The 54,630-nt window shown below is 62.3% G+C and carries 62 protein-coding genes (2 of these 62 running past the window's edge); 13 read left to right on the top strand and 49 right to left on the bottom strand.

Annotated features, from left to right (window positions below; genetic code table 11):
• The 24 genes from ccmI to HQ843_RS14385 all read right to left on the bottom strand — a co-directional run.
• On the bottom strand, positions 1 to 96 hold the 5' portion of the coding sequence (ccmI, locus tag HQ843_RS14500; RefSeq protein ID WP_180897655.1) for a c-type cytochrome biogenesis protein CcmI. 1,041 nt of this gene lie to the left of the window's left edge; the window shows 96 of its 1,137 coding nt (coding positions 1-96); its start codon is at positions 94 to 96; its stop codon lies off the left edge, out of view.
• A gap of 105 nt (positions 97 to 201) precedes the next feature.
• Positions 202 to 624, bottom strand: coding sequence for a hypothetical protein (locus HQ843_RS14495; protein WP_180897656.1), 423 nt, complete (start codon positions 622 to 624; stop codon positions 202 to 204).
• 127 nt (positions 625 to 751) lie between these two features.
• On the bottom strand, positions 752 to 2,131 hold the full coding sequence (locus tag HQ843_RS14490) for a sensor histidine kinase (protein WP_180897657.1): 1,380 nt from the start codon (positions 2,129 to 2,131) through the stop codon (positions 752 to 754).
• On the bottom strand, positions 2,128 to 2,790 hold the full coding sequence (locus HQ843_RS14485) for a response regulator transcription factor (protein ID WP_180897658.1): 663 nt from the start codon (positions 2,788 to 2,790) through the stop codon (positions 2,128 to 2,130). Before HQ843_RS14485 ends, HQ843_RS14490 begins: the two co-directional genes overlap by 4 nt.
• A 39-nt stretch (positions 2,791 to 2,829) precedes the next feature.
• Entirely contained in the window at positions 2,830 to 3,099 is a 270-nt protein-coding gene (locus tag HQ843_RS14480) for a hypothetical protein (protein ID WP_180897659.1), read from the bottom strand.
• Positions 3,100 to 3,254: 155 nt separating this feature from the next.
• Entirely contained in the window at positions 3,255 to 3,461 is a 207-nt protein-coding gene (locus HQ843_RS14475) for a hypothetical protein (protein WP_180897660.1), read from the bottom strand.
• A gap of 16 nt (positions 3,462 to 3,477) precedes the next feature.
• Positions 3,478 to 7,317 (bottom strand): baseplate multidomain protein megatron, encoded by a 3,840-nt coding sequence (locus HQ843_RS14470; protein WP_180897661.1) that lies wholly within the window; start codon positions 7,315 to 7,317, stop codon positions 3,478 to 3,480.
• 9 nt (positions 7,318 to 7,326) lie between these two features.
• A complete protein-coding gene (locus HQ843_RS14465; RefSeq protein WP_180897662.1) occupies positions 7,327 to 7,764 on the bottom strand; it encodes an NlpC/P60 family protein in 438 nt (145 codons plus the stop codon).
• The gene (locus tag HQ843_RS14460; RefSeq protein WP_180897663.1) at positions 7,761 to 8,651 is read right to left on the bottom strand and encodes a DUF2163 domain-containing protein; all 891 of its coding nucleotides are present in this window, start codon (positions 8,649 to 8,651) and stop codon (positions 7,761 to 7,763) included. The genes HQ843_RS14465 and HQ843_RS14460 overlap by 4 nt, the downstream gene beginning before the upstream one ends.
• Positions 8,648 to 9,277 (bottom strand): DUF2460 domain-containing protein, encoded by a 630-nt coding sequence (locus HQ843_RS14455; protein WP_180897664.1) that lies wholly within the window; start codon positions 9,275 to 9,277, stop codon positions 8,648 to 8,650. Before HQ843_RS14455 ends, HQ843_RS14460 begins: the two co-directional genes overlap by 4 nt.
• 10 nt (positions 9,278 to 9,287) lie before the next feature.
• Positions 9,288 to 9,866, bottom strand: coding sequence for a phage tail tape measure protein (locus HQ843_RS14450; protein WP_180897665.1), 579 nt, complete (start codon positions 9,864 to 9,866; stop codon positions 9,288 to 9,290).
• 9 nt (positions 9,867 to 9,875) lie between these two features.
• On the bottom strand, positions 9,876 to 10,064 hold the full coding sequence (locus tag HQ843_RS14445) for a rcc01693 family protein (RefSeq protein WP_180902189.1): 189 nt from the start codon (positions 10,062 to 10,064) through the stop codon (positions 9,876 to 9,878).
• 20 nt (positions 10,065 to 10,084) lie between these two features.
• Positions 10,085 to 10,438, bottom strand: a complete 354-nt coding sequence (locus HQ843_RS14440; RefSeq protein ID WP_180897666.1) for a gene transfer agent family protein — start codon at positions 10,436 to 10,438, stop codon at positions 10,085 to 10,087.
• Positions 10,435 to 10,845 carry a phage major tail protein, TP901-1 family gene (locus HQ843_RS14435; RefSeq protein WP_180897667.1) on the bottom strand — a complete coding sequence of 137 codons (411 nt, stop codon included), beginning with the start codon at positions 10,843 to 10,845 and terminating at the stop codon, positions 10,435 to 10,437. Before HQ843_RS14435 ends, HQ843_RS14440 begins: the two co-directional genes overlap by 4 nt.
• A 34-nt stretch (positions 10,846 to 10,879) precedes the next feature.
• Entirely contained in the window at positions 10,880 to 11,287 is a 408-nt protein-coding gene (locus HQ843_RS14430) for a DUF3168 domain-containing protein (protein ID WP_180897668.1), read from the bottom strand.
• On the bottom strand, positions 11,284 to 11,613 hold the full coding sequence (locus HQ843_RS14425; protein WP_180897669.1) for a phage head closure protein: 330 nt from the start codon (positions 11,611 to 11,613) through the stop codon (positions 11,284 to 11,286). The genes HQ843_RS14430 and HQ843_RS14425 overlap by 4 nt, the downstream gene beginning before the upstream one ends.
• A complete protein-coding gene (locus HQ843_RS14420) occupies positions 11,613 to 12,179 on the bottom strand; it encodes a head-tail connector protein (RefSeq protein ID WP_180897670.1) in 567 nt (188 codons plus the stop codon). Before HQ843_RS14420 ends, HQ843_RS14425 begins: the two co-directional genes overlap by 1 nt.
• Before the next feature lie 145 nt (positions 12,180 to 12,324).
• A complete protein-coding gene (locus HQ843_RS14415; RefSeq protein WP_180902190.1) occupies positions 12,325 to 13,548 on the bottom strand; it encodes a phage major capsid protein in 1,224 nt (407 codons plus the stop codon).
• Between the two features lie 88 nt (positions 13,549 to 13,636).
• Positions 13,637 to 14,323: an HK97 family phage prohead protease gene (locus HQ843_RS14410; protein WP_180897671.1), complete on the bottom strand. Its 687-nt coding sequence runs from the start codon at positions 14,321 to 14,323 to the stop codon at positions 13,637 to 13,639.
• A 32-nt stretch (positions 14,324 to 14,355) separates the two neighbouring features.
• Positions 14,356 to 15,516 (bottom strand): phage portal protein, encoded by a 1,161-nt coding sequence (locus HQ843_RS14405; RefSeq protein WP_180897672.1) that lies wholly within the window; start codon positions 15,514 to 15,516, stop codon positions 14,356 to 14,358.
• Positions 15,517 to 15,757: 241 nt separating this feature from the next.
• Complete coding sequence (locus HQ843_RS14400) at positions 15,758 to 16,075, bottom strand: Dabb family protein (protein WP_180897673.1); 318 nt, start codon at positions 16,073 to 16,075, stop codon at positions 15,758 to 15,760.
• Positions 16,076 to 16,134: 59 nt separating this feature from the next.
• Entirely contained in the window at positions 16,135 to 17,460 is a 1,326-nt protein-coding gene (locus HQ843_RS14395; protein WP_246710112.1) for a DNA-packaging protein, read from the bottom strand.
• Positions 17,372 to 17,854 carry a hypothetical protein gene (locus HQ843_RS14390; protein WP_180897674.1) on the bottom strand — a complete coding sequence of 161 codons (483 nt, stop codon included), beginning with the start codon at positions 17,852 to 17,854 and terminating at the stop codon, positions 17,372 to 17,374. Before HQ843_RS14390 ends, HQ843_RS14395 begins: the two co-directional genes overlap by 89 nt.
• Positions 17,855 to 18,184: 330 nt before the next feature.
• On the bottom strand, positions 18,185 to 18,658 hold the full coding sequence (locus tag HQ843_RS14385; RefSeq protein WP_180897675.1) for a YcgN family cysteine cluster protein: 474 nt from the start codon (positions 18,656 to 18,658) through the stop codon (positions 18,185 to 18,187).
• A gap of 229 nt (positions 18,659 to 18,887) precedes the next feature.
• On the opposite strand from HQ843_RS14385, the gene HQ843_RS14380 reads away from it, so the two are divergent.
• The 6 genes from HQ843_RS14380 to HQ843_RS14355 all read left to right on the top strand — a co-directional run bounded on the left by HQ843_RS14380 (position 18,888) and on the right by HQ843_RS14355 (position 25,335).
• Complete coding sequence (locus HQ843_RS14380; protein WP_180897676.1) at positions 18,888 to 20,237, top strand: substrate-binding protein; 1,350 nt, start codon at positions 18,888 to 18,890, stop codon at positions 20,235 to 20,237.
• A gap of 76 nt (positions 20,238 to 20,313) precedes the next feature.
• A complete protein-coding gene (locus HQ843_RS14375; protein ID WP_180897677.1) occupies positions 20,314 to 21,330 on the top strand; it encodes a branched-chain amino acid ABC transporter permease in 1,017 nt (338 codons plus the stop codon).
• 6 nt (positions 21,331 to 21,336) lie between these two features.
• A complete protein-coding gene (locus HQ843_RS14370; RefSeq protein ID WP_180897678.1) occupies positions 21,337 to 22,482 on the top strand; it encodes a branched-chain amino acid ABC transporter permease in 1,146 nt (381 codons plus the stop codon).
• A gap of 4 nt (positions 22,483 to 22,486) precedes the next feature.
• Positions 22,487 to 23,254 carry an ABC transporter ATP-binding protein gene (locus HQ843_RS14365; RefSeq protein ID WP_180897679.1) on the top strand — a complete coding sequence of 256 codons (768 nt, stop codon included), beginning with the start codon at positions 22,487 to 22,489 and terminating at the stop codon, positions 23,252 to 23,254.
• A gap of 2 nt (positions 23,255 to 23,256) precedes the next feature.
• The gene (locus tag HQ843_RS14360; RefSeq protein ID WP_246710427.1) at positions 23,257 to 24,015 is read left to right on the top strand and encodes an ABC transporter ATP-binding protein; all 759 of its coding nucleotides are present in this window, start codon (positions 23,257 to 23,259) and stop codon (positions 24,013 to 24,015) included.
• Between the two features lie 399 nt (positions 24,016 to 24,414).
• The gene (locus HQ843_RS14355) at positions 24,415 to 25,335 is read left to right on the top strand and encodes a DUF2336 domain-containing protein (protein WP_180897681.1); all 921 of its coding nucleotides are present in this window, start codon (positions 24,415 to 24,417) and stop codon (positions 25,333 to 25,335) included.
• Positions 25,336 to 25,684: 349 nt separating this feature from the next.
• Here HQ843_RS14355 and HQ843_RS14350 read toward each other — a convergent pair whose 3' ends face one another.
• Both HQ843_RS14350 and HQ843_RS14345 read right to left on the bottom strand, forming a co-directional pair.
• Positions 25,685 to 26,032 (bottom strand): DUF1491 family protein, encoded by a 348-nt coding sequence (locus HQ843_RS14350; protein WP_180897682.1) that lies wholly within the window; start codon positions 26,030 to 26,032, stop codon positions 25,685 to 25,687.
• Positions 26,033 to 26,143: 111 nt separating this feature from the next.
• Complete coding sequence (locus HQ843_RS14345; protein WP_180897683.1) at positions 26,144 to 27,040, bottom strand: peptidoglycan-binding domain-containing protein; 897 nt, start codon at positions 27,038 to 27,040, stop codon at positions 26,144 to 26,146.
• A 414-nt stretch (positions 27,041 to 27,454) separates the two neighbouring features.
• Here HQ843_RS14345 and HQ843_RS14340 point away from each other — a divergent pair, with 414 nt between their 5' ends.
• Positions 27,455 to 27,952: a DUF5330 domain-containing protein gene (locus HQ843_RS14340; RefSeq protein WP_180897684.1), complete on the top strand. Its 498-nt coding sequence runs from the start codon at positions 27,455 to 27,457 to the stop codon at positions 27,950 to 27,952.
• A 92-nt stretch (positions 27,953 to 28,044) separates the two neighbouring features.
• Positions 28,045 to 28,470 carry a SufE family protein gene (locus HQ843_RS14335; RefSeq protein WP_180897685.1) on the top strand — a complete coding sequence of 142 codons (426 nt, stop codon included), beginning with the start codon at positions 28,045 to 28,047 and terminating at the stop codon, positions 28,468 to 28,470.
• Between the two features lie 5 nt (positions 28,471 to 28,475).
• On the opposite strand, the gene HQ843_RS14330 is transcribed toward HQ843_RS14335, so the two are convergent.
• The 10 genes from HQ843_RS14330 to HQ843_RS14285 form a co-directional block, all read right to left on the bottom strand.
• Positions 28,476 to 28,973, bottom strand: a complete 498-nt coding sequence (locus HQ843_RS14330) for a DUF6456 domain-containing protein (RefSeq protein WP_180897686.1) — start codon at positions 28,971 to 28,973, stop codon at positions 28,476 to 28,478.
• Positions 28,963 to 29,292 (bottom strand): helix-turn-helix domain-containing protein, encoded by a 330-nt coding sequence (locus tag HQ843_RS14325; RefSeq protein WP_180897687.1) that lies wholly within the window; start codon positions 29,290 to 29,292, stop codon positions 28,963 to 28,965. Before HQ843_RS14325 ends, HQ843_RS14330 begins: the two co-directional genes overlap by 11 nt.
• Positions 29,293 to 29,708: 416 nt before the next feature.
• Positions 29,709 to 30,131 (bottom strand): MucR family transcriptional regulator, encoded by a 423-nt coding sequence (locus HQ843_RS14320; RefSeq protein WP_180897688.1) that lies wholly within the window; start codon positions 30,129 to 30,131, stop codon positions 29,709 to 29,711.
• 347 nt (positions 30,132 to 30,478) lie between these two features.
• Positions 30,479 to 30,820 (bottom strand): monovalent cation/H(+) antiporter subunit G, encoded by a 342-nt coding sequence (gene mnhG, locus HQ843_RS14315; RefSeq protein WP_180897689.1) that lies wholly within the window; start codon positions 30,818 to 30,820, stop codon positions 30,479 to 30,481.
• Positions 30,821 to 30,824: 4 nt separating this feature from the next.
• A complete protein-coding gene (locus HQ843_RS14310) occupies positions 30,825 to 31,217 on the bottom strand; it encodes a cation:proton antiporter (RefSeq protein WP_180897690.1) in 393 nt (130 codons plus the stop codon).
• Positions 31,217 to 31,690 (bottom strand): Na+/H+ antiporter subunit E, encoded by a 474-nt coding sequence (locus HQ843_RS14305; RefSeq protein ID WP_180897691.1) that lies wholly within the window; start codon positions 31,688 to 31,690, stop codon positions 31,217 to 31,219. Before HQ843_RS14305 ends, HQ843_RS14310 begins: the two co-directional genes overlap by 1 nt.
• On the bottom strand, positions 31,687 to 33,240 hold the full coding sequence (locus tag HQ843_RS14300; RefSeq protein ID WP_180897692.1) for a Na+/H+ antiporter subunit D: 1,554 nt from the start codon (positions 33,238 to 33,240) through the stop codon (positions 31,687 to 31,689). Before HQ843_RS14300 ends, HQ843_RS14305 begins: the two co-directional genes overlap by 4 nt.
• 23 nt (positions 33,241 to 33,263) lie before the next feature.
• Complete coding sequence (locus tag HQ843_RS14295) at positions 33,264 to 33,641, bottom strand: Na+/H+ antiporter subunit C (RefSeq protein WP_180897693.1); 378 nt, start codon at positions 33,639 to 33,641, stop codon at positions 33,264 to 33,266.
• Entirely contained in the window at positions 33,641 to 34,060 is a 420-nt protein-coding gene (locus HQ843_RS14290) for a Na(+)/H(+) antiporter subunit B (RefSeq protein WP_180897694.1), read from the bottom strand. Before HQ843_RS14290 ends, HQ843_RS14295 begins: the two co-directional genes overlap by 1 nt.
• Positions 34,057 to 36,420, bottom strand: coding sequence for a putative monovalent cation/H+ antiporter subunit A (locus tag HQ843_RS14285; RefSeq protein ID WP_180897695.1), 2,364 nt, complete (start codon positions 36,418 to 36,420; stop codon positions 34,057 to 34,059). Before HQ843_RS14285 ends, HQ843_RS14290 begins: the two co-directional genes overlap by 4 nt.
• Before the next feature lie 223 nt (positions 36,421 to 36,643).
• On the opposite strand from HQ843_RS14285, the gene msrB reads away from it, so the two are divergent.
• Positions 36,644 to 37,057, top strand: coding sequence for a peptide-methionine (R)-S-oxide reductase MsrB (msrB, locus tag HQ843_RS14280; RefSeq protein WP_180902192.1), 414 nt, complete (start codon positions 36,644 to 36,646; stop codon positions 37,055 to 37,057).
• 390 nt (positions 37,058 to 37,447) lie between these two features.
• Here the strand turns inward: msrB and HQ843_RS14275 are convergent, their stop codons facing one another.
• Positions 37,448 to 38,722 (bottom strand): PleD family two-component system response regulator, encoded by a 1,275-nt coding sequence (locus tag HQ843_RS14275; protein WP_180897696.1) that lies wholly within the window; start codon positions 38,720 to 38,722, stop codon positions 37,448 to 37,450.
• 10 nt (positions 38,723 to 38,732) lie between these two features.
• Complete coding sequence (locus HQ843_RS14270; RefSeq protein WP_180897697.1) at positions 38,733 to 39,104, bottom strand: response regulator; 372 nt, start codon at positions 39,102 to 39,104, stop codon at positions 38,733 to 38,735.
• 134 nt (positions 39,105 to 39,238) lie between these two features.
• Here HQ843_RS14270 and HQ843_RS14265 point away from each other — a divergent pair, with 134 nt between their 5' ends.
• The 3 genes from HQ843_RS14265 (at position 39,239) to HQ843_RS14255 (ending at position 41,565) form a co-directional block, all read left to right on the top strand.
• Positions 39,239 to 39,535, top strand: a complete 297-nt coding sequence (locus HQ843_RS14265) for a DUF3572 domain-containing protein (protein ID WP_180897698.1) — start codon at positions 39,239 to 39,241, stop codon at positions 39,533 to 39,535.
• Positions 39,532 to 40,185, top strand: coding sequence for a hypothetical protein (locus tag HQ843_RS14260; RefSeq protein ID WP_180897699.1), 654 nt, complete (start codon positions 39,532 to 39,534; stop codon positions 40,183 to 40,185). Before HQ843_RS14265 ends, HQ843_RS14260 begins: the two co-directional genes overlap by 4 nt.
• Positions 40,186 to 40,254: 69 nt before the next feature.
• Entirely contained in the window at positions 40,255 to 41,565 is a 1,311-nt protein-coding gene (locus HQ843_RS14255; protein ID WP_180897700.1) for a DNA polymerase IV, read from the top strand.
• A gap of 479 nt (positions 41,566 to 42,044) precedes the next feature.
• On the opposite strand, the gene xsc is transcribed toward HQ843_RS14255, so the two are convergent.
• From xsc to HQ843_RS14225, 6 genes are all read right to left on the bottom strand, one after another.
• Positions 42,045 to 43,826 carry a sulfoacetaldehyde acetyltransferase gene (xsc, locus tag HQ843_RS14250; RefSeq protein ID WP_180897701.1) on the bottom strand — a complete coding sequence of 594 codons (1,782 nt, stop codon included), beginning with the start codon at positions 43,824 to 43,826 and terminating at the stop codon, positions 42,045 to 42,047.
• A gap of 11 nt (positions 43,827 to 43,837) precedes the next feature.
• The gene (locus HQ843_RS14245) at positions 43,838 to 45,229 is read right to left on the bottom strand and encodes an NAD(P)/FAD-dependent oxidoreductase (RefSeq protein WP_180897702.1); all 1,392 of its coding nucleotides are present in this window, start codon (positions 45,227 to 45,229) and stop codon (positions 43,838 to 43,840) included.
• Positions 45,230 to 45,241: 12 nt separating this feature from the next.
• Positions 45,242 to 45,646 (bottom strand): nuclear transport factor 2 family protein, encoded by a 405-nt coding sequence (locus HQ843_RS14240; protein WP_180897703.1) that lies wholly within the window; start codon positions 45,644 to 45,646, stop codon positions 45,242 to 45,244.
• Between the two features lie 16 nt (positions 45,647 to 45,662).
• A complete protein-coding gene (locus HQ843_RS14235; protein WP_180897704.1) occupies positions 45,663 to 47,003 on the bottom strand; it encodes a TRAP transporter large permease in 1,341 nt (446 codons plus the stop codon).
• Positions 47,003 to 47,560, bottom strand: coding sequence for a TRAP transporter small permease (locus tag HQ843_RS14230; protein ID WP_180897705.1), 558 nt, complete (start codon positions 47,558 to 47,560; stop codon positions 47,003 to 47,005). The genes HQ843_RS14235 and HQ843_RS14230 overlap by 1 nt, the downstream gene beginning before the upstream one ends.
• Before the next feature lie 215 nt (positions 47,561 to 47,775).
• Complete coding sequence (locus HQ843_RS14225; RefSeq protein ID WP_180897706.1) at positions 47,776 to 48,777, bottom strand: TRAP transporter substrate-binding protein; 1,002 nt, start codon at positions 48,775 to 48,777, stop codon at positions 47,776 to 47,778.
• Between the two features lie 123 nt (positions 48,778 to 48,900).
• On the opposite strand from HQ843_RS14225, the gene pdxR reads away from it, so the two are divergent.
• Positions 48,901 to 50,382 carry a MocR-like pyridoxine biosynthesis transcription factor PdxR gene (pdxR, locus tag HQ843_RS14220; protein WP_180903230.1) on the top strand — a complete coding sequence of 494 codons (1,482 nt, stop codon included), beginning with the start codon at positions 48,901 to 48,903 and terminating at the stop codon, positions 50,380 to 50,382.
• A 206-nt stretch (positions 50,383 to 50,588) separates the two neighbouring features.
• Here the strand turns inward: pdxR and nusB are convergent, their stop codons facing one another.
• The 5 genes from nusB to HQ843_RS14195 all read right to left on the bottom strand — a co-directional run.
• Entirely contained in the window at positions 50,589 to 51,056 is a 468-nt protein-coding gene (gene nusB, locus HQ843_RS14215; RefSeq protein ID WP_180897707.1) for a transcription antitermination factor NusB, read from the bottom strand.
• 99 nt (positions 51,057 to 51,155) lie between these two features.
• Positions 51,156 to 51,638, bottom strand: coding sequence for a transcriptional regulator NrdR (gene nrdR / locus HQ843_RS14210; RefSeq protein WP_180897708.1), 483 nt, complete (start codon positions 51,636 to 51,638; stop codon positions 51,156 to 51,158).
• On the bottom strand, positions 51,638 to 52,942 hold the full coding sequence (gene glyA, locus HQ843_RS14205) for a serine hydroxymethyltransferase (RefSeq protein ID WP_180897709.1): 1,305 nt from the start codon (positions 52,940 to 52,942) through the stop codon (positions 51,638 to 51,640). The genes nrdR and glyA overlap by 1 nt, the downstream gene beginning before the upstream one ends.
• 148 nt (positions 52,943 to 53,090) lie before the next feature.
• Complete coding sequence (locus HQ843_RS14200; protein WP_180897710.1) at positions 53,091 to 54,377, bottom strand: L,D-transpeptidase family protein; 1,287 nt, start codon at positions 54,375 to 54,377, stop codon at positions 53,091 to 53,093.
• Positions 54,378 to 54,499: 122 nt separating this feature from the next.
• Positions 54,500 to 54,630: the final stretch of a DUF6163 family protein gene (locus HQ843_RS14195; protein ID WP_180903228.1), read on the bottom strand. Its footprint extends 256 nt past the window's final position; the window shows 131 of its 387 coding nt (coding positions 257-387); its start codon lies beyond the right edge, outside the window — the gene reads right to left on this strand; the stop codon is at positions 54,500 to 54,502.

Here is a 54,630-nt window from a genome sequence, read left to right as displayed (position 1 = left end):
GGCGGCAACGACGGTTGCATCCCGCCCAAACAGTGGAGCGGCAACCGCAAAAGCCACGGCAAGCGTCAGAAAAATGGCGACGAGTGCGAACATCATGCCATCTTCGTACGCCACCACTGTAAAAATTCCAACAGTTCAAAACTCCAACCAGTGAGCCTGCCTCAAAACGTCGCAGACCGATGCTGCTGCGTGGCGAGCAGTTCAGTCGAGCAGGCTCCAGGAGCCATCGGCTTCGCGACAGGCGGCGCCACGACCGACAAACTCGGCGCCATTGGCAAAAATGCGTTGGGTATATTGCCGGCAGTTCTGATCGCCGACCTGGTAGGGGCTTGCAGCCGAAACGTTGCCACGTGCCTGCTCTCCCTGCCAGTTCACTGCTTCACCAGCCGGTGCGGCGGTCAGTGCGTACTGCTCTGCCTGAAGTGCTTTGGTCTGATCGAAAGAAGACAGTGAAATTCCGGCCCGCTGAATCAGCCCGCCGTTCAGTGCAGGTGGCTGCGCCACCGGTTGGGACGAGGAGCGCTGAGGAATAATGGGCGAGCCGTCTCCGCCTGTTGCGGAACAGCCTGAGATCATTAGGACGACAGCAATCAGTTGCCAATTCCGTATCACGAGAGTTCCCATCGTATTGAATCACGTCATCAAAGAAAGCCTCAGGTCGCCAAAATGGTTCCCAAACCACATGACGATATGGCAAACTTGCAGCTAAGGGCAGAATGTGGCCAGATTTCGCACTTGGCCTCGCGATCGACTATTTCCTGTGCTTGGCCGGGAGAATAACGCGCGCGTGCAGCCCCGCCTGCTCAAGTCCGGTCAGTTCGAAACGCCCGCCATAGGCCTGCACAATATCGTCAACGATCGATAGACCCAGGCCCGAACCGGACCTGCTTTCATCCAGCCTATGGCCACGCTTCATCGCTCTTTGAATTTCATCAGGTGTCAGGCCGGGTCCGTCATCCTGCACGATGATCTCTGCCCATTCTCCGGGCGCTGCGGCATCTACCTGCCGTTGGGCGCTGACCCGCACCTCGCTATCGGCAAACCGTGCGGCGTTTTCCAGGAGATTGCCGACAACCTCCTCAAGATCATGCTGTTCGGTCGCCAGAAGAAGACCCGTCTCGCAAGAGAGAACGAACGACTTCTCCGGGTTCAGGCGGCGCATCACCCGCACAAGCCTCTCAAGCACCGGCTCTGCCTCACAGCGGGTCAGAACCGATTCCGTCTGAGCTGCAATGCGGGCCCTGTTCAGATAGGCCTGCACCTGGGCCTGCATCATCACCACCTGGGAAGCGACGAGTTTTCCTTCCTTCTCTTCCATACCCTGCGCCTCGTTCAGAAGTACCGCAATCGGCGTCTTCAACGAGTGCGCAAGATTTCCAACCTGCACCCGCGCCCGCTCCACAATGGCCCTGTTGTTGGAAAGCAACGCGTTGATCTCATCGGCGAGCGGTTGAATTTCCACCGGAAACCGCCCGCGCATCTCTCCCTCACCCTGGTCGGCAATCTGGCGCAATGCGACACGCGCGCGATCGAGGGGGCGAAGAGCCCACAAGATGACAAGACCATTCAGGAGGATGCTTGCGATGCCGAAAAGCGCGAGCGCGAGATAAAGCCGTCGTGAAAACCAGCGCACATCATTGTCAACGGCATCGCGATTGCCGGACACCCGAATCCGGGTTGCACGATCATTCTCGTCCATCACAACCACGGTTTCGATCACTGCCAGTTCATTGCGGTTGTCGTCCCGCACGATATAGGTCCGGCGATAATTGCCGTCATACGGCACCTCGCTTTCCGGGGTGACCGGCAGGTCTTGCTCTCCGAGGGAGGGCGATTGCAGCGACTGTTTCGATTTATCATAAAGAGGATCAACGACCCAGTACCATCCGGTCTGAGGCTGCTGATAATTCAGGTTGCCAAGTTGTGGAGATCCCTTGAGATCGCCTTTATCGTCAATCGATACCGAATTGATCACGTTGAACATTTCGGCTTGCAGAAGCTGACGGAAACCGCGCTCAGCGGCATTGCGATAAAGCGCTGAAATCACGATCGCGATCACCAGAAGCGCTATGGCAGACCATCCGGTCGTCAGCGCCAGCGAACGCAAGGTGAGGGAATTCGCAAACCTCATCCCGGCGCCTGCATGCGGTAACCGAGGCCGCGAACCGTCTCGATCCAGTCAGCCCCGATTTTTTTTCGCAGTCGACCGACAAAAACCTCGATCGTATTGGAATCCCGATCGAAATCCTGATCGTAAAGATGTTCGGTCAATTCTGTCCGCGAGACCACCTCACCCTGGTGATGCATCAGGTAGGACAGCAACCGGTATTCGTGCGAGGTCAGCCGCAATATCACTCCGTCAACCGTGGCCTTAGAGGCCTTGACGTCAAGTTCGATCGGACCGCAGGTGATGGTTGCCGTCGCATGGCCGGCGGCACGGCGGATCAGTGCCCTGATCCGAGCCATCACCTCTTCGATGTGAAACGGCTTGGTGACATAGTCATCGGCGCCGGCATCGATCCCGGCAACCTTGTCGCTCCATCGATCACGCGCGGTCAATATCAGAACCGGCATGGTGCGCCCGGCCTGCCGCCATTTGTCAAGCACGGTCACGCCATCCATCTGGGGCAGTCCGATATCGAGTATGACCGCATCATAAGGTTCGGTATCACCCAGAAAATGACCTTCCTCGCCATCATAGGCGCAGTCAACGACATAGTCCGCGTCCCGCAACATCTGGGCGAGCTGGCGATTCAGGTTCTCATCATCTTCTATCAGCAGAATTCGCATGTCAGTCATCCGCTCTTACAGGCAACAGCCCGACAAACATCAGCTAGCCGGTACGCGGCGGGTAATCTTGCGGGGAGGGTTGCCGTCGCTTGCCGGTACGATAACCGTTACCATACACATATTCGGATCGTCCGGCGCAGGCAGAGCGGAAAGCAGATCGCCGCCCGTGCTGGATTGGACCTGGCGCGCCGCAGCAGCGCAGCTGGCCGCGTCGGCCGCTTCACCGTTCGCACCCAGCAACAGGCCGGTCAATACCAGAATATATATGGGTTTCAACGACATCGAAACGCCTTCTTCGCAATCCTGCATTCCATCTGAAACTCCTCATAAAGATATGTGGCTGAACTGCAAATGAATAGCCCCGTCAGAACACTTGCAATCTGAATTTTAGCAAAGTTGCAGATGAACGCGTCAGCCGGAACCTCAGGCCCCGGCCAACCATGCGTGATCAGGAAAGATTCGTCCTAGCGGGTCAACGACGACTTCGCAGAAATCCGGCCGAACAGCGCGAGTAACCCGCCTGTAGCGCCCGCGATCGTGGTAATCGAAGCCGCAAGTTCACCCTGCGTGCCTTCATCGACATAGATTCCGCCGAGTTGTAGCAGCGGCGCGGCGACCGCCAGAAGCGCCCCCCACACGGTCTTGGAGAGATACCATTTCTTCACATCCATAATATTATCCTTTCTGTCAGGAGGGAACATGGATTTCTGCTGTGAGCGGGATACCGAGGGGCACCTTGCGACCAAGTTGGCAGAGCCTGATTGTCACCGAGCCCGCCAATGACCCGAAGTCGTCCTCCTGATCGCTGGCCGAATACACAAATTCCGGCACGCCCACCTCGGAGCGTCGCACCAATGTCGCGCCGTCATACAATTCAAACCGGTAGCGCTCGACATCCTCGTCCAGCGATATCTCGGCCGCCGCCCAGTCATCCTGGTCGATCCGCGAACGTCTGATCCAGTTGAAAAGGATGTCCCCGGAGGCCAGCCGGCGCGACCGCAGATGAACCGGCGCCAGCGGCGTCTCGGCGCGCAGACCGCCCGCGAAAGCGTAGGGCGCTTTCGGGTCCTGTTGCCCGTAGGCAGCCTCGATCATGTAATTTCGTGCAAGGCCGACATCGCGTGCGCTCAAACCAACCGGGATCACGGCATCGCTCAGGACAACCGCATCGCTACCAGCCGAAGCTCCCGCCATCATGGCATCTTCAGTCCCGTTAAGCCCCCGCAGCAGGCCGTTGAGCCGCCAGCGTCCTGCCGAAATCTCTGTGGCATTGAGAAATCCGATGATCTCGAAAACACCGTTTTCGGCGCGGACCACTATCCGGTTGCTCCCGCTCAAGACTGAATATCTGGAAGCCGAGGAAAGACCGCCGAAGTCGAGGTCGATGACCAGATCGGAAGAGAAATCAAAACGACCGCTGGCTCCAGGCGTCAGCGCCTCGGCAAGACGCGCAGTGCCCGCCGGCCGTTCCACCACGGCATTCGCGGCATATCCTTCATTCGTGGCAGACGAGGAAACGAAGATGCGACGCCATGGCCTGGCAAACACGGCGATACGGGCGAAGTTTTCCGCTGATCCGCCCCCGTCGCGGGCAAGGTCCAGAAAGACAACCCGCGGCGCAAATCCGCTGGACGCGTCCTCCTGAACCCGTCCCCGATCCACCGGCCGCAGCGCCGCACCCACAAGCGGCGCAAACGAACGCGCCTCAACCTGCAAGGTCTCGCCAAGCTCGAGGCGCGTGACCATGAACCGCCCCGCCGGCCCGTCATCGATGCGCACGACATCGCCCACTTCAAGGCCCCGCGCCTGCGGCGACAGATCAATCGAGAGCGTGCGCACCGAAACCCGGCTCTCCCGCAGCATGTCTCCCGCCAGTGCCAGCGCCGTCGTTTCCGGCAGAACCGTCGGCAACGCATAGCGCAACACCCGATCATTGGCCGCCACAACGCGGCTGGAACGAACGTTGGCCTGTTCGTAATCGGTGAAAGGGTCGAAATAGGAAACCACCGCCTCGCCGGCGAGATCGCTCTCATGGCTGCGTGTTTCCCTGAAACGCCCGGCCTCGTCACGTTCCGCCGTCACGTCGATTGTCGCGGGCGGCAGGCTCGCCCTCAATCGGGAGCGGAACTGCAGCACGCCGTCGCGTTCGATCGTATCGGCCGAATACAGCGAAAGCAGCGGCTCGAGCAAATTGCGGGCACTGTCGATATCGGCCTGCTGATAACCCGTGAGGTCGCCGTTCAGAAGCCGCACATCGCAATCGTAGAAGCCGTGATCCGCCAAAAGAGCGCGCACCGTATCGGCAAGCGTCGTTGCCCCCAGCCGACCGTTCAGCCAGTGACCGGTGGTCCAGTTGCCGCCGTCGCTCCACAGATCGGCATTCTGCGGGAAGGCGGGATAGGGCCTGATGTCCCAGCACCAAAGAAAAATGTGCCCGTAGTCGACGGGCGTCTCCGTCGTCTCGAACCGGGAAAGCTGCGTTTCCAGAAACCGGCGTTGCTCGGCATCTGACCGTTGCCCGCTTGAAAAATACGGAAACGCCGATTCGGCCGATTTCGGATCGGCAAACACATTCGGCTGACCGGCGCCCTTGTCGACGGCGGCGCAACCGAGTTCGGAAAACCACACCGGTTTCGACATCGGTATCCAGGCTGTCGACGTCGCCAATTCCACGCCGCCGACACGATTATAGTGCGGGTTCGTCCACCAGTTCTGGATATCCTTGTAGCGATAGACCCAGGGCTTGCCTGCCAAGCCGTCGGTGATCGGCGTGCGAATGCGCGCCGCCCGATCGGCATCGCTTGCATAATACCAGTCATATCCCTCGCCGGCGGCAATCTGCCCCCGGAAGCCGTCTGTATCATTCGCGACCTTGAAGCCATCCGGGTTTACCGCGGCCAGATCGCTGTCGCGCCAGTCCGAGATCGGCATGTAATTGTCGATACTGATCGCCGCGATATTATGGTTCGCCCAGAGCGGGTCGAGGTTGAAATAGACATCGCCGCTGCCATCGGCGGGATGGTAGCCGAAATACTCGCTCCAGTCGGCGGCATAGGTCACCCTCGCCCCAAGCCCCAGGACGGCTCGCACATCGGCCGCCAGCGTGATCAGGCCTTCGACGAACGGAAAGGCATCGCCTGTGTCCCGCACAGATGTCAGCCCCTTCATTTCAGAGCCGATAATGAACCCGTCCACCCCGCCCGCCGCATCCGCAAGGTGTGCGTAATGCAGAATGAACCGGCGATACCCTTTGTCATCGCCCGCAAAACTCACCCCGCCGCCGAAAATGCTGAACTGATGGTTTTCCGCCGTGCCCAGAAACGCCTCCACCTGGCTTCGAGCCGAGGCGCTGCGGTCGGTGGTGCCCGGTTGACCCGGGGCGGGATGACAGCTTATCCGTCCCCGCCAGGGGTAGCGCGGTTGCTCGACGCCGCCATGCGGGTCAGGCAGGCCGTTACCTGCCGGCACATCCATCATCAGGAACGGATAGAGGTAAACCTCGAGGCCCCGCGCCTTCAGATCGGCGATCGCAGCGATCAGCCCGGCGTCGTTGGGCGTGCCCCCATAAGCCGGACCGCCATCATGGCTGGAAACGATATGAGCCTCGCCCCGCGCAATGCCCGATACCCGCCACGGCGCACTCTCTTCCTTCCTGAACGGCGTTTCCACGCCCGGCTCGATCCGGCATTCTCCCGCGCGCAGATCCGATCCGAACCATGCCACCACCAGCGCCACCCGCTCCAGGTTGGGACACAATGCCGTCAACTCGTCGATCGAAGCTTCCCAGTCGGTCGCCCGCGTCAACGTGTTGCGGTTCATGATCCGCTGCTGGCCGCTGCCGAGCGCCTCGGTCACGGGAAACGGACAAAGCCCGTGCTCGGTCGCGCCCGGGATAATCGCGAGCGCCCGGATCTGGCTTTCCAGCGAACCTGTCGGCTTCAGCACCTCGAACTGGATCACCGGTATCCGGTTTCCGAACGCGTCCAGCGGCAGACGCTCGAACACGACATAGCAAAGGCCCCGATAGGCGGGCGCATTGCCCGCGCCCTGCTTGGCTTCGATCAGCGGATCGGGCAACTGGCTTTCGGACCCCGGGAAAAACCGCATCTCGATATTCTCGAGATCGAGTTCGCGCCCGTCCGCCCAGACGCGCCGGATTGCCGCCACCGGCCCTTCGCAAATCCCGTAGGCGAAATTTCCGAAATAGGCAAAGCTCTCCACCGTGGAGCCTGCGGCCTTGCCGCCGGTGCGCTCCTCGGTCACTTCCTCTTCGAACCGCGTTGCCCAGATCAGCGCGCCGCCGATCCGCGACGTGCCATAAACCCGGGGAATGGCCCCTCCCTCCTCCGCGCCGCCAATCCGCGCGCTTGAAAGATGGCTGCCCTGGACCTTCTGCCCTCCGGAAAAGATCATGCCGTCAAGGGCATTGCCGGCCAGAGCGCCGATCGCCCGGCCGGCGACCGCGCCGAATGGGCCGAGCAGCCCGCCAAACACGGCGCCGGCCGCCTGAAACACGATAGTTGCCATGCTGAAACCTCAATCTCGGTCGGGAAAGCGGAAAACCCCGGCGACCTTGCGCCGCCATGCGGGAACAAGCGCAGAGCGGATCACCCCCGCCTGTTCGTAGGCGTGAATGAAATGCTCGGGACCGCACAGAATGCCGGCATGCTTGGCCGCGAACTGCGCCCGCCAGCGAAACAGCAGAATATCGCCCGGCTGCATCTCGCTCATCGCAATCGCCGGTCCGCAATGGCGAAGGGCTGCATGAAGCAGCCGCTCCTCGCGGCTACGCTCGGCCCAATCGGCGGCGTAAGGGGTTGCCGGCTCGGGTGCGGAACCATAGAGCTCCAGCCACACGCCGCGTATCAGCCCCAGGCAATCGCATCCGAGCCCGCATTCGCTCGCCTGGTGGCGATAGGGCGTCCCCAGCCATTTTTCAGCCGCCGCTACGGCCGCATCGCCAAGGCCCGTCATTTGTAGATCGCCCGGCCGTCATGCTCGCTCTCGCCATTCACATAGGAATAGGCAAAGTCGGCGCCCGGCACATGCGGGAAGCCCCGAAAATTGAGGTGATTGCCGAACTTCGTTCGGCAGGTGGCAAAGGACTTGTCGCAGCCCGCCGTCAGCCGCACCGGATCGCCGACCGCCGGCGTCGCCTCCAGCGGGAGCCAGAGGTCCAGCCGCATCGACGCCCCCGCACCCTGATTGTTCTCGATATCGACTGCCACACCGGCGAGTTCGCCGCTCTCGAAGGCAAGAACCCCAAACGAAAAGAAACCCGCCGCGAATTCACCACTGACCGAAACCGTCAGTTGCGCGTCGCTGTTGACCTCAAGAACGGTCCCGCTCGCCACGAAACCCGGCGTCGCAAGGTTGAAACCACATTTCCCGTTTCCGAGCACGGCATCACAACGGCGCGAGAAACTGCGCCCCTGGGGTTGCGACAGCCGGTGCGTCACCGCTCTCAACTCCGCTGTAAAGCCGCCGCCCTCGCGGGTCACCTCACCGATTTCATGCACATACATCCGCTGATGCTGAGACGGCTCGCGCCAGTTGACCAGATAGGCCTCCACCCGCGCGCCGTCATACCGCCCGGCCGCAAGCGCTTCCTCGGTGATCGCAGTGCTGGAAAACCCGCCCGCGACTTCGCTGGTGTTGGCCGCAAGCCCCTCCTCGGCCTCGAGGTTCGATGCCGAAAAACCGCTGGCCGCCAGAAAGGCCGTCGACGCAAAGAAGAGGTCGTGGTCGTGCTCGGTAAAGCCCAGTACAGTGCCATCCTTCAACACCACCCGCCAGCAGGAACACACTGTGGTTGCATCTCCGGCAAGGTGGCCCAGAAGGCCCGCTTCGATGTCTCTCATGGCTTGACCTCCACCAGCGGCACCGATGGCACGCTGCCCGCATTGAATGCCTTCATGTTGATGTCGATGCGATCGATATCGAAGCGCACAGGCACATCGAACTCGTAACCCGCGAAAATCGCCGCGCCATTCGCGGGCGGGCTCGAAAGCGTCACCACACCGCTCGCCGCATCGACGGAAAACCCTGAAATCGCAACGCCATCCACCGAGACCTTCAAGCTCTCGGACACCGGCTTCTGGATCGTCCTCGTCCAGGACGCCGCCCCATCGCCATAGGTCTTGATCAACTGAAAACTCGCCGTCGCGCCGTCCCCGGTCGCGATCCACTGATCGCCGGCGGATGGTTCGGCAAGCGGTCCGCAGGATTTGAAATCGACGGGATCGCGAAACCGGAACCCGCAGAGCTGGCCGCCCCGCGCCTCGAAAAACGCCATCAGTTCGTAAAGATCGGCCACCGAACGCACGGCCGAGCCCGCGTCATAGGCGCGCCGCGAATCACGCCAGCGCTGGTTGCGCGCCTCATGGCCGTTGGAAAGATTGACGATATCGGTGCGCCGCACCGGCCCGCCGCTCACCGAAAGTGACAGGCGCAGCGGAAACCGCACCTCATGAAAACTCGCGCTCATGGCGGCCTCCTCAGATATTGCGCTGGCCGGAGCGCACCGCCCGCGCCAGCATCGCCGAGATTTGTCCCTCGCTCTTTCGGAAGCTCTCCGAATCCGGCGTCGAAACGTTGAAGACAATCCGCGCGCCGCCGCCACTACCTGCAGCAACGCCGAGCGAGCCGTCCGCTCCCCGCTTCAGCGGCAGGATCGCCTCGCTGCCGGCCTCGCCCATCAGTCCCAGGCCGCCATTCATTCCGAAATAGGTCGGCGTTGAAACGATGCCGCCGGCCGCAAACGGCGTGATCCTGCCCGGCACGCCGCCCTTGGCATGGGCAACGACCTGCACCAGACCTTCGGTCAGCGACCCGATCTGGCTCGAGATCACGCCTTCGAGCGGCTTCAGAGCCGCGTTCAGCGCCAGATCGTTCAGCCGGCGACCCAGATCGCCCAGCACCGTCTGCAATCCCTTGCCGCCAAGCGTTGCATCCTTCAACGCCCCGGTAAGCGCGCCCGCAAACCGATCGGACTGGGTTTCCAGATCGAGCAGCACATCGTGAAGCGCGCTGGCGCTCTCTCGCGCGCCATCGATACTCGTCTCGTCAATGTCCATGAAACGTCCTCATCTGTCGGGAAAGCGGGTCATCAGGTCATCAAGGGCCGCCCGCGTCGGAAAGCCCTCGGCCGGCGCAAACGCACCCGCCATCGCCGCGAACTCCAGCGGCGACAACGCCCAGAACACCTCAGGGGGAAGCCGCAGCGTGCAGAGCCCGGTATGGATCGCCGCTCGCCAGGGGAACGGTTCGGCGATGGCAGGCTCTGCCGCTGCGGCTAGGAAGGGTCCGCCTTCTTGGGGGCATCCCCTCCCGTAAACGTGACAGTCAGAAGCTCGCCGACAAGGCCCGCATAAGCGGCAACCCCGCCTTCCATGCCCATGGCGGCCACATCCTCATCGTCGATCGCATTGCCGCCGCCGCGCAAACCGGCGCCGATGATCGCGATCAGATCGCGCGCCTTCAGCCCGCCCGAGGCAAGCCGCTTGCCAAGGTCGCCGAGCCCGTCCACCGCAAAAGCGGTCTCAAGCTCCGCGAGCGCCCCAAGCGTCAGGCACAATATCCGCCGCTCGCCATCGAAAACCGCTTCCACCTCGCCGCGGTGGCGGTTGGCCCGCCCGCCGCGCGTCATGCCGCCGCTCCGAAGCTCACCGCTCCGCCGGATTCCAGCGCGATCTCGAACTGGACCTCGCCATTGTGCTGGCCGTTATATTCGAGTGCGGAAATCTGGAAGGGCCCGGCGACGATGCCGAACCCCGGGATCACGATCTGCGCCTCCACCAGGGCGGCAGCGAAAAACGCCGCGCGCACCGTCTCGTCGGATGCCTGATCCTTGAAGATACCAGAAGCCGTCATTGAGGCCCGCTGAACGCCAGCGCCAGCCAGCAGTTCGCGCCAGCGGCCGGCGCTTTCGGAATCGGTGATGTCCACCGTTTCGGCGTTGAACGACAATCGCCGCGACCTGAGGCCCGCGACGGTTTCATAGGCGCTGCCATTATGCAGCTTCAAAAGCAGATCCTTGCCTTTCTGGGCAGTCATGGAACTCTCCGTTATCTGTCTGAAAATCAGCGGCTCACGCCGGTTCGGTCACAGCGCGAAAGCGCATCTCTGCGAGGAAATAGCCGGTTCGCGCCACCCGCTTCACCCTGGTCGAGCGATGAACAAGATTGATGAGCGTCGCACCGGTGAGCGAAAGCGCCGCATCGTCGAGCAATGCCTTCACCCGCGCCTCGATCTCCTGCAACGCCTTGCGCCCATGCGCCTCCGACCAGATCTCGATATTCAGCGCATGCTCGAAGAGCTTTCCATCCACCGTCGAGAGATCGGTGGTGACGCACTCTCCGAATACGACGGCGGGCAGTTGCGGCCGCTTCAGCAACCGGTCGAAGATCGCGTCCGCGCCGATGAGCCCCGTCAGTTCGCCATCGCCGGAAAGCACCGCATGGATTGCCGCAAGCAGCGCGTTTTCACATGAACTCATGGTTCGATCTCCTCGCAGCGGCAGACCAGGTATCGCCCCGTCTCGTCGGGATCGCGCCAGCCATTGATCTTGAACATCCGCCCGCCGCGCTGCAGCCGCATCCCCGGCGCCAGATCCGTCCGCGCGCGCATCCAGATCTCATGGGTCAGGCGAAAGACCTCGCCATTGGCTTGCTCATCGAAGGCAATCGAGACCGGCTCGATCCGCGCCCAGAGCTTTGCGACCTCGGACCAGCTTTCCGTCGCGCCGCCCTGCCCGTCCGATGCAAAAGCGGGGGCCGTCAGATCGAGACGGGCCGAAAACGCCCCCGGATCGAATGTCCGCATCAAAGCCTCCATGCCTTGAGCGGCGCAATCAGCCGGTCATAGCCATCGGGTACTCCGGCGGGCTGCTGGTCGGGTCCGACCGCCCCCCGGAACACGAACATGTGCGCCACATGCCGCAGGATCGCCTGTCTGGCGGCCTCCGGCACGGCTGCTGCCGCCCCGAAACCCGCCGTGAACGCCACTTCGATACCGTTGACGCCGGCCCGCCATCCGCCCATGCCGGGCAGGTAGAACCGCGCGGGCCGCGCCCGGCCATCGAGTCGCGCTCCATCGAGCGCAATTGCGGTCGCCTCGCCATCGGCATCATACGCGGTCACCTGATCGACGGCCTGAACCGGCCCATGCGCCAGCGAAATCATGCCGCTTGCCGGCCATGTGTCGCGGTAAAGCCGCCAGGTCTGCGTCACCAGCGCAAGCCCGCTGACGCTTTCGAGGTATTCACGTGCGGCCACGATCAGCGCAGCCACGAACTCATCTTCCTCGCTGCCATCGAGGCGCATGAACGCCTTGGCCTCGCTAAGGCTCACCGGCTCTTCGGCGGGCGGTGTTATCAGGGCATAGCTCATTGTCCGAAATCCTCTGGCAACGAAAAACCCCGACGCAAGCGCCGGGGCCAATCTGGCATCGCTCGCCCTTTCCTGGTTCGGAAAGCGGCAAACCTGCCGGTCATCCGGCTCCGGCGAAACCACCGAAGCCGGTTCTTTTTGGCGCTTACGCCTCGCCGAACTTGATCAGCTTGATCGCCTCGAAATTCTGCACCCCGCCGCCAACACGCTTGGTGGTGTAGAACAGCACGTAAGGCTTGGCCGAATAGGGATCGCGCAAAACCCGAACGCCGGTGCGGTCGACCACCAGATAGCCCGCGGCAAAATCACCGAAGGCGATCGCGGTCTCGTCGATGCCGATATCCGGCATGTCCTCGGCTTCCGTCACCGGGAAACCCATGATCGAGGCGGACTGGCCGAGGCCGGCCGGCGGCTGCCACAGATAATTGCCGTCATCGTCCTTGAACTTGCGGATCGTCCCTTGCGTCTTCCGGTTCATCACGAAATGGGCATTCTGACGATGCGCCGCCTTCAGCGAATAGATCGTCTCGATCAGCGTATCGGAAGGATCGGCGGCCTTGAACGCACCCTCGGCGCCCGTCGCAACATACCCGATCTTGCCCCATTCCCAGGCACTTTCGGCCACATTGGTGTAGCTCAGAAAACCCTTCGGCATCGTCGATGTGCTGCCGTTGATGAAGGCAGCGCTTTCCTGCTCGGCAAACGCGATGTCGATTTCACTGGCGATCCAGCTTTCGACATCGACCGCCGCATCGTCCAGCAGCGAAGCGCTCGCCGCCGGCATCGCGTAAAGCTCCATTGTCGGGAAGGAGAGTTCGGAAATATCCGGCGTCGCTGTCTGGTCGCGATCGGCAATCTCGCCCACCCATCCGGCGGTAAAGCCGGAGGCGATGAACGGTTTCTTCAGCACCGCCCCCGAAACCTGGCGAACCGTCGCCAGTTGACGGATCGGCGAAACCGCCGTCAGCCGCCGGCCGATTTCGGTGTCGGTTTCATCAGGCACCAGATAGCCGCCGTCGCTCTCGGTCGTCGAGATCGCCTTGGCTTCAAGGGCGCGAAGCCCATGCTCGTCGCCGCGGCGAATATAGTTCTCGAAAGCCGCCTTGTGCTCGCTCGCCGCCAGGCTGTTCGAACGGCCAAGCGAAGGCCGCGCCTTCTTCAACTGCATCTCGTCGATCAGCCGCGACTGGGCGTCCATGGCGCGGTTGATGCGCTCGACCTTGTCGCGGGTTACCGTGTCCTCGCCCATCTTGCTCTCGATTTCGCCGAGCCGGCGGTCATTGGTTTCCTTGAAGGCCTCGAAGCTCGACATGAAGTCTTCGAAAGCCTGGTTGATCGGCGCGCTCTTGATCTCGGGCGCAACCTTCATCTGAGACGTGGTCACAATCGTGTCCTCTCGCAATTGTCGTTGGAACAGGGCCGCTATGCCTGTGGCATCCGGCCCCCGATGGTAGGTGTCAGGGCGCCATCATCCGGCTTGCCTGCCGCAGCAGACCCAGAAGCCGGTCGTCATCCGCCCCGTCTGCGCCGCTGGCAGCGTCCTGCCTGCCAACAAGCGCATCATAGCCGCCGGCCAGAAGCCGGCGCGCCGCCTTTCGGGAGAGGCCGGCATCCCGCGTCAGCCATCGCTCGAATTCTCTGATTGTCGGAAAGATATCGCCCGCCTGTTTCACATTGGCGATCCGCGCGGACGGCAGCATCGGAAAGGTGACGATCGATATCTCCCATAGGTCGGCCTCCAGCACCCTGCGGACCCCGGATTTGGCGTCCGTCCTCGCCCGAACCGTCTGGAAACCGATTGAAAGTCCGTCGAGCCCGCCCGCCTTCATCAAGGCGTGCACCTCGCGGGCACGGGCCACGTCCGCCGAAAGCACGCCCTCGACATAAAGCCCGCGCCCGTCCTCGCGGATCTTGGTCCACGCCCCGATCGGCTCGCATGGATCGTGCTGGAACAGCATCCGCACACCGCCCGCGCCGCGCTTCTGCAGCGAGCGCGAAAACGCCCCGCGCTCGATCATGTCCTTGCCGAGATCGATCTCGCCGAACAGGCTCGCATAGCCCGAAAACGAACCATCGCCCGCAAGGTCCGTCAGCGACAGGTCGGCATATTTCAATTCGTCGGCCAGCATGGTGTTCTCGCCCATATCCACTCCTTTGAAAGAGGCGCCGGGTGGCGCTAATAACCGACGGCTTCGCGCTTCTCCTCGTCGGAAAGAAAATCTGCGCCGGACACCCGGGCCCAGAGCGCATCGCGCTCCGCCGAAAGGGCGGATACCTGATCGAGGTCGACCTCAAGCGTCAGTGCCGCGCCGTAAACCGGGGCAAGCCAGGTCGTCAGCGCTGCGGCGGTGCGGGCAATCAACGGCAGAACCGTCAGCCGGTAGAAAGCCCGGTTCGCCTCCTGATAGTTGGAATAGGTGTTGTCGCCGGGAATGCCGAGCATCATCGGCGGCACCCCGATCGCCAGTGCGATATCGCGCGCCGCGCCGTTGCGCGCCTCTGTAAAGTCCATATCGCGCGGCGTCAGCCCCATCGCCTTCCAGTCAAGCCCGCCCTCAAGCAGCAGCGGCCGTCCTGCGCGCATCGGCCCGGCATAGCCTTCCTCCAGCTCCTGCTTCAGCCGCTCATACTGCTCCTCCGTCAGGTTCCCGCCATCCTTCGGCTGATAGACCAGCGCGCCGGAAGGCCGCGCCGAATTGTCGAGCAGCGCCTTGTTCCAGACGGACGAGGCATTGTGCAGGTCAAGCGCCATCTGCGCCGCCGCCAAAGGCGAAAGCCCCGAATGATCGTCAAGCGGATGGAACAGCCGCATATGCAGCACCGTCAGCCCATCGCCTTCGGCCGAATACCGGCTTGCATGCGCGCCGATCCGGTATTCATAGGCTTCCGGCCACCCGTCCCGCCCCTCGATGATCCGCACCCGGTCGGGCCGCAACAGATGCAGTTCCCGGAGCGTTTCGCCGACAACAATCGGCTCGACATAGGCATTGCCGGAAAGCAGCAGATGCCCGAACAGCGCCTCGAAGAAATCCGATCCGCTCATCCGCCCGTTCGGCCGCTTCAAAAGCGAAAGCAGCGGATGGTCGGAGACCAGCGCTCCCTCGTCGAATAATTGCCAGGGCATCGAAGCCGAAGCCTCGGCAATCAGCCGCACCGCACGGTGCGCGACCGGGTTCTTCATGAACCCCTCGCGTGACAGCGCGGCGTAGGACCGTCCCGTCCACCGCGCCTCCCCGCTCACCGAAAGCGCCGAAAGCGTCACGGGCGCTGCCTTTTTCTCGGACACGACAACGGCGTCCGCCGGACGCCGCCCCGGCAGATGAAAGGGCATCTTCATGCCACACCTCTCTGTTTTCAAAACGAAAAAAGCCCCGGAAAACCGGAGCTTTGACAATCATGGAACCAACGAAAACCGCCGCGTTTCCGTACGCCGGCTATCGCGCCGACCCAGTCGCACAGCCCCCAATCTTCTCGCCCCGGAGGGGAGAGATGCCCCGAAAGGGGCAGTGAGGGGGGAATCTATCCCAACGAGAAATCTACCGGGACATACCGCGCTATCCCGCCCAAACAGCTATCCCTCACCCCACAAAACGCGACGTCTTCACCGCCTTGTCGGCATCGTAATCCGCCGCGATCCGCATCTCTCTCAAGGGTCGCACGGTCGCCGTCGACTTCTGATAAATCGGGTGCGCCCGATAAGCCGCCAGAGCCGCCTCGTCCGCAAATTCGCCATAGACGATGAAGTCGACCTTTTCGTCATAAAGATCGCTGCGGGTATTGCGTCCGATTTCCAGCACATCTGCATGCGGGTTTTCCGTCAGCATCGAAAGCCCGGTCTCGATCGCATCCGCATCCCCGCCTTCGGGAACCGAGAAGAAAACGATATGTCGTATCATGCCAGACCTCTGCGCTGTTCCGGGATCGGCTAGCACGGGCAATTGCGGCGCGCAAGTCGCTATACACCGCGCACGCGCGGCATCCCGTCGCCCTCCAGAAGCAGCGCCGTCAGCGCCCAGACCAGTGCGTCCAGCCTGTCGGGAGACCGGCCCGCCGAAAGCCCGTCGGGACCGAAATCGCACATCTGGTCGACGAGCCTGGCAAAATGCCCGGCATGGCGCACCCGGCCCTGCTCGTAAAGCGCCGCCACCGGCTCGGCACGCAGAAACTTGCCGCGCGTGGCGCGTACGGTCGAGACCGGCAGTCTTTCGTCGACGCTGCGCAGCATCGCCGTCACCATGTCGCCGCCCTGGTTGATTTCGGCCACCACCCGGTCGGCATCGAAACGCCGATAGGCCTCCACCACCGCCCGCGCCCATTGCGCCGGCGAGCCGCCCTCCACCGAACAGTCGGCCAGCACCAGCGCCCCGCCGCTTTCCATCCCGCCCGCAACCACGATGCCGCAGACCGAATTGCGCCCCGACCCCGCCGGCGGATCGACGGCGACCACGATCCGACCGGACGCCATCGCGCGGCGGGAAACGATCGTCTCCAGATCGGCACGCCGCCACAACGCATCCTCGCGATCCTCGATCAGTTCGCCGTCAAGTTCCTGCCGCCCGAGCCGGGTTCCGCCATAGCGGCTGGACAGTGCCTTGATGAAGCCGGGCGCCAGATTGACACGATTATCCGCCGTCGAAATCCGGGTGAACACGGTGTCGTCGTCCGCCATCAGCCGCTTCAGCAGCGGCACGGCGCGCGGCGTCGTCGTCACCATCTGCCGCGGCAGGCGACCGAGCCGCAGGCCGAACTGCAGCATGTCCCAGCATTCCTGCCCGTAGCGCCATTTCGCCAGTTCGTCGCACCAGGCAAAGTGAAATTGCGGCCCGCGCAGCGCCTCCGGATCCTCGGAGGAAAACAGATAGGCCATCGCCCCGTTCGGCCACACCAGCCGCCGGCGCGTGATTTCGAAATCCGGCTTCATCCGCCGCGCCACCCGGCAGATCCCGGAAACGCCGTCGATCATCACCTCGCGGGCGTCGCCCAGCGTCTCCGCCACCAGCGCGATCCGCAATTCGCTCTTCTCGCCATCGGCGATCGCCAGGTCATGCACCCATTCGGCGCCTGCGCGGGTCTTGCCCGAACCGCGCCCGCCCATCAGCAGCCATGTCCGCCAGTCATGCGCCGGCGGCAATTGCTCCGGCCGCGCCAGAAACCGCCACTCCTTCGCAAGAAAAGCGGCATAGTGAAACGGATCAGACGGCCCCTGCGCGTCCGGCGAGCTTTCGCTCCGCCAGTTCCTCGGCCCGTTTTTCGATGAGGTCGAGGAAATGGGCTTTGGCATTGTCGTAATCCCTGAAATTCAGTTGGCGCTCTTCCTCGTCCTTGCGGTTGGCCGCAAGCCGCCGCTGCAGTTCATCCGCCTTTTCCAGCGTGCGGATGATCAGCGCGATCGCGTCGGTCGCGGCCTTCACCTCGGCGCGCGCATCGCCGTCATCGCCCTCGGCTCCCCTCTTCACCGCCCGCATGCGCAGCCGCTTGAAAAAAGTGAACTGCGCCCGCATTTCCGCCGTCAGGTCGTTCAAAAGCAGCCGCATGTCATCGTCGCCGCCGCCGCGTCGCGTCTTCGGTTCGATGAAATGGTAGCCCGCCTCCGTTCGCCCGGCCCCGCCTTCGTAACGCGGATTGCGCGGCCATAACCCGAACAGGGAGATATCGAATGACTCATGGTCAGCCACAATGAAGCTCCTTCCGGCTCTGCTTGTAAAGCGTGCCGTTCGACCATAAAAAAAGCCCGGTCGAAACCGGGCGGCAGCAATTCCTGATGGAGCCGACAAAGGCTCGCTTTCCGTTTCAAACCAAAAAGATAGAGCGGTTCCGCGCTTCGAGGAAAAGCGGAACCGCTCCAGTCTGAGTGACGGCTCGAGTCCGGCGGGACAGAGGGTGAAGCAAGTTCAACCCGCAAATTCCCGACCGTAGCCAGAAGCTACCAAAGCACCGTTACGCCGTCAAGGATTATTTTCCTATCTTAGGTTTTTTTTCTTATCTTGTAAAATCCCAAGCGAAAGTCACCCGGTCTTCTCACCGGTCAGCACCGGCCACTCGATCAGGTAATCCTCATAGTCCTCCACCGCCACCTTCATCTCGCTGATGGTCCTGTCGCGCGCGGAGATACCGGCCTGATGCACCGTCTCCCGGTCTCCGGAAACCAGATAATGCCACCAGTAAAGATCCTGCCCCTCATGGACCAGCCGGTAAGCGCAGGTCGGCGGCAGCCAGGGTATTTCCTCCACGCCCTCGATATCGAGTTGAATGCACTCCGGCACGATCACCCTCCGGTTCCCGTAATCCGAACACTGACAGCTATGTCCGTCCAGCAGCCGGCAGGCGACCGAGGTGAAAGCCACCTCCCCCGTCTCCCAATCCTCCAGCTTGTTCAGACAGCAAAGCCCGCAACCGTCGCACAGCGACTCCCATTCGCGATTATCCATCTCATCGAGCCGCTTGACCCGCCAGAACGGTTCACCAGTTTCTTGAGCCATCATTCTTCCCTTCAGCCGAACCGCCTATATGCGCGCATCGCCCCATGGCTTCAACCCGTCGTCAGGGTGCAGAAAAGTAAGTAAATACTGACTTAAACAAAGGTCTTATCACTTTCGGTCAATTGCCACAATTTGACCACTTGCTAGCATCCCCCCCATGCGCTCCGGAATATGGGCGCTTCTGCGCTGAGGAGAGCGCAGCCCTTTTCACGACCTGGGAGGAGTCTGAATGTCTCGCTTTATCATGAACCGGCGCAGCCTGCTGAGAGCAGGTGCTGCGGCCGGCGTCACGCTCGCCGCGCCGATGAGTTTCGTCCGCGGCGCCTATGCCCAGGACAACATGTCCTGCAACATGCCGACAGGCAGCAATGTCGTGCTCGGCTTCAACGTACCACAGACCGGTCCCTATGCCGATGAAGGCCTCGACGAGTTGAAGGCCCTGCAGCTTGCCGCCAAGCACCTCAACGGCGAAGGCGACGGCGGCATGCTCGCCACCTTCTCGTCGAAGACGCTGAAGGGCAACGGCATCCTCGGCAAGAAGGTCGACTATGTCACCGGCGACACCCAGACCAAGTCCGATGCCGCCCGCGACGGCGCCAAGCGCATGATCGAGAAGGACGGCGCGATCATGATCACCGGCGGCTCGTCCTCGGGCGTCGCGGTCGCGGTGCAGAGCCTTTGCCAGGACATGGGCGTCATCTTCATGGCCGGCCTGACGCACTCCAACGACACCACCGGCAAGGACAAGCGCCGCTACGGTTTCCGTCATTTCTTCAACGCCTACCAGTCCGGCGAAGCGCTCGGCCCGGTTCTCGCCGAGGAATACGGCAAGGACCGCCGCGCCTATCACCTGACCGCCGACTACACCTGGGGCTGGACCCAGGAGGAATCGATGAAGAACGCCACCGAGGCGCTCGGCTGGGAAACCGTGCAGACGGTGAAAACCCCCGTCGGCGCCGGCGACTTCTCGCAGTACATCACCCCGGTCCTGAACTCCGGCGCCGATGTGCTGATCCTCAATCACTACGGCGGCGACATGGTCAACTCGCTGACCCAGGCCGTCCAGTTCGGCCTCAAGGACAAGCAGGTCAACGGCAAGAATTTCGAAATCGTGGTGCCGCTGTTCTCCGACCTGATGGCCAAGGGCGCGGGTTCCGCCGCCCAGAACATCCTCGGCTCGGCCAACTGGCTGTGGTCGCTGGAAGATGCCGGAACCACGGCCTTTGTCCAGTCCTTCGGCGCCGAATACGGCTTCCCGCCGTCCCAGGCGGCCCAGACCTGCTACGTCCAGGCCCTGCTTTATGCCGATGCCGTCGAGCGCGCCGGTACCTTCTTCGCACCTGAAGTCATCAAGGCGCTCGAGGGCTTCGAATTCGACGGTCTCGGCAATGGCCCGACGCTTTACCGCGCCGCCGACCACCAGTGCATGAAGGACTGCCTCGTCGTGCGCGGCAACCCGGATCCGCAGAACGAATACGACCTGCTGAAACTGGTCAAGATCGTTCCCCGGGCGCAGGTCGATTACGACCCGTCGATCTTTGGCGGCGAGCTTGGGCCCGATACGGCCAAGCAGTGCTGATCTCAGCCAGATGAACAACGGGCCGGGTGCAGCAACGGCGCCCGGTCCCGTGCATCTCAACAGCGGATAGCCGTTTATGGACGCCATCATCATTCAAATACTGAACGGTCTGGACAAGGGGGCGGCCTACTCGCTGATCGCCCTTGGCCTCACCCTGGTCTTCGGCACGCTCGGCGTGGTCAACTTCGCCCATGGCGCGCTGTTCATGCTCGGCGCGTTTTGCGCCGTCGCCTTCAACGCGCTGATCTCCTGGCCGGTCCAGCCGCCCAAGGCCGAGGGCGCGCTGTTTGCGCCGCGATCGATCCCCTACATGGAATACGCCTTCGGCGATACCGGAGCTGCCATCATCAACTGGTCCGTGCCCTTGTCGATCCTGCTCGCGATCCCGGTCATGCTGCTGATCGGCCTGGTCATGGAGCGCGGCCTGATCCGGTTCTTCTATAAGCGCCCGCATGCCGACCAGATTCTGGTCACCTTCGGCCTTGCCATCGTGCTGCAGGAAATCATCAAGAAGTTCTTCGGCGCCAACCCGATCCCGCAAATGGCCCCGTCGGCCTTTTCCGGCACCGCCAATATCGGCGCCTGGATCGGCATGGCTGATTCGTTCATCGTCTATCCATGGTGGCGCCTGATCTATTTCGTCACCGCGCTTGCCATCATCGGGGCCGTGTTCGCCTTCCTGCAGTTCACCACCTACGGCATGGTGGTGCGCGCCGGCATGCGCGATCGTGAAACCGTCGGCCTGCTCGGCATCGACATCGAAAAGCGCTTCACCGTGGTCTTCGGCATTGCAGCCGTGGTCGCGGGTATCGCCGGCGTGATGTACACCCCGATCCTGCCGCCGAACTACCACATGGGCATGGACTTCCTGGTCCTGAGCTTCGTGGTTGTCGTCGTCGGCGGCATGGGATCGCTTCCGGGAGCGGTGGTTGCCGGCTTCACCCTTGGCATCCTGCAATCCTTTGCCTCGATGAACGAGATCAAAAGCATCATTCCCGGCATCGATCAGGTCATCATCTACCTCGTCGCCGTCATCATTCTCTTGACCATGCCGCGCGGGCTCATGGGCCGCCGCGGCGTGATGGAGGACTAGATCCGCATGTTCGCCAATCTCTCCCGCACCGACTGGCTGCTGTTTGCCATCTTCTCAGGCATCGTGCTCGCCGCTCCCATATTGTTCATGCCGCTCGGAGCCGCCTATCCGGCGCTCCTGCAGAAATTCGCGATCTTCGGCATCTTCGCCATCGGCTTCAACATCCTGTTCGGGCTGACCGGCTATCTTTCCTTCGGTCACGCCGCCTTTCTTGGCGTCGGCTCCTACGCTGCCGTCTGGTCGTTCAAGCTTTTGACCATGAACGCGATCCCCGCGGTCCTGTTCGCGATGATCTGTTCGGGCGTCTTCGCCGCCGTCATCGGTTTCGTGACGCTCCGCCGCTCGGGCATCTATTTCTCGATCCTGACGCTCGCCTTCGCCCAGATGAGCTACAATCTCGCCTATTCGGTTCTGACCCCGATCACCAACGGCGAGACCGGCCTGCAGCTTTCGCACAATGATCCGCGCATCCTCGACCGGATGTTCTTTCCAGCCGGCGCCGGCCTGCCGTCTCCCGATTTCTTCGGCCTCGAACTGCAGGGCTATCCGGGCTTCTATTTCTGCGCCATCGCCCTCCTGATCTGCTTCTACCTCACCATCCGCATCTTCCGCTCGCCCTTCGGCATGATGCTGAAGGCGGTGAAATCGAACCAGAACCGGATGATGTATACCGGCTTCAACACCCGACCTTACCTGCGCTCCGCCTTCATCATTTCCGGCATGTTCGCAGGTCTCGCCGGCGCGTTGATGGCGGTCACCGATCCGCTTGCGGGTGCCGAACGCATGCAGTGGACCGCGTCCGGCGAAGTCGTGCTGATGACCATTCTCGGCGGCGTCGGCACGCTGGTCGGCCCCGTCATCGGCGCGGTGGTCATCAAATATTTCGAAAACATCTTCTCGTCCTTCAACGAGCAGGCCCTGCACCAGACCTTCTCCTTCCTGCCGGGCGCGATCGAGACCCCGGTGGTCAAGCTCCTGTCGCTGTTCGTCGGCGAAGGCTGGCACCTGACGCTCGGACTGATCTTCATGGCGATCGTGATCTTCCTGCCCGGCGGCATCATGGAAGGCGTCAAGCGGATCAGAGCCCGTTTCGGAGGCGGAGGCGACGCCGAGAAGCAGCAATCCGTCGCCGAAGCCCAGCCCGCGGAGTAACACCATGGCCGAAAACAACATCGTCCTCCATGTCGACGACGTCCACAAGAGCTTCGGCGGCCTGCGCGCGCTGTCCGATGTCAATCTCGAGGTCGAAAGCGGCAAGGTCCACGCCATCATCGGCCCCAATGGCGCCGGCAAGTCGACCCTGCTCAATGTCTGCATCGGCCGCCTGAAGCCCACCCACGGCAAGGTGGTGTTCGACGGCAAGACGCTGACCGGGCACGCCCCTCACGAGATCAATCAGATGGGCGTGTCGCGCGTTTTCCAGACGCCGGAAATCTTCCCCGACCTGACGCTCGTCGAAAACGTCATGATCCCCGCCTTCGCCCGCCGCGACGGCGCCTTCCGGCTGAACGCGATCCGCGCGCTTTCCGGCGAACACGAACTGCGCGAGGAGGCCGAGGCAACGCTTGAGGACATCGGCCTTGCCGCCCGCCGCCATCACGAGGCGGGCTCGCTGTCGCGCGGCGACAAGCGCCGGCTGGAGCTTGCCATGTGCCTGATCCAGAAGCCGAAGCTGCTGCTGCTCGACGAGCCCACCGCCGGCATGGCGCGCCATGATACCAACCGCACCATCGAACTGCTTCAGCGCATCAAGGCGCGCGGCATGACCAAGGTCATCATCGAGCACGACATGCATGTGGTGTTCTCGCTTGCCGACAAGATTTCGGTGCTTGCCCAGGGCCGCATCATCGCGGAAGGTTCTCCCGATGAAGTGCGCGGCAACCCGAAGGTCAGAGAAGCCTATCTCGGGGAGTCCGATACATGAACATGCACAGGAACAGTTTCGGCGAGGAGCAAGAGCGGATGGCCAGCGAAAACGGCGATGCATTCTTCAGCGTCCGGGATATTCACGCCTGGTACGGCGAAAGTTATATCGTTCAGGGCATCTCCTTCGATATCGCGAAGGGCGAGGTGCTGTCTCTTCTCGGCCGCAACGGCGCCGGCAAGACCACGACGCTGCGGACGCTTGCCCGCCTGGACAACCCGACGCTGAAAAGCGGCGAGATCTGGCTCGATGGCGAACCGCTCCATAACCGGCGCGCCTTCCAGGCGGCGAAATCCGGGGTCCAGCTCGTGCCCGAGGATCGCCGCATCATCGGTGGGCTGACCGTCGAGGAAAATCTCGTCCTCGCCCAGGTCTCCGGCGAAAAGGGCTGGCCGATCGAAAAGATCTACGATCACTTCCCGCGCCTTGCCGAGCGCCGCAAGCAGGACGCCGTGACCATGTCCGGCGGCGAACAGCAGATGCTCGCCGTGGCAAGAGCGCTCGCCCGCGACATCAAGATCCTGTTCCTCGACGAGCCCTATGAGGGCCTTGCCCCCGTCATCGTCCACGAGATCGAAAAGATCGTCCGCCAGATCCGCGACCTCGGCATCACCACCATCATCGTCGAGCAGAACGCCGTCGCCGCCCTTCGCCTCTCCGACAAGGCGGTGATCATGGACACCGGCCAGATCGTATTCTCCGGCGCCGCCGCCGAAGTGCTGGACAATCAGGAACTGCGCGAGGAATATCTGGCGATCTGAAGTTCATCTCAGGCCTTTCAGCCACGATTAGCCCTTTGAGGGTCAGGGTAATCGCATATGCCAGGCCGCTTGCTCCCAATATTCTCTCCCGCCTGCGGGAGAGATGCCCCGAAAGGGGCAGTGGGCAGCATTTCCAAACGTGAGGGCGTTCGTGTGGATGGACTCGCCCCTCACTGTCGCTGTCGCGACATCTCTCCCCTCCGGGGCGAGAAGACCTGGGGGCTGTGCGGTGAAACCATATGCAACCGCCCTGCCTCAACGGGGAAACCGATTCCCGCGCGGCCCTGCACACGCCCGCCATCCAGCGCCTGCCCCTCCCTGCCGCTATGGTTAACATCTTTATAACGTTTTCTCCCTAACCTGTTGTCTGATAGAAGACATTTGTCGGGGAGTACGGCCTTGGTCGATCGGTATCGGGAACTAGAAGGGCTGAAGAATACGCGCAATCTCGATGTCGTGCTGATGGCAACGGTTTCGGGCTTCGGCTCGCTCGACAATCCGAGTGCTGCCGAGCGCAGGCGCTTTGCCGAACTGTTCGCCCCGGTCTACGAGGCATCGTCGCCGGAGGCGCGCCGCCAGGCGGTCGCAGCCCTTTCCTGCCACGCCCATGTGCCCCAGGATGTCTGCCGCTATATCGGCGGCCGCGAGATCGCGGTCGCGGCCCCCTTTCTCGCCCGCTCGCCCGCCATTGCCGACGATACGCTGATCGCCCTGATCGAGGCCACGACCGAAGAGCATATCCGCGCGATCATCCACCGCCCGGACCTTTCGCAAAAGGTCATACAGGCGCTGATCGGCGCACGACGCGAGGAAGAACGCCACGAGCCCGCCGGAAACTTCGATATCGACACCGGCACCCGCGATGACAGCGAGGCGTTGCGCCGAACGCTGAAAGCCATGGTCGCCGGAACCGGCGATGCCGACCGCCTCGGCGTTTCCACGCTCACCGAGTTGCAGACCGCATTGCTGGTCCGCTTCGCGCGGCGCGCCGAGAAGCCGTTCTTCAGCGAAACCTTCGCCCGCGCGCTTGGCGGCGACAAGGTGCTTGCCCGCCGCATTCTCGATGAACCGACCGGACAGCGCCTTGGAGTCGCCCTGATCGCACTGGGCATGAACGCCGAGGACACGCGCTACGTTCTGCCCCGCATCGCCAGGATCGACCGGCGGGATGACGAAACCACCGAGTTCGCGGTCGAAAAGCTCGTGGGGGCGCTGAAACCGGCCGTCTGCATTCAGCAACTGCTCGACTGGCAGGCCGAGCGCGAGCGGGAAACCCGGATCGCCGCCGAGAAACAGGAAGCGGCGCGCCGCTCGGCCTGAACCGCGTTCGCCCCGGCTTCCCTACCCTAGAGTCTGTCAGGTTCAAATCGAACCAGACAGACTCTAGGTTTATTTGTTTTCGTTTGTCTTTTCGGGAAAACCGGATTCCACTTTTCCCTGACAAACTCTAAGCACAGGAAGCGCCGCTCAGACGACGATGCCATCCCCCCAAAACCCTCCGTCATGCCGGCCTTGAGCCGGCATCCAGGGCCGCTTGTCGTGAATCTCGAAGAAAAGTCCTTTTGCGCAAGGACTTGCTTACCGGATCCCGGCCCAGGGCCGGGATGGCCGCGGAGAATGAGACAACCCCGTGATTGCTCGAGGAGTTTGTCATCAGGCTGAGCTCCGCTCAGCCCTGCTCCTCATCGACGACGGTAAAAAAGCCGTCGATATCCTCGCATTCCAGCACGACCACCCAGAGGTCGCTGTCGAAGCGCACCTCGCGTTCCAGCATCCTCGCCACCTCTTCGGTTGAAGCCGCCTTCAGCCGGGCCTCGAAAATCCGGTCCTGAACACCCTCCTCCGCAAAGCTCTGCGGCGCCGGCAGATAGAGCGTTTCCGTGCCATCGCGGAAAATCTGCCGGATCGCGATTGCCCCGGCCTCGCTTGCGCCCTTGCGCTCGATCACGGCAAAGCCGCCTTTGGCAAAGGCGTCGCGCACCAGCGCCGAGGCAAAAAAATCAGAACGAAGGCGCATGGCAGGTTCTCCACGATTTGAGTGTGGCACGCCCGATGATCAGGCTTTTTGCAACGGGAAGCAACGAGAGATCGATCGCGGTTTGATATCTTCAGGTTGGAATGGAGCGCTCTAAAGCGCGCCGATCTCCCGGAGCTTGTCGCGCACCTGTTCGCTCGGCTGGCCGGTTTCCGCCAGCCGGTAGTGTTTCTGGAACTCGAGGATGGCCGCCCGCGTCGTCGCCCCGGCAACGCCGTCGACGACAACGCCGTCATAGGCGATATTCACCAGCCCGCGCTGGATCTCGATCACCATCGGATCGGCGGCGGTGACCTCGACACTGCCCGCAGGCGTCGGGTCCTTCAGAATTTCACCGATCGGGTCGCCCGACGCGGACGCAGCCTCCGGCCGAGGTTCCGGCAGCGGCGCGGACACGCTGAGGAGCGCCACGACCTCATCATCGGCCTCTCCGGTGGGCCGGATACCGCTATCGCTCTGGAAGGCCTTGATCGCGGCTTCCGTCAGCGGGCCGGTCACCCCATCCGGCTTGCCCTTGTAGTAGCCCCTGTCCGCAAGCGCCTGCTGCAGGGCGCGTATATCGGGCTCGTCATCAGTCGGTTGCGGCTTTGGCGCCGGGACCGCCACATCGTTTTCAGCTACGGCAGGCTGCGGCGGATTGGCCTCCACCTGCTCCAGGATGGCAACCAGATCGTCCTTTGGTCCGGTCTCGTCCTGTTCGAGTTCGATGCGGAAGCTCTCGAACTCGGTCGGCTCCGCCATCCGGCGGCCGGGAACGGCATAGGGGTCGGAGGGTTGCCGCGTCTTCATCATCGGGCTTGGATGCGGGCCCGGCTGATACCACAGCGCATTGGCCGAGACGAAGCTGAAGACCACGCCGAACACCAGCGGGCCGCCGATCTTGCCCGGATGGCGCGCCGCAATGCCGCCCAGCGACGACGCCGTGCGCCCGATCAGCGAGGGGGATTTCTTCCCGCGCCTGCCGGATTTCTTCGCCGTCCTTTTCGCCATTGCGTTCATCACCCGCATTTTCGTCGTTTTCGCTGAAGCGATCGGCACCTGGTCCGCCGCTCACCGCTCACAAATAGACCCCGCCGCTTAACGAAGGGTAATGGAGCGGACGTCCCGCGGCCAGCGCCGAAGCCCCGTCAGGCGTCACAAGGGCCAGAAAAATCGTCGAACATGGTTAACGCGGGCCGCGATAGAGTCCGTCCGCATAATACGAAAAAACCAGATCAAACAATTGATCTAAATATACTATTCAAGATATACCCGAGCGCCGGAAACAGCCGTCCCATCAGACAGTCGATTTTCCTCCGCCCTTTTAGCGGCTCATTTACCGTCATAGACTAATAATGCGCGAAACGCTTGCGGGCACAACCAACAGGCCGGGGGCCGATGAGATTCCTGCTGAAATCCGCATTCATGATTTTTGTCCTGCTCCTGCTGGTGCCGTTCTTCGCGCCGCTGATGCTCGGGGGCGCGGCAACGCGTGAGCAACAAGCGCTGCCAAGCGGCCAGGATATCGGCGGGGCGGTGTCGGCCGCGCGCGGCACGTTCGAATATATGAGCGGCATCTGCGATGAACGTCCCGATGTCTGCCAGGATGGTTCGGGCATTATCGGCTTTCTCGGTCACCGCGCGCGCCAGGGCGCAGAGATCGTCTACCTCTATCTCGGCCAGCATTTCGGCGATAAGGCCCCCCAACCCGCACAGGAAACCGCCGCGGCACCCAAGGTCGCCCGGCCCGCCGCGCCCGACCCCGTGACCGTCGCCGACCCGCCGCCGGCAGTGATTGCCGGCGATACGCCCGATCTCATCCAGACCGGCGCGATCATCGGCCAGCCGGTAAAGGTCCAGCCCCCGATCCGCATCCCCGGCCTGCCCGAAAATGTTCCGGTGCCGACCCCGCGGCCGCGCTGAGGCAACGGCTTCTTTTCCGGTTCCTGCCGTCCCGCGCATTTCAATTCCCGCCCCTTCGAACTATATCGGGGCAGGAGCAATCGAAAGGCCGGATGATGAGCGACAAACTCAACCAGATTCTCGACGACTTTTCCTTTCTCGATGACTGGGAAGACCGCTATCGTTACGTCATCGAACTCGGCAAGGCCCTGCCAGACCTGCCCGATGACGAAAAGATCGAGGACAATCGCGTTCATGGCTGCGCCAGCCAGGTCTGGCTGGTGACGGAAGCGGGAGAAGGCGACGACCCGGTGATGACGTTCAGAGGCGATTCCGATGCCTTCATCGTGCGCGGGCTGGTGTCGATCGTGCTCACCGTCTATTCGGGCCATACCGCGTCCGAGATCGCCAGGACGAACGCCATCGAAACCTTCCGCAAGATCGGCCTGGTCGACCACCTCTCCGCCCAGCGCGCCAACGGGCTGAACGCCATGGTCACGAAAATCCGCGAGACGGCGGCGCGCAAGCTCGCCGCCTGAGCGGCTCAATCATCGGTAAAGAACGCCGAGATTTCCGGGCGGTAGCCTTCCGCCCCCCAGCCGCGAATGCCGGTCTTTGCCGGCGGCGGCGCATAATGGCGGGCAAGCGCCAGCAATGCGGTGCGCACCATCAGCTTGGCGGATCTGACCGGCCATTGCCGCTCCCGCTCGATCTGCTCCAGCCCCTTCATGAAGCAGCAGAAATCGAGCGCGATATCGGCAAGTTCCGGACCGATCGCCTTCAGCGCCCGCGCCACCCGGCTCCGCGCATCGATCGCCGTGTCCGAAACCGCCGAAGCGGCGCCAGAGTGACCGCGCCCACGGGCCTCAAGCCGCGGCTCAAGCGAAGCGGAAACTCTCGGCTGCATCAGCGCGCGGGTGAAATCCTCCGCCAGCCGCTCGCCGGCCGAAAACGCCTCATGCGTCAGGAAGGAGGAGCCGTCGCGCGCCTTCAGCCGCGCCAGCATATCCAGCGGCGTCTTCTCGCCCATCTCAGCCATCATGACGCACCTCGGCAGCGATCACCACATTATAGGCCAGCCGCTCGACGGCGGCGATGAACTCATCGAAAGCGCGATCGTCGCGCCGGTCCTCGATCACCCGGCAGGAATAGGCAACCGTGGTGCGGTCGCGGCCGAAGGCAAGCCCGATCTCGCTCAACGACAATTGCAGCGATACGTGGCAGACATACATCGCGATCTGCCGATAGTGCGAGACCGACCGTCGACGCTCGGCACGGATCGAAATACGCTCGCCGGCGACAACCGCCATCTCCTTGGTAATCAGCAGAACAATGCGGCAAGCCTTTCGAATGTCCGACATCTGGCTTGCCCTTTCTATGCACCATCCCGTCGAAGGCGGATGGGCCAAGGGTTGGTGGAAGGTCGTCGCGACCGGCGATGCTAAGCGTTGCTCGTTCATGTCAGCTCCCTGAGAAATAGGATTTTATTCTTACATCGGCGCCGGAAGCGGGGACATAAAGAGGAACACTCTCAAAACCGCCTATTGTTTTTGTTGGTTTATCTCCCTCCATAATAGGATTATTTTCCTACTAACTTCAACCATTTACCCTTACGTGTATTAACTACGGTAAACACAACCTTAGGATATGAAATGAGATGACGGACGCCCTTCCTGTGCATATGAACAGCCAGGTCTGCCAGCGCTTACAAATAAAAAATGCCGGCAACCTGTCGGTCACCGGCACTCAATTCGGAGCGAAATCCGTTTTCCCGCGGCTAGCGTCCGCGGCGCTGCCCAAGGCCCATTTCCTTGGCCAGGCGAGAACGCGCCTCGGCATAGGACGGCGCCACCATCGGATAATCGGCGGGCAGGTCCCACTTTTCACGATAGGCATTCGGGGTCAGATCATGATGGGTCATCAGATGACGCTTCAGCGACTTGAAGGTGCCGCCACATTCCAGACAAACGAGATGATCGCCGCTGATCGACTTGCGCACCGATACCGCCGGCTTCTGCTTTTCCAGAGACTGAGAGGCGGCCTGCGGCTTCGCGGTGTTGCTGAGAGCAGCATGCACCTCATGGATCAGTCCCGGTAGATCGCCTGTCTGGATAACATGGTTGCTCACGTAAGCGGCCACGATATCGGCGGTCAATTCCACGAGCGCCTGATTATCCCGCTCCACCGTTGCATCCGTCATTATTCACTCCTGTTCCATTCTTCGCCCACCCGTACTGATTCTCTGCAAGGGCGCCAACCAAAACATCAATTCAAGCGCCGCCTGTGATCGACATCGATTCTGCATAGAAACGGAGGCTGGGCTTCCCGGAAGCCGATCACTCAGCCTTACGGATAGGGTTTGTTTATTTTTACCAACGAGCGAAATATTCTCGCGCTCTTGGAGGGAATACCATTTCAATGACAAATGTAAAGTTTAAATCGCGCAATTCGCGTTTTTATTGGGAAGTGTGTCGGCGGACGGCCAACTTTTGAGATCGCCGGACTCTTAATACTTAAAAACATTCCAAAGTTGCAAAACCCGGATCGTTAGCCTCTTTCTCTACTTTGCAATTCATCTCTAACCGTATTCTCGTTTAGCGGGTAACCAACCTCATGAGAGGCCCGCGCCAGGAGATGAGCCGAAATCGGTGCGGTAATGACGAAGAATACAATGCCCGCACACGCGCGCACAAAAGTGGATATCTCGCCCGCATGAATGCCGATCGCGAGAAAGATAAGCCCCGCCCCGACCGTGCCCGCCTTGGAGGCCGCATGCATGCGCGAATAAAGATCGGGCAGCCTTATGAGGCCGATCGCCGCCGTCAGGGTAAAGGCCGCGCCTGAAAGCATCAGCAGGGAAACCAGCCCGGCCAGAAGATATTGCGCCATAATTCTACTCCCTGCCCTTTTCCGCATCGGCCGAAACCACCGGCACATCCTCCCCCGCCGGCCCGGAATCATAGGCCATCGGATGCGGTTTTACCTTGAAGCCGGTTTCGGTATCATCCCGCATCGCGCTGGAACGGATGAACCGGGCAAAGGCGATCGTCGCCAGAAAGCCGACCAGACCGAGCGCGATGGCGATATCGATATAAAGCGTAAACCCGGTCCGCACCGCGATCACGATAATAAACCCCATCCCGACGGCAACGATCATATCGAGCGCCAGAACCCGATCCGGCAGCGTCGGCCCCTTCACTACCCGATAGGCTGTCAAGAGCAGCGCAACCGAAAGCAGCACGACGGAAATATCGGCGGCAAACCTTACGATCTCCTCAGGCGTCATCAGGCAAATGCCTCCCTGATCTTGGTTTCGAAACCGTCGGCGATGCTCTTTTTGATCGCGTCGGGATCGGCACAGTCGATCGCGTGGATATAGAGATACTTCTTGTCGTCGGAAACGTCGACAGTCAGCGTTCCCGGCGTCAGCGTGATCATGTTGGCAAGCAGAACGATTTCGAAGTCCTTTTCCAGCGACAGTTCATAGCGGAATATGCCGGGCTGAAGGTTCATGCGCGGCGAACAGACAAGTTTTGCGACCGACCAGGCCGAGGCCATGAGCTCGTAAAGAAACAGCATCAGCAGCATGAACAGCCGCCTCGCGCGCGCGAAATAGCCTGCCCCGCCGATCTGATGACGCACCAGGCCGACCGAAATCGCGCCGATGATGAACCCGAAGACCAGATTGTGCAGCGAGGCGCTGCCGGTCACGGCAACCCAGAAGATCGCCAGCACGAGATTGGAAAGCAATATCTTCATTGCACGCTCCCCCCCGGGAATACCGACAGGAAATAACCCTCCGGCGAAAGAATGCCGCCAATGGCCTTTGCCGTCACAACCATCAACGGCTCGGGATAGAGCCCGAAGGCGACGACGATCGCCGAAAGTCCGATAATCGGCAGCCATTCGGAAAGCGGTATCCGGATCGTCTCCGCGACCTCCCCTTCGCCGGGGCGCCAGTAGGCCAGCAGAAAAATCCTGCCGAGCGCGATCGTCAGGCAGAAACCGGCAAACAGAATGCCCGCCGCAAGCCACCAGGACCCGCTTTCGACGCTGGCGCGCACCAGTATCGCTTTCGGCCAGAAGCCGGAAAACGGCGGCAGGCCGGCGGCCGCGAAGAACACGCCAAGACTAACGCCGGCAAAGGCCGGGTGGCGCTTGTAGATGCCGCCGATGCGGTTGAGCGAGAAGCCGCCGGCAAGCCTGCCGGCAAGGCCGATGGTCAGATAGAGCAGCGTCATCAGGATCATCGAATGAAGCGCGTAGAACAACGCCCCCTGAAGCCCGTCCATGCCGCCGATGGCGACCCCCGCCAGACAATTGCCGATCCCCACGATCACGATATAGCCGACAGCGCGGCGGATATCGTATTGGGCAATCGCGCCAAGGCCGGCCAGCACCATGGTGAGGAAGGCGGCAACGCCGATGATCGTGGCGAGGTTCGCAAGATCGGCCGGCAGGATCATCACCATCACCCGCAGCAGCGCATAGACGCCGACCTTGGTCAGAAGTCCGCCGAACAGCGCCGAAACCACGGTTCTCGGCGTATGATAGGAGGCGGGCAGCCAGAAATTGACCGGAAATGCCGCGGCCTTCATGCCGAAGGCGAGCACGAACAGCGCGCCGATCGTCGCCGTCGGAAGCGTCGGCGCCTCACGCGACCTGATCGCGATATCGGCCATGTTGAGGGTGCCGAACACGGCGTAGACATAGGCAACCGCAATCAGGAACAGCGTGGTGCCGATCAGGTTCAGCACCGCATATTTCATCGCCCCGTCGAGCTGTTCATGGGTCGAGCCCAGGATCAGCAGCCCGAAGGACGAGATCAGCAGCACCTCGAACCAGACATAGAGATTGAAGATGTCGCCGGTCAGGAACGCACCGGAGACGCCGGCGATCAGCAGCATCAGGAACGGATAGAAACCGTAGCGCCGACCGCTCTTGTCGATATCGCCGAGCGCGAACACCGCCCCCGCGAGCCCCGCGATGGCGGCGGCAAGCGCAAACAGCGCACTCATGATATCGGCGGTAAAGGCAATGCCGAATGGCGGCAGCCACCGGCCCGCCACCATCGTGATCGGCCCGTTCTTCCAGACCGCATAAAGCAGCAGGCTGTCGATGAAGACCAGGAAGGCGAGCGCCGGGATGGCGACCACGGGATGCCATACGGTGTGCTTGCGGATCATCATCAGCAGCGCGCCGACGGCGATACAGGTTGCGACCGGCAGGATGACGAGCCAGTCCGTCAGCGTCGTCGGCGCCATTGTCAGCGCGGCGGAAGGGTCGATTTGGTGAGCGGAAGCTGCCATGGGTTCAGTCTTGATATCCCCGTTCAGTAGCCGAGCGGCGGCATGGGCTGGTCCCTTGGCTCCGCGGCCCGCATATCGTCGGTATCATCGGTATTGAGATCCTGATAGGCGCGGTAGGTCAAAACCAGAAGGAAGGCAAAGAAGGAAAACGAGATCACGATCGCCGTCAGGATCAGTGCCTGCGGCAGAGGATTGGCGGTTCCCGATGGCAGCATGTCCATGCTCTTGGGAATGATCGGCGGCACGAAGCCGGTGATCCGTCCGGCGGTAAAGATCAGCAGATTGACCGCATTGCCGAGAATGGCGATGCCCAGCATGATGCGCACGCTGTGACGCGACAGCATCAGATAGATCGCGGCGGAAAAGAAGATGCCGACGAGGCAGGAAAGCACGAATTCCATCAGACATGGTCCCTTTCTTCAAGGGCCAGGAAGATCGACGAAATCGACCCGAAGACCACGAGATAGACGCCGATATCGAAGGTGGTGACCGTCGAGATCGGCACTTCCACGCCGTAGATCACCGGATAGATCCAATGCGCCGTCATGAACGGCGTGCGGGCGAAGATCGAGACGAACCCCGAAAGCGCCGACATCAACAGCCCTGCTCCGGCAATCGACAGCGGATGGAAATAGATCGCCCGGCGCACCGCCGAAACCCCCATCGCGATCCCGAAGATCGCGATGGCCGAGGCAGCGATCAGGCCGCCGATAAAGCCGCCGCCTGGGGCATTATGGCCGCGCAGCAGAACGAAGATCGAAAACAGCAGCATCAGCGCCGACAGAAATGGCGCCGTCGTTCGGAAAATCAGCGTATTCATCGGACCTCGCTTTCTGTCGGCTTCCTGGGCTTGGTGCCGGTCCTGTCGTTGCGCACCCGGATCAGCGCCAGAATGGCAAGACCGGTGATCATCACCACGGCGATTTCACCCAGCGTATCCGTCCCGCGGAAGTCGACGATGATGACATTGACGACGTTGTGTCCGTGGGCGATCGCCTTCGAATAGGTATTGAAGAACTGCGACAGCGCGTCATTGAACGGAACCTGGGTCGCGCGCATCAAAAGCAGCGAGAAACCGAGCCCGCACGAAACGGCAATGACGCCGTCGAACAGCCTTTGCTCCATGGCGCGGTGGTCGGAGGGCGTCAGGTTGAGGCGGGTCATCACCAGCGCGAGGATAACCACCGACAGGGTTTCGACCATGAACTGGGTAAAGGAAAGGTCGGGCGCGCCGAGCAGCAGGAACAGCAAGGCCACTGCAAAGCCCTGAAGGCCGAGCGTCACGATCGCCGTCAGGCGGTTATGCGCGCCGATCACCGCGCCGAGGCCGATGACGGCGAGCAGCAGGATAACCCAATGGGCGAGGTGAAGTTCGTCCGGCAGGCCCGGCCAGACCGGCAGTTCGCCAAACGAGACCAGCGATACCAGCAGCACGGCGGCAACGAGCGTGAAGGTGGCGGTGATATAGAATTCCAGCCGCCCCGGCTGGATCGTCTGCGTCACCCTGAACGACAGCCTGACCATGCCGCGCATGAAACTGTCGAACCAGAGGTCGGGTCCGGGGCCGAGGCGCGTCAGCATGACGGCAATCACCGCCCGCAGCGCATCGAGACGCCAGTAGACCACCAGCGCGATCGCAACGGTGAACGCGGAAAGCGCCAGCGGTACGCCGATATGGGGGACCAGCGAGAGGTGGATGCTGACCGGCTCGCCGGCCACGGCACTCGCCATCGGGCCCGAAAAATGGCTGTTGAAATAATGCGCGAACACGGCCGCGAGCAGGCCCGCGATGGCAAGCGTCACCGGGCCGAGCCACATCAGCGCCGGCCCCTCATGGGCGTGTTTCGGCGTCTCGGTCGCAGCGCCGATGAACGGCTTCAGCCCGACCCCGAAACCGACGGCGAACATCAGCGCATTGCCGATGATCGCGACGATCAGAAACACGGTCGCGACCATTGTCCCGGCGTCCAGCGCCTCGTAGATGCCCTCCTTGGCGAGAAAGCCGACGAATGGCGGCAGGCCGCCCATCGATATCGCACCGGCAAGCCCCGCCGCAAACGTGATCGGCATCGCTTTCGCCAGCCCGCCCAGCTTTGTCAGATCGCGGGTGCCGGTCTCGTGGTCGATCAGGCCGGCGACCATGAACAGCCCGCCCTTGAACAGCGCGTGGGCGATCAGGTAGAGTACCGCCCCCTCGACCGCATGTTCGATGCCCATGCCGGTCATCATCACCATCAGCCCGAGCGAGGCGACGGTTGTGTAGGCAAGCATCAGCTTCAGATCGGTCTGGCGAACGGCAAGCACCGTGCCGACCAGCAGCGTGACGCCGCCGAACACCGGCAGAACCGTCATCCAAGCCGCGGTATCGCCCATGACCGGATTAAGCCGCATCAGCAGGTAGACGCCGGCCTTCACCATGGTGGCGGAATGCAGATAGGCCGAAACCGGGGTGGGCGCCTCCATCGCGTTCGGAAGCCAGAAGTGGAACGGAAACTGCGCCGATTTGGTAAAGGCGCCGCCCAGGACCAGAATGAACGCCACCAGATAAAGCGGGCTCTGCCTCAGCACATCGCCGCTGCCAAGAAGTTCGGAAAGCCCGTTCGTCCCGGTAATATGCTGGATCGTCAACACGCCGGCGAGCAACGACAGTCCGCCGCCGCCGGTCACCACCAGCGCCTGGATCGCGGCACGGCGGGAGGCAGCCTTCTCGTGGTCGAAGCCGATCAGCAGGAACGATGTGATCGAGGTCAACTCCCAGAAGATGAACAGCATCAGCAGCCCGTCGGAGATGACCACCCCGAGCATCGCCCCCATGAACATGAACATGAACGACAGGAACCGCGCCTGCTGCGGATGGCCCTTCATATAGCCCCCGGCGTAAAGCACGATCAGCGTCCCGATGCCGGTGATCAGCAGCGCGAAGGTGAGCGAAAGGCCATCGATAAGGAAGGCAAAGCGAAGCCCGAGGCTCGGCACCCAGTCGTAACCGCCGGTCAGCACCGCGCCTTCAGCGATCCGCGGCACGAGGCGCGCGAACTGGATCAGCGAGAACAGCGGCAGCAGCGCCAGCAGCCAGGGCGCGTAAGACTTGAAGATGCGATAGAAGATCGGAGAGAGAACCGCCCCGATCAAGGGCAGAAAAAGAGCCAGAAATATAAGTGTCGTCTCACTCGGCGACATAGCATCTCCAAAAATTATTCTGCCGGGGTGGCCGTGCAGCCGAATGCAAAGCGTTACTTGAATATTATCATGCGCTCAACCGCGTCCAGGGTTTTTTCGCAGGTGCGAAGCCGAAAACGCCATCTCCGGCGGTCTCTCCGACAAGGCATTGCTTTTCCTGAGGCTACGACACATCTATCCCTTCAAACAGCCATTAAACGTCAAAAACCGGTGGAGCGCGACTTTGACAGACATCAATAAACAGAAAAAACCCGCAAGCGAACAAGAATGGCGCGACAAATTGACGCCGGAACAGTTTCACATCCTGCGTGAACACGGCACCGAACGCGCCTTTACCGGCCCGTACTGGGACAGTTTCGAGACCGGAACCTATTACTGCGCCGGCTGCGAAACACCGCTTTTCCGTTCCGATACCAAGTTCGATGCCGGATGCGGCTGGCCGAGTTTCTTCGAGCCTGTCACGGAGGGCGCGGTGATCGAACTGCGCGACTCGTCGCTCGGCATGGTGCGGACCGAAATCCGTTGCGCCACCTGCGGCGGCCATCTCGGCCACGTCTTCCCCGATGGCCCGAAACCGACCGGCCTGCGCTATTGCATGAACGGGCATGCGATGCATTTCGTGCCTGATGAAAAATAAGCCCTGCGGCGGTTCGCCTTGGGGCCGCCCGGCATTGCGCGTGTATGCGACAGCGCTAACATGAGAGCGGCCGACTGACGGCGAGGGCACGAGGAAGCCCGGTTGCCATCAGCCGGCCGACCCCACGAGATCAGGAGATGCGGCGGACCTGAGCATCATGGGGTAACTGCAAAAAGCAGCTTAAGTAAATTTGAATGCACGCAGAAAATAATCAACTGTTTTTAACTGTTCGCTCTCGATTCAGTCTATTTTATGGTTAATAGCCTGAGGATTATTCGATTTAAATTCTGAGATTGCCGGAAGGTTCGGCTGAGCGCTTGCAGCGACGTGAATACCGATTTTCCAGGAGGTTTGAAAATCGACAGATCGGGAATGATCGGATTCTCGGCTTCAGCCCACTTCCATGAGCGCCGATTTGAAGACAGGAACATGGTCGCCATCCGCGGGGCCAAGCAGGCCGGCGCGGGCGCGTTCGTCGGCGATCTGCCGCCAGCTTGCGTCCAGCATGGTATGCAGTGCGTGTATCGCGTGTTCGGCATCATCCCTGCCCCGGTCGGGGTAAAGGATTGCGAACAGCCCGGCCTCGACATGGCTTGCCGCCTCGCGCCCCCTGAGATGATAGCGGATCAGCGATGCCACGGCCTCGGCGCTCTCGTCGGCCACATTTTCAGGCACCCTGAGCACGCCCATGTAAAGCGGCTCGCCGGCCTCGCTTGCCTCGCGCTTCAGCGTGTTCAGGGCGCGGGCGAAGCCATCCGGCGCCAGCAAGCCGTCGCTTGCCTGAACCGGCGATACCGCCTCGGCGGCGTCGGTCATGCCGGCGCCCATGGTCTCGATAAAACGCTTGCGGCGCAGGTGCAGAAGCGCCCGCAAAACCAGTTCTTCGGTCTGGCCCGGCCAGTCCATGCAGTCATCGGCGCTGCGGGCGGCATCACTTGAGACGACGGACAGGCCGCCGGGCTCGGAAAGCGCGAACAGCGGCACGAAGCGCATGCCCGGCACGCAGCGAAGCTGGCCGCATATCCGCATGGCATCGGAAAGCGCCGAGCCGCCATGAACCAGCACCAGATCGAAACGGTGGCTTGCCGCCAGATAAAGCGCTTCCGGCAGGTCGCCGGTCGCGATCGTGGTCGTCAGCGACAGCATGGATTTGAGGATATCCCGCCTGAGCGCCGCATCCTCGGCGACGACAAGCACCTTGACATTATCGTCCGGCACCGCATCGGCATGGGTGCGGGAAGCAGCGCGTTCCCATGACCCCGCCTCCTTTTGCAGCGCGTGGTAGCGCAGCAGCGCCGAAATCCGCGCGGCCGCCGCATTCAGATTATGCTCCAGCCCGATCACGTCATCGGCGCCGGCGCGAAGCGCGGCAAGCCTGAGGCCGGCATCGGCCCTTTCCGGCGTGACGATCGCGACCGGGGCGGCGATGCCGGAATCGTGTTCCTTCAGGATCGCGCAGCAGGAGAGCGCCGGCGCCGCATCGTCGTCATCGACGGCGACCAGAATGAGGCTTGCGGCATTGACCGCCGCCATCATGCCGTCGCTGTCGGAAAAATCGGCCTGGTAGAAGGCGACCGGCCACGAGCTCAGCATCGCGGCCAGCGTCTGGGCCACAGCCCCCTCGCCGCCGATCAGAACGATGCTTTCTTCGCCGAAGCTGTTCACGGTCGTTTCCTCAGGCATCGCCCAGATAGGTCTTCACGGTCTTGATGAAGTTCGGAACCGAGACCGGTTTGGAAAGATAGGCATCGCACCCGGCATCGCGGATGCGCTCCTCGTCGCCGCGCATGGCAAATGCGGTAATCGCGACGATCGGTATCTTCGCCAATTCGGCGTCGGCTTTCAAGCTGCGGGCAATGTCGATGCCGGAGCGCTCCGGTAACTGGATATCCATCAGAATCAGACCAGGTTTGAACAGCCGCGCCAGTTCCACCGCATCGGCGCCCGTGCGGCTTTCCACCGCCTCATATCCGGAAGCCTCGACCAGATCGCGAAACAGTTTCATATTCAAATCGTTATCTTCGACAATCAGAACCTGTTTCACCATCTGACGCAATCCCCTGGCACCGGCCGCTGGTCCGGCTTGCAACGCGCCGGTGAAACGCTAGAATCGCTCTCACCGAATTATGAGCGCATCATCGACCAAGTTTAGGCCGATTTGGTTAAGAAACGGAAATCCGCGTGCAAAATTTTACCGATCAATCCGAAAATCATTCGCCCGAACAAGCGCTCGCCGTCGAAATTCTGACATGGCTTGCCGGCGAGCCGGAGCTTTTGAGCCGGTTTACCGCGCTCACCGGCGTCAATGCCGGCGAATTGCGCGCGCTTTCGCAAAGTCACGGCTTCGAAGCGGCCATGATCGGCTTCATCGCCGGACACGAACCAACCCTGATGGCGTTTTGCCATGATTGCGGCGTCAAACCGGAAACGGTTTCCCGTGCGTGGCAGAAGCTCGAATATGACGGACAGGTCGATTGAACAGCGTTGTCGATGAAGATCTTCCCAACCTCGAAATCGGCGACCGCCCTCTGGTGGTCGTCGATGTCGACGAAGTCGTGCTGCAATTCCTCAACCCGTTCAAGGCCTTTCTGAAGGCGAACGGGCATGAACTGGTGCTGGAAACCTTCAGCCTGAACGGCAATGTGACCTGCCTTGCGACCGGCGAGAAAATTCCCGATTCAGACGTCGGCGCCTTTCTGGCCGCGTTTTACGATGCCCAGGAAGAATGGCAGGAGCCGTTCGAAACCGCGCGCGAAACGCTGGACGGGCTCACCGAGATCGCCGACGTTCTGCTGCTCACCGCCATGCCGCCGCGCCATCGCGATGCCCGGCGTCGCCTGCTTGCCCGCTTCGACCTCCGCTTTCCGCTGATCGCCTCCGAGGAGCCGAAGGGCGAGGTCCTGAGCGCGCTTTGCAGGAAAGACCCGCCGCTTCTGATCTTCGTGGACGACATGCTCTACAATTGTCGCTCGGTTGCCGACTGTCTGCCGGAGGCGCTGACGATCAACCTTTTGATCAACGACGACTACCGCGCCATCGCGCCGAAGACGGAGGCCCCGTCGGTGGTCGCGACCGGTTGGGACCACGCCGACCGGCTGATCCGCCGCCATATTGCCGAAAACGGTTGATCCACGCCCCGCCCCTCCTTGCCTTCCGCAAAGCACGGCGGTAATTTCGGCTGTTCAACTTTTGTTCTGATGACCATGGCCGAGACGACGCCCATTTCGGAAGGCTTGTGCCGTGATTGCCTGAGAGCGGTCGCGGATGCGGCCCGTCGTTGCCGGCATTGCGGCAGCCCCCGGCTGTTGCGCCACAGCGAACTGCATGCGCTGTCGATCGCCCATATCGATTGCGATGCGTTCTACGCCGCGATCGAAAAGCGCGACAATCCCGAGCTTGCCGACAAGCCCGTGATCATCGGCGGGGCGAAGCGCGGCGTCGTCTCCACCGCCTGCTACATCGCCCGCATCAGCGGCGTGAAGTCGGCGATGCCGATGTTCAAGGCGCTCGAGGCCTGTCCGGATGCGGTGGTGATCCGCCCGAACATGGAAAAATACGCCGCCGTCGGACGTCAGTTGCGGGCCATGATGCTGGAACTGACGCCGCTGGTCGAACCGCTGTCGATCGACGAGGCGTTTCTCGATCTTTCCGGCACCGGACGGCTGCACCGGGCAAGCCCCGCGGTCACGCTCGCCCGCTTTGCCAAGCGCGTGGAGGCGGAACTCGGTATCACCATTTCGGTCGGCCTTTCCTATTGCAAATTCCTCGCCAAGATCGCCTCCGATCTTCACAAGCCGCGCGGCTTTTCGGTGATCGGCGCGGCGGAAGCCAGAAGCTTTCTCGCCGACAAGCCGGTCGGCATGATCTGGGGCGTGGGCAAGGCGTTTACCGAGACGCTGAAGCGCGACGGCATCACCACGATCGGCCAGTTCCAGACCATGGAGAAGAACGAGCTGCTGCGCCGCTACGGGGTGATCGGCCCCAGGCTTTACCACCTCGCGCGCGGCGAGGACACGCGCTCCGTCAAGCCGGAGCGGGGCGCGAAAAGCATCTCCAACGAGACCACGTTCAACACCGACATCTCCGATCTCGAGGAACTGAGCGCCATTTTGCGGCGGCTGAGCGAGAAGACCGCGCGCCGCGCCAAGGCCGCCGGCTTTGCCGGGCACACGGTGGTGCTGAAACTGAAGACCGCCGACTTCAGGATCCGCACCCGTAACCGCCATCTGAGCGCGCCGACCCAGCTTGCCGACCGGATATTCTCCAACGGGCTGTCGATGCTGAAGAACGAGACCGACGGCACCAGATACCGCCTGATCGGCATCGGCATTTCAGACCTCTGCGATCCCGCCACCGCCGACCCGCCGGACCTCGTCGATCCGGGCGCCGCCAAACGCGCCGCCGCCGAGGGCGCGATCGACCGCCTGCGCGGCAAATACGGCCTCGCCGCAGTGGAGACGGGCTACACCTTCCGGCCGGACAAGCCGAAGGCGGATGGGCGCGGTTGATTTTGTAGTGCTGCGGAGCATTTCGAGTTGAAACGAGTTGGAAGCCCTGTCCGGCCTACCGGAAATCGAAAGCCCCGCAGCCATAATCTCCCTCCTTGAGGGCAGGGCAATCGCATATCGCTTCGCCGCACAGCCCCCAAACCTTCTCGCCCCGGAGGGGAGAGATGTCGCGACAGCGACAGTGAGGGGCGAGACCATCCCCGCGAACGCCCTCACGGGACTGACATGCTGCCTCACCCTCACTCCCCCTTTCGGGGGTATCTCTCCCGCAAGCGGGAGAGAGTATTGGGAGCAAGCCGCAAGGCCATACGCGATTCCCCTGCCTTTGTGGGGGAGATGTCGCGAAAGCGACAGAGGGGGGTACAGGGCACAAGCCGCAAGCTCCGAACGCCCGGAAAGGGCTCACCCCTCTCTGCCCCTGTCGGGGCATCTCTCCCTCAAGGGGAGAGATTGTTTTCTGCAAGGCCTCAGGCCACCACTCAGGCAGCGCCCTTCTGCGGGCGCATGTCGCCGGCGTCGATGCCGGCGACGACGACGGGTTTCTTCATCGCGTCGCGGCGGAAGGGTTCGCCGAGCTCCTGGTTGAGAAGCACCTCGATGAAGGTGGTTTCCTTGTTCCTGAGCTGCCGTTCGACGGCCGCCGAAAGCGCCTCGGTCAGTTCCTGCTGGCTGCGGACCTGAATGCCGTGGGCGCCGCAAGCCCTGGCGATGGCGGCATAGGACGTGTCGCGGTCGAGTTCGGTTCCGACGAAATTATTGTCGTACCACAGCGTGGTATTGCGCTTTTCCGCGCCCCACTGATAGTTGCGGAAGATCACCATGGTGATCGCCGGCCAGTGATCGCGTCCGCAGGCGGTCATCTCGTTCATCGAGATGCCGAACGCGCCGTCGCCCGCAAAGCCGATCACCGGCGTATCGGGATTGCCGATCTTGGCGCCGAGGATCGCGGGGAAGCCGTAACCGCACGGGCCGAACAGGCCGGGGGCGAGATATTTGCGGCCCTTCTCGAACGATGGATAGGCATTGCCGATCGCGCAGTTATTGCCGATATCGCTGCTGACGATCGCCTCCTGCGGCACCGCCTGCATGATCGCCCGCCAGGCCTGACGCGGCGACATCAGGTCGGAATCGCGGGTCCGCGCGCCGGAATTCCATTCCGTGCCCGGATCGTCGTCCTCATGGTCGAGGCTCGTCAGTTCCTGCGCCCAGCGCGATTTCGTCTGGGCGACCAGATGCTTGCGGTCTTCGCGCCCGGCATCGCCGGCGGTTCCGGAAAGCCCGGCCAGAATGCCGCGCGCGACCTTGCCCGCATCGCCCTGAATGCCGACGGTCACCTTCTTGGTGAGCCCGATGCGCGAGGCATTGATGTCGACCTGAATGATCTTCGCGTCCTTCGGCCAGTAATCGATCCCGTAGCCCGGCAGCGTCGAGAACGGATTGAGGCGGGTGCCGAGCGCCAGCACGACGTCGGCCCTGGCAATCATCTCCATGCCGGCCTTGGAGCCGTTATAGCCGAGCGGGCCCATGGCCAGCGGATGCGAGCCGGGAAAACTGTCATTGTGCTGGTAATTGCTGCAGACTGGAGCATCGAGCCGTTCGGCAAGCGTCACGAGATCCGGGATCGCGCCGGCAAGCACCACGCCGGCGCCAGAGAGAATCACCGGAAACTTCGCTTCCGAGAGAAGCTTCGCGGCCTCCGCGACGGCCAGTTCGCCGCCGGCGGGACGTTCGAAGGCGACGACCTGCGGCAGATCGACATCGATCACCTGGGTCCACATGTCGCGCGGAATGTTCATCTGCGCCGGCGCGGAATTGCGCCAGGCTTCCATGATCACGCGGTTCAGCACTTCGGGAATGCGCGAGGCGTCGCGGACTTCCTCCTGATAGCAGACGCAATCGGCGAACAGCCGCATCTGCTCCATTTCCTGAAAACCGCCCTGCCCGATCGTCTTGTTGGCGGCCTGCGGGGTCACCAGCAGTAGCGGGGTGTGGTTCCAGTAGGCGGTCTTGACCGGGGTCACGAAGCCGGTGACGCCGGGACCGTTCTGGGCGATCGCCATCGACATCTTGCCGGTGGAACGGGTAAATCCGTCGGCCATCAGCCCGGCATTGGTCTCATGGGCGCAATCCCAGAAGGTGATCCCGGCCTTTGGAAACAGGTCGCTGACGGGCATCATCGCGGAGCCGATAATGCCGAATGCATGTTCGATGCCATGCATCTGCAGAACTTTGACGAATGCTTCCTCGGTGGTCATTTTCATCGGTGTTTTCCTTAAGTCCGTTCGTCACGGTAGTGATAAAGTTGGTAGAGGCCCCATTGTCCGAGCCGGCGGAAGGGCGTTTTCCAGCCCTCGTGTTTCAGTTCCGAGCCGTAGATCGGAAGGTCGGGGATCGGCTCGCCGGCCACGAGCTGCGCCATGCGGCGGCCGGCCATGGCCGAATACATCACCCCGTTGCCGCCATAGCCGAGCGCGTAATAGGCGCCGGGCAGATCCGGCATGCCGGTGATGCGCGGCATCATGTCGTGGGAAACATCGACCCAGCCCCACCAGCTGTAATCGAGTTCAATGCCGGCAAGCGCCGGGAACTTGCGCGCCATCGCATCGCAAAGCCCCTTCAGATGCGCCGGGTTGGAAGCGTCCCGCCCGGTGATCGCCGCGCGAGAGCCGATCTGCAACCGGTTGTCCGGCAGCAGGCGGTAGTAGTTGCGCAGCGTGCGGGTGTCGGTCAGGGGCGACAACTTCTTGATGCCGACGGATTGCAGTTCGTCATCGGTCAGGACCCTTGTGACGACGCTGTTCGACATGATCGGCAGCAGCCGATCCTTGACGCGTGGATGCAGGCCGCGCGGCGCGTAGGCGGCCGTGGCAACGGCCACGCGCTTGGTGCGCACAACGCCGCCCGGGGTCTTCAGATGGTGGACGCCGTTCCTGTATTCCCAGCCCTGAACCGGGCTGTCGGTGTGAACCTTCGCGCCGAGTTCGCGGGCGACCCGCAGATAACCGAAGGCGAGCTTGGCGGCGTGAATGCCGGTGCCGTCCGGCTCCCACATCGCGCCGTGGGCCTCCATATCGCGGGCGACCGTTTCATGGACTTCCTCACGGCCAAGCATCCGTGCGCCATAGCCGAACCTGTCATTGAGCAGACGCGTTTCGGCCTCCAGCGACGGCATCGCCGACGCCTTGTGAGCGATGTAATAATGCCCGCCATCCTGCGGCTCGCAGGCGATTGCATGGTCGCGGATAAGCCCGCGAAACAGGTCGAAGGCCTCGACGATCTCGTCGTGCAGGGCGCGCGCCGTGTCGAGGCCCCAGCGCTCGATCCACTGGCTGCGCTTCAGCCGGCCCGAGCTGATCTGCGCCTGGCCGCCATTGCGGGTGGAGCAGCCATAGGCAACGCCGTTGGCCTCCAGCACGGTCGCCTTGATGCCGTGCATCCTGGCAAGGTGTATGGCCGTCGAAAGCCCGGTATAGCCGGAGCCGATCACCACCGCATCGACGTCCATGTCGCCGGCGACGGGTCCGTCGTCCTCGGGCACTTCACCGGCCGTGCCGATCCAGTAGGTCGGCGCGTAATCGCTGCCCGGCCCGATGGCGCGGGCGGTCAGGGGATCATAATGCGGATCGAAGGGTTTCGATCCCAGGCGTTTCTCATTGACCTGCATGATCGTCTCACATCACTTGGCGGGTATGGCAGGGCGCTGCTTGCGGATCGCCTGCTTCTCGACGATCCGGCCGTCGCGGATCCGGAACAGATCGACGCCCTGCACCTCGGTGCGGGAGCCGTCGGGGTTGGTGGCGCGGAAGGTCCACTGGCTGACGCCGCGCGTGCCGTCCTCGGACAGGAAATGGCTGTGATCGGCCCACTGAACGTCCGGCATCGCTGTCCACACACCGACGAACGCCTTGGCGATCGCGTCCTTGCCTTCGATCCGGTTGCCGTATTCGTGATCGCCGGCGACGGTGAAGAACACGCAGTCATCGGCGAAATGGGTCATGACCCCGTCGATATCGTGGCGGTTGAAGGCATCGAATGTCGCCTTCAGGTCGTCTGCGGAAAGTTTCGGTTTTGTTGCAGTCATGGGAGTTTTCCTTGCCCTAGTAGCCCATCATTCGCGGCAGCCAGAGGGAGATTGCCGGGAAGCTGGCGATTATGAAGATTGCGATCACCGAGGCGATCGCGAACGGGATCGCGCGCAGGCTGATCCGCTCGATCGAGATCCCGGAAATGCCGGATGCGATGAACAGGTTCTCGCCAAGCGGCGGGGTCTGGAAGCCGACCGACAGCGTACAGATCATCACGATGCCGAAATGGATCGGGTCGATGCCCATCATGTAGGCGACCGGCAGCATCACCGGCACCAGGATCATGATCGCCGCCAGCGTCTCCATGAACATGCCGATGATCAGCAGCAGGCCGATGACCATGGCCCAGATCACATAGAGATTGTCGGTCAGCGACAGGATGCCGCCGGCGATCACGCCCGGCACGTCGTTTTCGACCAGAAGCCGGCCGAAGATCGTTGCCGCAAACAGCACCAGCAACACGCGGCCCGCAAGCCAGGTGGTGGTGTCGAGCGACTTGATCACCTGACGGACATCGAGTTCACGATAGATCACCGCGCCCACGAACAGCGTGTAGAAGATCGCCACGATCGCGGCCTCGGTCGGCGTGAAATAGCCCGAATAAATGCCGCCGAGGATCACCACCGGCGCAAGCAATGCCCAGAAGCCGTGATAGCCGGCGCTGGCGACGCGGCGCAGCGAAAACGGTTCATCCGAACCGTGGAAGCCGCGAATCCGGCAGCGGATATAGTTCATGGTCAGAAGGCCGCCCGCCATCACCACGCCCGGCAGGACGCCGGCGATGAACAGCTTGGAGATCGACACCGACTGGAATGCGCCATGCATCTCGACCGCTTCCGGCGGCGGCTGCATGCCCATCGCCGAAATGCCGAAAATCACCATCGGGATCGAGGGCGGAATGATGATGCCGAGACCGCCCGCCGCCGCCGTGACCGAGGCCGCATAGCCGGGGCCATAGCCCTGACGGGCCATCGCCGGGATCATCAGCATGCCGACGGCAGCCGTCGTTGCCGGGCCGGAGCCCGAGATCGCGCCGAAGAACAGACAGGCCATGACGGTCGCAGCGCCGAGCCCGCCGGTAAACGGACCGGCGAGGCTTTCCGCGAACGCGATCAGCCGGCGCGAGAGACCGGCCGCTTCCATCAGCGCGCCGGCAAGAATGAAGGCGGGCAGCGCCATCAGCGGGAAGGAGCCCACCGACGACCATGCCATCTGCACCATCTTGATCGGGTTGTCGCCGAGATAGAGCATGGCAACCAGCGAGGCGACGCCGAGCGCCACGGTGATCGGCGCGCCGAGCAACAGCAGGCCGAAGAACGATCCGAACAGAATTTCGATGAGCCAGCCGTCCATCAGGGATGCCTCCGGTCATAGGCGCGCTGTTCGTCGGCGGCAAATTCCATCGCGGCCTCGACGCTCGCTCTGTCCGGATCGGCCGGATCGATGCCCATCACCAGTTTCATGTAATTGACCTGAAGGATGCGGATCGTCATCAGCGTGAACGCGATCGGCAGCGCCAGATAGATGTAGCGCATCTCCCAGCCAAGCGTCTGGGCCTTCACGAACGGCTTCAGGCGGCCGATGAAATCGATCGATTCGATGATGAAAACGATGTTGAAGGCGATCCAGAACGCATCGCCGATCGCCTCGACGATACGGGCCTTTTCGCGCGACATCGCGTTCAACTGGAAAGTGACGCGGTTATGCGCCGCGATCCGCGCGGCATAGGACGCGCCGAAATAGGCAAACCAGACGAAAAGGATGACCGAAAGTTCCTCGATCCAGGTGATCGAGAAGCCGAACAACTGGCGGGCGACGATCTGTACGAACAGAAGCGTCACGAACACGGCCAGAAGCACGCGGCAGACATGGCTTTCGAACTTGTCGACAAATAACCAGAACGCGGACATGGGGGCCTCGGGAGGATAGGGCGTTGAAGGCGAAGGCGGAAAGGGGCGCGATACGCTATCGGTTTACGGCCTGCGCCCTCCTCCTCTCGTGTCATGCTCGGGCTTGACCCGAGCATCCAGGCGACACGGAACAGGCTGCCTGGACCCTCGGGTCAAGCCCGAGCATGACGCGGAGAGGGAGCATTGTCGCAAACCAAAAGCGCGCCCCTGCCCCGTTACTTCGCCGGTTCGCGACCAAGCGAGGTCAGCACGTTGTCCAGCACTTCCTTGCCGCCGATCTGCTCGTAGAACTGCGGCCAGACGGCCGTGGTGGCGAGATCGATGAACGCCTTTTCGCCATCGGCGGGATCGATGATCTCCATGCCGCGGCTGACGAGTTCTTCGCGGATCTTGGACTCTTCCGCCTTCAGGAATGCCGACGAGGCCTGGGTCGCGGCTTCGCCCGCTGCCAGCACCTGCTGCTGCTCTTCTTCCGAGAGGCTTTCAAACAGCGCCTCGGAGACGATCAGCGGCTCGATCGAGAAGATGTAGTGCAGGTTGGTGATATATTTCTGCACCTCGTCGAACTTCATCGCATAGACGGTCATGTAGGGATTGTCCTGACCGTCGACGACCTTCTGCTGAAGGGCTGCAAAGGTTTCGCCCCATGCCATCGGCGTCGGGTTGACGCCCCAGCTCTTGTAGGTCTCGATCATGATCTCGTTCTTCGGAACGCGGATCACCAGGCCCTGCAGATCGTCCACGGTCGAGACGGGCTTCTTGGAATTGGTCAGAACCCGGAAGCCGGAATAGGCCCAGCCGATGATCCGTACGCCGGCATCCTCGATGGTCTGTTCGATCATCTGCTGGCCGATCTCGCCCTGGGTCAGCTTTTCGGCGTCGTCCTGGCTGAGGATCACGTAAGGCAGCGTCAGCGTGCCGACGGAGGGCGAGAACGGGGTGATGTTGTTGATCGCGAGGATCGAGAAGTCGAGCGTGCCGGTGGCAGCCGCCGTCACGGTGTCCTGCTCATCGCCGAGCTGGCCGTTGAGGAACAGCTTGCCGGTCATTTCGCCGCCGGACTGCTCTTCCAGCGCTGCAACGAACGCCTTGCCGAGCGCTTCCTGGGTGCCGCCCGCGCCATCGCCGACGGCGATGCGGTATTCGGTGGCGGCGGCCGGCAGGCTGAGAGCGAGAGCGGCCACGGCGCCGGTCACAAAACGGGTGAGAATGGTCATTTGTCAGTCCCCTACTTTGGATAAATACGCCGCTGCGTTTGGTTCGCGGTCGTTTGACATTCGGCAAGATTGCAGCAAGCGCCGTTCCGCGATATGTCCAGATCGCAGCTTCGTTAGGTCCAGATGAAAAACACCATCGCCGCCGAAAGCATTTTCCTGCGCGCCACCGACGCGCCGACCCTGCAGGGACGGCTCGCCGCGGCATTGGTGCGCGCGATCCTGGAAAGCAGCGCGCGACCCGGCACCCGCCTGCCTTCCAGCCGGAAGCTTGCCGAAACGCTCGGCCTGTCGCGCATGACGGTGACGCTGGTCTATCAGGAGCTTGTCGGCCAGGGTTATCTCGAAACCCGGCCGCGCTCGGGCGTGGCGGTCGCCGCCACCGCCCCTCACCGCAAGCTGAAGGTCGCCGGCATGACCGCCGGCGACAAGCCGCTCGACTGGGGCCACTGGCTTTCCGGTCATCCGCCGCCGCGGCGCGTCATCCGCAAGCCGGCGGACTGGCGCAGCTATCGCTATCCGTTCATCTATGGCCAGCCCGATCCGCGCCTTTTCGATCACCACGCCTGGCGCGACTGCGCCCGCCGCGCGCTCGGCAGCCGCGATTTCGCCGAACTTTCGACCGATCGCTACGGCAGCGACGATCCGTTGCTGATCGACTACATCTGTTCCAACACATTGCCCCGGCGCGGCATCCATGCCCGGCCGGATGAGGTGCTGGTCACGCTCGGCGCGCAGAATGCGCTTTATATCGCGGTCGAACTCCTGTGCCGCGCCGACCGGCCGGCCGTCACCGAGGAGCCGGGCTACCCCGATATCGCCGAGACGCTGCGCCGGTCGCAAAGCCCGACCACCTTCCTGCCGGTCGATGGGCTGGGGCTCAATCCGGAAACGCTGCCGGAAGACACAAGGTTGGTGATGATCACCCCGAGCCACCATATCCCCACCGGCTCGACCATGCCGCTTGGCCGCCGTCAGGATCTGCTGAACCGCGCGGCGGCCCGGGATTTCGTGATCGTGGAGGACGACTACGATTTCGAGATGTCCTATCTCGGCCCGTCGGCGCCGGCGCTGAAATCGCTCGATACCCAGGGACGCGTCCTCTATATCGGCAGTTTCTCGAAGTCGCTGTTTCCGGGCCTCAGGATCGGCTATCTGGTGGCGCCCGCCCCGTTCATCGCCAAGGCGCGGGCATTGCGGACAATGCTGCTGCGCCACCCGCCCGGCCACCTGCAGCGCATCACCGCCTATTTTCTGGCGCTAGGCCATTATGACGCCCATATCGTCCGGCTCCGCGGAGCGATGGTGAAGCGGCGCGCGGTGCTGGAACAGGCGCTGGCGAAGAGCTGCCTCACGCTCGAAAGCGCGGCGGTCGCCGGCGGCGCCAGCGTGTGGCTGAGGGGGCCCGACGGGCTCGACAGCGCTCAACTCGCCGAGGATCTGAAGGCCGACGGCGTGTTGATCGAGCCGGGCGCGGTATTCTTCGAAAACCCGCCAGAGCCCTGCCCGCTGTTCCGGCTCGGCTACGGCTCGATCGATTCCGCCGATATTCCGCGCGGGATAGAACTGATCGATGCAGCGGTAAAACGGGCTGTTGTCGGGCGCTGAAGCTTGTGACGGAAAAGGCAATCAACCGGCGTCGATGCGGACCGGATTTTGCCGACGGCCCCGACGCAATCTCGACCCCACGATACACTGTATCTGGATTACACGTGTCCCGACGCAAAGCCGTTGTCCGCTTTTGCTGGACGCGCGCTATTATCCCCGGCGGGGCCGGCGCGAAGGCATCGCGCTCGGGGAATAGGCGTTCAGAATCAGTTAGCCTTGCGCTCGCCGCGTTCGCGCCGCGCGATGCGGTCCAGCACCGCGTTCACCAGCTTGCCCTCGTCGCCCTCGAAGAAGGCGGTGGCGATTTCGACATATTCGGTGACGATGACGGCGGTCGGCACATCGGGCTTCGACGTGATTTCGAATACGCCGGCGCGCAAAATGGCGAGAAGCGTCGAATCGAGCCGCGACAGCGTCCAGCCTTCCGAGATCGCGCCGGCGATCATCGGGTCGAGTTTCTTCTGGTCCTTGACGACGCCGGTGACGATCGAGCGGAACCAGCCCGGATCGGCCTTCAGATAGGTGTCGCCGTCGACCTCCTTGCCGAGGCGGTAGACCTCGTATTCGGCCAGCACATCGGCGAGCGCGGTTCCGCCGATATCCATCTGATAGAGGGCCTGAACGGCGGCGAGGCGTGCAGCACCCCGCTGATTGGCGGTCTTTTCCGTGGTCATGATACTCCTCGCATTCCGACAAGGATGCGGCCGCGATGCGGACTTCTCTTGCGCCGCTTAAACATGCGCGCGCGCTGCTTGCAAGTGTTTTGGTTGATTTCAGTCGTGCTCGACGCCGGTTTCGCGCGCAAGCTTGGCCGAGAATTCGGCGATGATCTCCTCGAAATCCTCCGTCGTGGAGAAATCGCGATAGACCGAGGCAAACCGCACGAAGGCGACATCGTCGAGGTTTTTCAGCGCTTCCAGAACCAGAAGGCCGATTTCCTCCGACTGCACCTCCGGCTCGCCCGAGCTTTCCATGCGGCGCACGATGCCGGAGACGGCGCGCTCGATCCTCTCGCGCTCGACCGGGCGCTTGCGGAGCGCGATATCGAAGGAACGCACCAGCTTGTCGCGGTCGAACGGCACCTTGCGGCCGTTCTTCTTGATTACGACGAGCTCGCGCAACTGCACGCGCTCGAACGTGGTGAAGCGCCCGCCGCAATCCGGACAGACGCGCCGGCGGCGGATCGACGTATTGTCCTCCGCCGGGCGCGAATCCTTGACCTGGGTATCAGGCGAATTGCAGAACGGGCAGCGCATCAGCCCATATAGCCATACATCGGGAAGCGCTCGGTGAGGTTGACCACCTTGTCGCGCACCGCCGCTTCAACGGCTGCATTGCCCTCGTCGGAGTTGGCTTCCTTCAGCCCGTCGAGCACTTCCACGATCAGCGAACCGATCTCGGAGAATTCCTTCTCGGTAAAGCCGCGCGTGGTGCCGGCGGGCGTGCCGAGACGGACGCCGGAGGTCACGAACGGTTTTTCCGGATCGAAGGGGATGCCGTTCTTGTTGCAGGTGATGTAGGCGCGGCCGAGCGCCGCCTCGGCGCGCTTGCCGGTGGCGTTCTTCTTGCGCAGATCGACCAGCATCGAGTGGTTGTCGGTGCCGCCCGAGACGACGTCGAGGCCGCCTTCCATCAGCGCGCCGGCCAGCGCACGGGCGTTCTTCACCACCTGCTCGGCATACTGCCTGAAATCGGGCTGCAATGCCTCGCCGAAGGCGACCGCCTTGGCGGCGATGATGTGCATCAGCGGACCGCCCTGAAGGCCGGGGAAGACGGCGGAATTGATCTTCTTGGCAATGTCGGCGTCATTGGTCATCACCACGCCGCCGCGCGGGCCGCGCAGCGATTTATGGGTGGTTGTGGTGACCACATGGGCATGCGGACACGGAGACGGATGCACGCCGCCGGCGACCAGACCCGCGATATGGGCCATGTCGACCATCAGATAGGCGCCGATCGAATCGGCGATCTCGCGGAAACGCTTCCAGTCCCAGATCCGCGAATAGGCGGTGCCGCCCGCAATGATCAGCTTCGGCCGCTGCTCCTCGGCCTTCCGGGCGACCTCATCCATATCGATGAGGTTATCGTCCTTGCTGACGCCGTAGGAGACGACGTTGAACCATTTGCCCGACATGTTGACCGGCGAACCATGGGTCAGGTGACCGCCCGAATTGAGATCGAGGCCCATGAATGTATCGCCCGGCTGCAACAGCGCCAGGAACACGGCCTGGTTCATCTGCGAGCCGGAGTTCGGCTGGACGTTGACATATTCGACGCCGAACAGCTTCTTGGCGCGCTCGATCGCCAGTTCCTCGGCGATGTCGACAAACTGGCAGCCGCCGTAATAGCGCTTGCCCGGATAACCCTCGGCATATTTGTTGGTCATGATCGAGCCCTGGGCCTCGAGCACGGCGCGCGAGACGATGTTTTCGGACGCGATCAGCTCGATCTCGTGGCGCTGACGACCGAGTTCCTTGCCGATCGCATCGAAGATGGCGGGATCGGTGTCGGCAAGCGAACGGTTGAAGAAGTTCTCGGTAAACGCGGTCTGACTGGTCATCGCGGGCTCCTCAGGGTTTCAGGCGGAAGCATTCCGTAAAGGCGATTGCGTTCTAACGCCGGCCTTCAAAACGTGCAATAGACGAATGCCGCCGCCAAGCATGGCTCAGCGGCGGCATTTTCAGAACGGAATACGAAAGAAGAACGATCTATTCGATACCGGTGGTGGTCTGCAGCGCCAGCTCCGGCGCGCCGTCGAGATTGTAGATGTCGTCGCGGAACTGCACGATCCCGTCCTTCGTCGACCATGCGGTGATGTAGACGAAATGGTTCGGCACAGGATCGGCGAGGTCCACCGGCGTGGAGATGCCGGCATGGATCGTCTCCTCGATCTTCTGGCGGTTCCAGCCGGGCGTGTTCTTCAGCAGCCAGACATCGAGGTCGCGCACGTTTTCGATGCGCACGCAGCCCGATGATTCGAAACGCAGCATGTCGTTGAACAGCGACTGGCTGGGCGTGTCGTGCATGTAGACGGCGTGCTTGTTGTGGAAATTGATCTTGGTCGAGGCCATGGCGCTGTTGGGACCCGGATCCTGGCGGAAGGTCAGGTTCGGCGCGGTCTCGGCATTCCAGTCCACCGTCAGCGGATCGACTTCCTGCCCCTTGTTGTCGTAGAGCCGGATCTTGTTGTCGACCAGATAGTTCGGGTCCTCGCGCATCAGCGGCATGATATCCTTCTGGATGATCGAGCGCGGCACGGTCCAGGGCGGATTGAAGATGATTTCGAAGATCTTCGAGTTCAAAAGCGGCGTCGGCCGCGACGGACGTCCGACAATGGCGACATTGCGCAGCGCCACGACGTCGTTTTCCACCGCTTCCGCATAAGCCGCCGGAATGTTGACCAGCACATAACGCTGGCCGAGATCGGAGCCGAGATCCTCGACGCGCGCCAGATTGGTTTCAAGCTGGGCAAGGCGCACGGCGGCGCTGACATTGAGCGCCTTCAGCGTGTACTCGTCGATATAGCCGGTCTGGGCGAGGCCGTGACGGGCCTGGAAGCGTTTCACCGCGCCCTGAACGTAGGAATCGTAGGAATCGGAGACCCCCGCTTCCTGCGGCAGGTCGCCGGAGACGATCAGGCGCTGACGCAACTGGCGCACCGACGGATCGTAGACGCCGAACTGCAGCGGCACGTTGGGATGGACTTCCGGCCAGCCGCCATTGCCATTGATGCGCTGATATTCCGCCATCGCCTGCATGATGTTCATCGGCGCGTTGGGACTGAGAATCGGCTGGTTGGAACTGACGGATGCCTGCGCGCTCGAGGTAACGGCGTCGAATTGCTCATCCCATTTGCCGCGGCCGGGCGTATTGATCAAAGCTTCGACCGCCGACTGCGCGGCGGCCAGCTTCGGCAGCACCACGACACCGGCAGCGGCGGCGATGAAACCGCGCCGCGAAACGGTCCTGCCGATCTTGTTCAGGTCTTTTGTCATAGAATCCAAATCTCTTCTGTCCCTGGGGCGTCGAGGACGCCTGCATGGATGCGGCCTCGCACATCAATATGGCCAATTATTGTCGGGTTTCAAACCGAACCCGGCACCATAGAGCGGCTATTCTAGCGCCGACGAATGAAAGCAAGGTAAATCCAGAAAGCGCCGTAGAGGCCAAACAACAAAATGTGAAGACTGACGAGCGCGGCGGCGGCCCCGGCGAGAGACATTTCGACGGCCGCCCCGATCGCCCACA

It is taken from the genome of Martelella sp. NC20 (assembly GCF_013459645.1).
GTDB lineage: Bacteria > Pseudomonadota > Alphaproteobacteria > Rhizobiales > Rhizobiaceae > Martelella.
Note: the sequence above shows the minus strand (reverse complement) of the source record. Positions and strands in the feature narration are given on the sequence as shown.

What these genes read in the sequence shown, in the direction of transcription:
- HQ843_RS14335 (WP_180897685.1), top strand. Translation starts at nt 28,045, where the DNA reads ATGATGAGCGACAAACTCAACCAGATTCTCGACGACTTTTCCTTTCTC.
- HQ843_RS14485 (WP_180897658.1), bottom strand. Translation starts at nt 2,790, where the DNA reads ATGCGAATTCTGCTGATAGAAGATGATGAGAACCTGAATCGCCAGCTC.
- HQ843_RS14425 (WP_180897669.1), bottom strand. Translation starts at nt 11,613, where the DNA reads ATGCGGACATTCGATCCGGGGGCGTTTTCGGCCCGTCTCGATCTGACG.
- HQ843_RS14440 (WP_180897666.1), bottom strand. Translation starts at nt 10,438, where the DNA reads ATGACGCGCGGCGGGCGGGCCAACCGCCACCGCGGCGAGGTGGAAGCG.
- HQ843_RS14300 (WP_180897692.1), bottom strand. Translation starts at nt 33,240, where the DNA reads ATGGCAGCTTCCGCTCACCAAATCGACCCTTCCGCCGCGCTGACAATG.
- HQ843_RS14375 (WP_180897677.1), top strand. Translation starts at nt 20,314, where the DNA reads ATGGACGCCATCATCATTCAAATACTGAACGGTCTGGACAAGGGGGCG.
- HQ843_RS14395 (WP_246710112.1), bottom strand. Translation starts at nt 17,460, where the DNA reads ATGCCAAAGCCCATTTCCTCGACCTCATCGAAAAACGGGCCGAGGAAC.
- HQ843_RS14290 (WP_180897694.1), bottom strand. Translation starts at nt 34,060, where the DNA reads ATGAATACGCTGATTTTCCGAACGACGGCGCCATTTCTGTCGGCGCTG.
- HQ843_RS14320 (WP_180897688.1), bottom strand. Translation starts at nt 30,131, where the DNA reads ATGACGGATGCAACGGTGGAGCGGGATAATCAGGCGCTCGTGGAATTG.
- HQ843_RS14200 (WP_180897710.1), bottom strand. Translation starts at nt 54,377, where the DNA reads ATGACAAAAGACCTGAACAAGATCGGCAGGACCGTTTCGCGGCGCGGT.
- HQ843_RS14350 (WP_180897682.1), bottom strand. Translation starts at nt 26,032, where the DNA reads ATGCGCCTTCGTTCTGATTTTTTTGCCTCGGCGCTGGTGCGCGACGCC.
- HQ843_RS14455 (WP_180897664.1), bottom strand. Translation starts at nt 9,277, where the DNA reads ATGAGCGCGAGTTTTCATGAGGTGCGGTTTCCGCTGCGCCTGTCACTT.
- HQ843_RS14225 (WP_180897706.1), bottom strand. Translation starts at nt 48,777, where the DNA reads ATGACCATTCTCACCCGTTTTGTGACCGGCGCCGTGGCCGCTCTCGCT.
- HQ843_RS14295 (WP_180897693.1), bottom strand. Translation starts at nt 33,641, where the DNA reads ATGGAATTCGTGCTTTCCTGCCTCGTCGGCATCTTCTTTTCCGCCGCG.
- HQ843_RS14365 (WP_180897679.1), top strand. Translation starts at nt 22,487, where the DNA reads ATGGCCGAAAACAACATCGTCCTCCATGTCGACGACGTCCACAAGAGC.
- HQ843_RS14450 (WP_180897665.1), bottom strand. Translation starts at nt 9,866, where the DNA reads ATGGACATTGACGAGACGAGTATCGATGGCGCGCGAGAGAGCGCCAGC.
- xsc (WP_180897701.1), bottom strand. Translation starts at nt 43,826, where the DNA reads ATGAAAATGACCACCGAGGAAGCATTCGTCAAAGTTCTGCAGATGCAT.
- HQ843_RS14385 (WP_180897675.1), bottom strand. Translation starts at nt 18,658, where the DNA reads ATGGCTCAAGAAACTGGTGAACCGTTCTGGCGGGTCAAGCGGCTCGAT.
- glyA (WP_180897709.1), bottom strand. Translation starts at nt 52,942, where the DNA reads ATGACCAGTCAGACCGCGTTTACCGAGAACTTCTTCAACCGTTCGCTT.
- HQ843_RS14400 (WP_180897673.1), bottom strand. Translation starts at nt 16,075, where the DNA reads ATGATACGACATATCGTTTTCTTCTCGGTTCCCGAAGGCGGGGATGCG.
- HQ843_RS14305 (WP_180897691.1), bottom strand. Translation starts at nt 31,690, where the DNA reads ATGAAGATATTGCTTTCCAATCTCGTGCTGGCGATCTTCTGGGTTGCC.
- HQ843_RS14415 (WP_180902190.1), bottom strand. Translation starts at nt 13,548, where the DNA reads ATGAAGGTTGCGCCCGAGATCAAGAGCGCGCCGATCAACCAGGCTTTC.
- pdxR (WP_180903230.1), top strand. Translation starts at nt 48,901, where the DNA reads ATGAAAAACACCATCGCCGCCGAAAGCATTTTCCTGCGCGCCACCGAC.
- mnhG (WP_180897689.1), bottom strand. Translation starts at nt 30,820, where the DNA reads ATGGCGCAATATCTTCTGGCCGGGCTGGTTTCCCTGCTGATGCTTTCA.
- HQ843_RS14405 (WP_180897672.1), bottom strand. Translation starts at nt 15,516, where the DNA reads ATGAAGATGCCCTTTCATCTGCCGGGGCGGCGTCCGGCGGACGCCGTT.
- HQ843_RS14475 (WP_180897660.1), bottom strand. Translation starts at nt 3,461, where the DNA reads ATGGATGTGAAGAAATGGTATCTCTCCAAGACCGTGTGGGGGGCGCTT.
- HQ843_RS14465 (WP_180897662.1), bottom strand. Translation starts at nt 7,764, where the DNA reads ATGACGGGCCTTGGCGATGCGGCCGTAGCGGCGGCTGAAAAATGGCTG.
- HQ843_RS14310 (WP_180897690.1), bottom strand. Translation starts at nt 31,217, where the DNA reads ATGACGCCTGAGGAGATCGTAAGGTTTGCCGCCGATATTTCCGTCGTG.
- HQ843_RS14235 (WP_180897704.1), bottom strand. Translation starts at nt 47,003, where the DNA reads ATGGACGGCTGGCTCATCGAAATTCTGTTCGGATCGTTCTTCGGCCTG.
- HQ843_RS14380 (WP_180897676.1), top strand. Translation starts at nt 18,888, where the DNA reads ATGTCTCGCTTTATCATGAACCGGCGCAGCCTGCTGAGAGCAGGTGCT.
- HQ843_RS14490 (WP_180897657.1), bottom strand. Translation starts at nt 2,131, where the DNA reads ATGAGGTTTGCGAATTCCCTCACCTTGCGTTCGCTGGCGCTGACGACC.
- HQ843_RS14430 (WP_180897668.1), bottom strand. Translation starts at nt 11,287, where the DNA reads ATGAGTTCATGTGAAAACGCGCTGCTTGCGGCAATCCATGCGGTGCTT.
- HQ843_RS14230 (WP_180897705.1), bottom strand. Translation starts at nt 47,560, where the DNA reads ATGTCCGCGTTCTGGTTATTTGTCGACAAGTTCGAAAGCCATGTCTGC.
- nusB (WP_180897707.1), bottom strand. Translation starts at nt 51,056, where the DNA reads ATGACCACGGAAAAGACCGCCAATCAGCGGGGTGCTGCACGCCTCGCC.
- HQ843_RS14480 (WP_180897659.1), bottom strand. Translation starts at nt 3,099, where the DNA reads ATGCAGGATTGCGAAGAAGGCGTTTCGATGTCGTTGAAACCCATATAT.
- HQ843_RS14470 (WP_180897661.1), bottom strand. Translation starts at nt 7,317, where the DNA reads ATGGCAACTATCGTGTTTCAGGCGGCCGGCGCCGTGTTTGGCGGGCTG.
- HQ843_RS14240 (WP_180897703.1), bottom strand. Translation starts at nt 45,646, where the DNA reads ATGACTGCAACAAAACCGAAACTTTCCGCAGACGACCTGAAGGCGACA.
- HQ843_RS14410 (WP_180897671.1), bottom strand. Translation starts at nt 14,323, where the DNA reads ATGGGCGAGAACACCATGCTGGCCGACGAATTGAAATATGCCGACCTG.
- HQ843_RS14345 (WP_180897683.1), bottom strand. Translation starts at nt 27,040, where the DNA reads ATGGCGAAAAGGACGGCGAAGAAATCCGGCAGGCGCGGGAAGAAATCC.
- HQ843_RS14435 (WP_180897667.1), bottom strand. Translation starts at nt 10,845, where the DNA reads ATGACTGCCCAGAAAGGCAAGGATCTGCTTTTGAAGCTGCATAATGGC.
- HQ843_RS14420 (WP_180897670.1), bottom strand. Translation starts at nt 12,179, where the DNA reads ATGAGCTATGCCCTGATAACACCGCCCGCCGAAGAGCCGGTGAGCCTT.
- nrdR (WP_180897708.1), bottom strand. Translation starts at nt 51,638, where the DNA reads ATGCGCTGCCCGTTCTGCAATTCGCCTGATACCCAGGTCAAGGATTCG.
- HQ843_RS14460 (WP_180897663.1), bottom strand. Translation starts at nt 8,651, where the DNA reads ATGAGAGACATCGAAGCGGGCCTTCTGGGCCACCTTGCCGGAGATGCA.
- HQ843_RS14325 (WP_180897687.1), bottom strand. Translation starts at nt 29,292, where the DNA reads ATGTCGGACATTCGAAAGGCTTGCCGCATTGTTCTGCTGATTACCAAG.
- HQ843_RS14340 (WP_180897684.1), top strand. Translation starts at nt 27,455, where the DNA reads ATGATTTTTGTCCTGCTCCTGCTGGTGCCGTTCTTCGCGCCGCTGATG.
- HQ843_RS14285 (WP_180897695.1), bottom strand. Translation starts at nt 36,420, where the DNA reads ATGTCGCCGAGTGAGACGACACTTATATTTCTGGCTCTTTTTCTGCCC.
- HQ843_RS14360 (WP_246710427.1), top strand. Translation starts at nt 23,257, where the DNA reads ATGCACAGGAACAGTTTCGGCGAGGAGCAAGAGCGGATGGCCAGCGAA.
- HQ843_RS14370 (WP_180897678.1), top strand. Translation starts at nt 21,337, where the DNA reads ATGTTCGCCAATCTCTCCCGCACCGACTGGCTGCTGTTTGCCATCTTC.
- HQ843_RS14270 (WP_180897697.1), bottom strand. Translation starts at nt 39,104, where the DNA reads ATGGTGAAACAGGTTCTGATTGTCGAAGATAACGATTTGAATATGAAA.
- HQ843_RS14330 (WP_180897686.1), bottom strand. Translation starts at nt 28,973, where the DNA reads ATGATGGCTGAGATGGGCGAGAAGACGCCGCTGGATATGCTGGCGCGG.
- HQ843_RS14245 (WP_180897702.1), bottom strand. Translation starts at nt 45,229, where the DNA reads ATGCAGGTCAATGAGAAACGCCTGGGATCGAAACCCTTCGATCCGCAT.
- HQ843_RS14495 (WP_180897656.1), bottom strand. Translation starts at nt 624, where the DNA reads ATGGGAACTCTCGTGATACGGAATTGGCAACTGATTGCTGTCGTCCTA.
- HQ843_RS14255 (WP_180897700.1), top strand. Translation starts at nt 40,255, where the DNA reads ATGACCATGGCCGAGACGACGCCCATTTCGGAAGGCTTGTGCCGTGAT.